Here is a 57,137-nt window from a genome sequence, read left to right as displayed (position 1 = left end):
CCAAGGACGGCTTGTCTCTGGGCATCCAGTATCCCGATGAAGGGGCAATCGCTGTCACCTTCGGCGCATGCCTGACCGAGTTCGGTCCAAATCGCGATGCGGGCTATAGCTATCTGGATGCGATGTTGGACCCGACCGCAATGGCGGGACTGGCGGAAGCAAGCCTTTATGCCCCGGCAAATCCCAAGGCCTCAATCTCGGACGAAACCCGGGCATTGGTCGATTTCACCCCGGAGCAGCGCAGCAAGATGCGCTTTCTCGATTATGCCTATGTGGCCGAGAACACTGCCACATGGCTCGAATGGTGGAACAAGTCCTTTGCTGGCTGATCCCCGGACCGCAGGCGGAGCAGGCGCATGAGCACGACCGAAACCTTCTCAGTCTCCCGACCGCCAAATGGTGCCCCGAAAGGAGCACCGCGACGGCTGGGAACACCAATGCTGGCCACGCCCGCAATCATCTTCGTGGCAATAGGGCTTCTTGCCCCGTTGGCGCTAATGCTGCGCAACAGCCTGAACCATTACGACCCGACCGAGCTAATGATCAGCGCAGTCACGGCTGAGAACTACCTCAAATTCTTCAGCGATAGCTTCTATCAGGGCGTGCTGTGGCGCACGGTCTGGATCTCGGGCCTGTCGACGGCAATCTGCCTCGCGGCGGGCGTGCCCGTCGCCTATTTCCTAGCCCGTCATGTCGGCGATCTGGCCAAGCGAATGCTGATGATCGTGATCCTTGTCCCGCTGCTGATCGGCAATGCCGTGCGCACCTCGGCCTGGATGCTGATCCTGAACGACAAGGGGGTTCTGGCCGCGTTTCTGGGCCTGTTCGGCCACAAGGGGCCGCTGGGGCTGATGTATTCCTCGGCAGGGGTGGTGATCGGGCTGATCTCGGTCCTGTTGCCCTTCATGATCATCACACTCAACAGCGTCTTTGAATCGATCGACCGCAATCTTGAGGACGCGGGCGAGAGCCTTGGAGCCAGTCACCTGACCATCATGCGCCGGATCGTGCTGCCGCTGGCATTGCCCGGCATCCTCTCCGGCTCGGTCCTGTGCTTCATCCTTTCGATGAACGCCTATGCGACGCCGGTGCTGATTGGCGGCCCGACATTTCACATGATGGCACCGACCGTGTACCAGCAGATCGCCAAGGTGATGAACTGGCCCTTCGGTGCGGCGCTGGCCTTCATCCTGATGGCCGTGACCCTGATCCTGACCGTCGGCGTATCGGTGCTGGTCCAGCGCAGATACCGGAAATGGAGCGAATGATGAGTAATCGGGCAAAATCCGTCCGCTTGGCCTATACCGCGACCAGCATCCTCGTCATCGGCTTCATCGTATTGCCGTTGGTCTTTATTGTCTGGATGAGTTTCTTCTCGAACAAGATCCTGTCCTTTCCCCCTGAGGGCTATACGCTCGACTGGTATCGCCGCGCATGGGAGATTTCCGATTTCCGGAACGGCTTCTTCCTCAGCCTGCGCACCAGCTTGATCGCGACCTGCGTGGCATTGGGTCTTGGTCTGCCGGCAAGTTTTGCGTTGGTCCGCGGACGGTTCAAGGGCCGCGAGACGATCAACACTATTCTGATGTCCCCGATGATCGTGCCCGGAATCGTCGGCGGCAGCGCACTGTTCGTCTTTTTCCTCGAGGTCGAGTTCCTGACTGGCTGGCGCATCGCCGGGTCCAGTATCGGGTTGATCATCGCCCATAGCCTGATCGCGCTGCCTTGGATGATCCGGCTGGTCACGACGTCACTGATCAGTGTGCCTCCCTCTGTCGAGGAAGCCGCGCGTAGCCTTGGCGCTGGCCCGCTGACTGTGTTCTTCCGCGTGACGCTGCCGGTGATCCGCTCGGGCGTGATTGCGGGATCGCTTTTCGCCTTCGTCAATTCGTTCATCGACCTTGAGAAGTCGATCTTTCTGGTCGGGCCCGACAGCACGACGCTGCAGATCGCGCTGATCAACTATCTCGAATGGAACTTCGACTCGACCATCGGCGCGGTGGCGACGGTCCAGATCGGCCTGATCACCCTGCTTCTGCTGATCACCGACCGTTACGCCAAACTCAGCCGCGCTTTCTGAAAGGATATACCATGCCCGAAGTCGTTCTTCAGGATGTCGCCAAGCATTACGGCAATTCGATCGCGGTCGAGAACATGAGCCTGCGCATCGGCGACGGCGAACTGGTCGCGTTGCTGGGGCCCTCGGGCTGTGGCAAGACCACGACCCTGCGCATGATCGGCGGATTTGTCGACGCGACCAGCGGCCAGATCACGGTCGGCGGGCGCGACGTGACCCATCTGCCGCCGAACCGTCGCAATATGGGCTTCGTGTTCCAGAATTATGCCCTGTTTCCACATATGACGGCAGCGCAGAACGTGGCCTTCGGTCTTGAGATGCGCGGTCTCAACAAGGCCGACACTGAACGCAAGGTGCGCGAGGCGCTGGCGCGGGTGCGGCTGGGTCATCTGGCCGATCGCCTGCCGCGCCAAATGTCGGGCGGCCAGCAACAGCGTGTGGCGCTGGCCCGTGCGCTGGTGATCGAACCTGATGTGCTGCTGCTTGACGAGCCGCTCTCGAACCTTGACGCCGCGCTGCGCCACGAGATGAAGATCGAGATCCGCCAGCTTCAGCAATCCCTCGGCCTGACCACGGTTTTCGTCACCCACGATCAGGACGAGGCGATGAGCACCGCCGACCGGATGGTGCTGATGTATAACGGCAAGGTCGAGCAGGTCGGCCCGCCGGACGAGGTTTATGGTCGCCCGCGTTCGGCCTTTGCCGCAGGCTTCCTCGGCATCCCTAACCTGCTGCCCGGACGTATGACAGCGACGCAGGACGGCTTTCGGATGGAAGCGGGGCCGGTCCTTCGCCTCGACGGGCAAGAGGCGCAGATGGGCAAGTCCCTCCTTGCGTTGCGTCCCGAGGTCGTGGGCATCGCTGCTGAGGCACCAGAGGGGGCGGCCAACATCCTGCCCGGTCGGGTCGAGGTCATGACCTATCACGGCGCGGCGGTCGAATATCATCTGCGGACCGAGGCCGGTCCCATGCTGACCGCCCGCGCAACGGCGCCCGGACTGGGCGGGCCGAATGTGCTGCCGGTCGGCGCGCGGGTCTGGCTGCACTGGGCGCCTTCGGCTGGCGTGATCGTCAGCGAGAACTGATCCAAACCTACGGAGAACATGATGAACCAGCACGCGCCTCTTTCCGAGGCCCAGTCTCTGCATGCCCGGCTAACCGTGATTGACGGGCTGATCGTGTCCGACTTCGGCCCCGATATCTTTCGCGACATGCAGAAGGGCGGCATCACCGCCGCCAATTGCACCTGCTGCATCTGGGAAGGTTTCACCGCCACCATGCAGAACATCATGCAGTGGAAAGCATGGTTCCGCGATCATCCCGATTTGATCATGCAGGTCAAGACCACCGCCGACATCCGCCGCGCCAAGGCCGAGGGAAAAACCGGCATCATCCTTGGCTGGCAGAACGTCTCGGGGATGGAGGATCAGATCGGCTATCTGTCGCTGTTCAAGGAACTTGGCGTCGGCATCATCCAGATGGCCTACAATACCCAGAACCTCGTCGCGACCGGCTGCTATGAGGGGCGCGACGGTGGCCTTTCGGACTTCGGCCGCGAGGTGGTGGCCGAGATGAACCGGCTGGGCATCCTTTGCGATCTGTCCCATGTCGGGGGCAACAGCAGCCGCGATGTCATCCTCGCCTCTCGCCAGCCGGTGGCCTACTCGCATTGCCTGCCTGCGGGCCTCAAGGCGCATCCGCGCAACAAGACCGATGAGGAACTGCGTTTCATCATTGATCACGGCGGTTTCGTCGGCGTCACCATGTTCACGCCTTTCCTTGCCCGTGGGACCGAAGCGACGGTCGACGATTATGTCGAGGCGATGGAATATGTCATCAACCTCTGCGGCGAGGATCGGGTCGGATATGGGACCGATTTCACCCAAGGCCATGAGAAGCCGTTCTTCGACTGGATCACGCACGACAAGGGTTATGCGCGTCGCCTGACCGATTTCGGCACCATCCAGAATCCTGCCGGTATCGACACGATCGGACATAGTTCGGCGCTGACGGCGACCATGTTGCGGCGCGGCTGGTCGGAAAGCCGCATCGAGAAGATCATGGGCGAGAACTGGGTCAATCTGCTGGCCGAGGTCTGGGGCGAATAAGCCATCGTCTAGCAAGGTCTAGGCCCCCTCCTTTCCCGGCGGGGGCCTTTTGCACTCCTAAAGGTCTTCGCGCGGCCCGCCCGCAATCGGGGTCTCGACGGGGACGCGGGCGAAACGGCCCTGCCCGACATACACCCAGTCCAAGCCGACCGAGGCCGCCAGATAGTGCTCGTCATTCCGCCCAGCCAGCTCGGCCTGCGGGTATCGCGACAGGACCAGCATCCGCGTCAGCGCGAGGTAGAGGACGAGCCCCAGTGGGAAGCCGATCACAAAGGCATAGGCCGACCACCAAGCCGCGATCCCTCCGGCCGCGAGCCAAGCGAGCAGACCTGCGGGGTTGAAGCCTCCGGCATAGCGATACTGCCCCTCGGGGTCGAACAAAGCCGGCACGTTCACGCGGCGACGCCGGATCACATAGTAATCCGCCACGATGATGCCGCCGATCGCCGAGAGGAAGGCTCCGTAATACCCAAGGAAGGAAAACAGGTTGTCGAGGATCAGCCACGGAAAGCAAAGCGTGCCGACGATGCCCGCCAGCGCGACGCCGCTGCGATACGAGATCAGGCGCGGCGCGAGGTTCACGAAGGTCAGCGCCGCCGGGATCAGGTTCGCCGAGTTGTTGGTGGACCATTGCGCCATGACGATCAGCAGCAGCAGGACGAGCAGCGCAATGCCCTGCGCGTCACCCTGAATAACCTCGATCGGGTTCCAGTTGCCGGTCGCGATAAAAGAAACCGCCCCGATCCCCGCGATCATTGCCTGTGTCAGCGGCAGGGCGAGAAGCTGGGCGACAAAGATGGCGCGGTTGCGCGCGAAATAGCTGCGCGTTCCGGTCGTGGTGCGGACAAAGCGGGTCAGGTTCGGAATGTCGATCGCCATCGTGGACCAGAAGCTCATATTCGCGATGAACAACACCAGCAGCGAGGCCTGACCCTCAGCTTGGAAGGTCCAGATGTTCATACCCTTGGTTTTGGCGATGCCGTCCAGCGTGAAATACATCCAGACCGAAATCGCGATGATCGCGGGCGCGGCCAGTGCCGCCAGCCGCTCGACCGATCGGATGCCCAGCATGGTATTGCCGACCTGAAGTACGGCAAACAGCGCATACCACAGGAACCAATTCGAGAAGCCGAGGAAATACTCGCCGATCCCGTTCAGCGCCAAAGCCCCCAGATAGGTCTGGATGCCGAACCACATGGCCGCGACCACGCCACGCGACACGGCGGGCAGATGCGTGCCACGAAGGCCGAAGGGCGCGCGCAGATAGACCGCGAAGGAGAGGCCGTGCTCGGTGCCGATATCGGCGGTCAGCAACATCAGCGTTCCGATGGCAAGGTTCGCCAGCATGATCGTCAGCACGGTGGCGGTCAGGCTGAAGCCGCCCTGAACCCCGGTCGCGCCAAGCGAATAGGTGGCGATAATGACGGCGATACCGACCCAGATCCAGGCATAGCCAAGCGCGCCGATCGGACGCTCGGCTGCTCTTGTGGGCAGGATGCTCTCCTCGATCAGGCCGGTGCGCTGGTGACACGCCGCCGCAGCGTCTTCGGTTGTGGTCATGTTGAAATTCCCTGTCGTTTGACTGAACGCAACCGGCACGCGGCCTTGCGGCTCGCGCGCGGTCTTCTTGCCGAGATGGCAGGGGCCGCTGTGACGCGGCCCCCCAATATTAGGAATGTTTCTGCATTGCCAGCCGTAGCCGCTCGGTTGCGGCCAGATCGACAGTCTCGGTCTCGGCGTCAATCACCACGCCATAGACCTCACGCGCATGCCCGACCGAACAATAGCCGTCCAGCACATCCTCCAGCACCTTCGTTGCGGGGCGGTCTAGCGGATCACCGTAACCACCACCATTCGGACTGTAATAGGTCATCACATCATTCGGCCCGACCGCGAGGCCCGAGAACTTCGAATACATCTCGAGTTCCTCGCCCGGCCGGTTCGGATTGCTGATCGTGCAGCGCCCGACGGTTCCATCCGTCCCGCCAAAGATGCCCCATGGCGATTCGCTGTGGCGTTCGGATTCGTGGGTGATGAAGGCGGGCGTCAGCACCCGTTGCGCCTTTACCACCCCGATGCCGCCCCGGTACTCGCCCGCACCGGGCATGGCGTCGTCGCGTAGCTCATAGCGGTCGCAGATCATCGGGATATGCATCGCCAGATCTTCCAGGGGGTTGTTGCGGGTATTGGCCATCAGGTTGTCGATACTGTCCGGCCCGTCCGAGCGTGGCCGCCCGCCATAGGCACCCTCGTTCACCTCAAGAAACACCCAGTAATCGCCGGAGGGTCGTAACCCGGAATAGGCCGCGAAGCTGATTGAAGCCGAGGAACCCGCGATCACCTTCTCGGGCATGACCGGGGCCAGGGCGCGGATGATCAGGTCGATCATGCGGTTACATTGGGTAAAACGCGCCTCGGCCGAGGCAGGCGGGCGCGGATTGAAGATCGAACCCAGCGGCGCCGTCACTGTGATCGGACGGAACGATCCCTCATTCGAGGGAACCCGCGTGTCCGATGTCGCGGCGTCCAGCAGCAGCTTGCGAAAACCCGCATAGGCCGCAACCTTGGTCGAGCCCTCGAAGGGCACATTATAAGCGGTGGGCGTCTGGTCGGCCGAGCCGGTCAGGTCGACCTCGACCTCGTCGCCGCGCACGCGGATCGTCACCTTGATCTTCAGGCGCTGGTCACGGTTGCGGCCATCATCGTCCAGCCAACCCTCGGCGGTATAATCGCCATCCGGAATCTCGCTGATGCGCTGGCGGGTCATTCGCTCGGCATAATCCATCAGTTGATTGGCGGCGGCGAAGACCGTCTCCTCGCCGTATTTTTCCAGCAACTCGGCAAAGCGCCGCGCGCCCAGCCGGGCCGAAGCGATCTGCGCCTCGATATCCGAGACAAGCTGCTGTGCGGCACGCGAATTGCGGCGGATATAGTTCCACATCGCATTGTTCGGCTCGCCCTTGCGGTAAAGCTTGGTGCCCGCAAACAGCATCCCCTCGGCATAGACATCGGGAACGTCGATGATCAGGCCGGGCGTTGCCGCGCCGATATCGACGTGGTGGGCGGTATTTCCGGCAAAGCCGACCAGACGGTCGCGGTAAAAGACCGGCACCACGATCGCGAGGTCGGGCGTGTGGCTGGCACCGTGATAGGGGTGGTTGTGAACGACTACATCGCCCTCATACCACTCGCCATCCTCCAGCGTTTCGGCAATGCCGCGCAGATAGCCGGGGATCGAGCCGATATGCATGGGTGTCGATTCCGATTCGCAAAGCGTGTTGAAATCGAGGTCGAACAGCCCCGCGCCCAGATCCTGACTTTCGCGGATGATCGAGGAAAACGACATGCGGTAAAGCACATGGCCCATTTCCTCTGCGATTGTCTCGAAGCTGCCACGGATGACTTGCAGGGTGATCGGATCTACAGTGGGTTTCATCTTGGACATCTGGTTCATGGTTATGTCCTCTCAGGCGCCAATGGCGCGGATGCGGGTGTTGCCGTGGTCCAGCGTTTCGGCGACATAGCCCGGCGGGACCAATGTGGTCGCATTGTGCTGATGCAGGATCGCGGGACCCGGCACATGGTCGCCTGCAAGCAGCTTGTCCCGGTCATAACGCGGCGTTTCGAGCGTGCGACCGTCATCGAAGGTGGTGGGGCGCACGAACATCAGCGCCTGGTCGATGGATGAACCGTTCGTCGGTGCGATCTTCGGGATCACGATCCTTGGGACCGAGGCCGAGCCGATGGCGCGCAAGGTAATCAACTCCACCTCGGCCTGACGATAGCTGTAGCCGTAATCCTGCTGGTGCTGGTCATGGAAGCTGTCGAGGATGGTGGCGCGGTTCGCCTCTGTTACCGGACCATCTGGCATGGTTGCGCGAAGCTCGAAGCCCTGACCGTGATAGCGGCATTCGGCCAGCACAGTGATCTGCTGCTGCTCGCGTGGGATACCGTCCCCGTTCAGTTCCGCCCGGACTGCGGCGCGCAGGCTTTCGAGTGCCACATTGATGCGGTCAATTTCCGCGACACCAGCCTTGGTCAGTTCCACGATCACCGCCTCGGTATGTTCATATTGCAGGTCGGTCTTCAGCAGGCCGACAGCGGCGGTGATGCCGGGGGCAACAGGCACGATCACGTCCCGGGCCGAGATCGCCTCGGCCAGCGCCACCCCATGCAGGGGACCCGCGCCGCCGAAGGGCATGATTGAGAATTCGCGCGGGTCGATGCCGCGCGCGACCGAGTTCGACCGGATCGCCAGCGCCATGTTGTTGTTGACGATCCTGATAATCCCCAGCGCCGCTTCGATCACGGTCATACCCAGGGGCTTGGCGATCATCGTCTCGACCGCCGCGAAGGACAAAGCCGGGTCAAGTTTCAGGTCACCCCCCAGCGCCATGTCTGGGTCGAGTCTGCCAAGGACGATCTGGGCATCGGTCACCGTGGGTTCGGTCCCGCCCCGGCCATAGCAGGCGGGACCGGGCTCCGACCCGGCCGAGCGTGGGCCGACATGGAACGCCCCCGCCGCGTCGATATGGGCGACCGATCCACCGCCCGCGCCAATGGTGATCAGGTCGATCATCGGCGTCAGCACCGGATGGCCCGAGACATAGGTATCGCGCGGGTTCATGATCTTGACCGTTCCGCCCGGGATCGTGGACACATCGGCAGAGGTGCCACCGATATCGACGGTGATGATGTTGGGCGTGCCCGCCATTTCCCCCTCCGAGGCCCCGCCGATCACACCCCCGGCCGGGCCGGACATCAGGATACGGATCGGCTTTCTCGCGCAGGCATCGACGGTCGAGACCCCGCCATTCGACTGCATGATGCGCAGCTTGGACAGGACCCCCGCCTCGCGCAGGCGGGCGTCGAGGTCGCGCAGATAATAGGCCGTCCTCGGCCCGACATAGGAGTTCATCGCGGCGGTCGAGAACCGCTCGTACTCGCGCATGACATTGGCGACCTCGGAGGAGAGCGTGACATAGGCGTCGGGCATTTCCTCCAGCACGATCTCCTTGGCGCGGCGTTCGTGGCTGTCGTTCAGGAAGGCGAACATGAAGCCGATGACGACGGAGTTGATACCCCGCTTGCGAAACAGCGCGCAGGCCTCGCGCACCGCTTGTTCGTCCAGCGGCTCGGCAACTTCGCCGGAAGGGGGCAGGATACGCTCGCGCACGGCGATGCGGTTGCGACGCTTGACCAGCGGCTGGCTTTGCCACGGCACGTCGAAATGCAGCGAGAAGTTATAGGGCCGCTTGTGCCGACCGATATGCAGGATGTCGCGGAAACCCTGCGTGGTGATCATCCCGCATTCCGAGCCGTTATGCTCGATGGTGATGTTGGTTGCGGTGGTGGTGCCGTGGACGATCATCTGAACCTCGGACGGCGCGATCCCGGCCTTGCGGCAGATGCCCTGAACGCCATCGACCACACCGATGGACTGGTTCTTCAGCGTAGTCGGCACCTTGTGGTAAAAGACCCCGTGGCTGCATTCCAGAACGAGATCGGTATTCGTCCCGCCCACATCGACGCCAATTCTGGCCATGTCGTCTCTCCTGTTGCTGGCGGCCCTATTTGTCGGCCCTCTTTATTCCAAGGCCTCGCCCGCCTTTGGCGGGCAAGGCAGAGCGGCCTTATTCGGCCGCGATCTTTTGCGCCGCGAGGCTGTCGATATAGGCAACGCATTCGTCGACGGTGTGCACGTCACCGAATTTTGCGTCGATATCGAACAGGTTCCACGCCACCGCCCCCGGTACGCGATCGCCGATGCATTCCTTGACCGCGATGGTGCGGAAGCCGTCGGCGATGCCGTCGCAAACGGTCTGACGCACGCAAGCGCAGGCGGTTACGCCCGTCACAAGGATCGTGTCCACGTTATTCGCGCGCAGGATGCCCGCCAGTTCCGTGCCGTGGAAGGATGAGGCGCGTTTCTTCAACAGGGTATATTCGCCCTCGACCGGGGCGATGCGGCTGTCGATGGCCCAAAGCTCGGTATCCCTGATGTCGACGACATCGACCGGGATCTTGTTGTGCCAAAGGCCCATATCGGTGAAATCGGCATTGCGGTCGGTGATCTCATAGGCAGTGGTGACATGGATGACCGGCAGCCCAGCGGCGCGGAAGGCCGTCAGAAGCTTCTGCATCCCCGGTATGATCTCATTGTCCATCTTCTCCTGATCGCAGGTGAAGGGGTTTCCGGGCCGGGTCCAGGCATTGGCCAGATCGACGCTGACCAGCGCCGGACGTTTGCCAAAGCCGACGCGGCGCTGGAAGCCGCGCTCTTTGTACAGCTTTGTCGCGGTGTCGAAGGCTTCTTGCAGTAGGCGGTCCAGTTCCTTGGTGTCAACGTCGCTCATCTTCGCGTTTCCTTGTCTCATTGATGCAGGCTGCCGGCGGCTCACCTTTTCTGTCGAGCCGTTCGAAAAGCCAGCAAAGCCTTACGATCCGCAGCTCTGTCCTCATGATCAACGAGGGCTTGACGAAGGGGAAATGGCGATTCAACATTTATTAATGCGCAATCTGCATCAATAAGGCGAGGCGATCCGATGAATGACCTTTTGGGGATCGAGAATGTGCAATCCTTCATCACGCTTGCCGAAGAGCTCAACTTTCGTCGCGCGGCTGAGCGCCTGAACCTTGACCAGTCGGCGCTGAGCCGCCGCATCCAGAAACTGGAATCGGCGGTGGGATTCCGCCTGCTGGAGCGCACCACGCGTGAGGTGGCGCTGACGCAGGCCGGCCGTAGCTTCTATGACGAGAACGCCCATCTAATGCGCCGCTACGGCGATGCGGTGCAGGCCGCGCGGCGCATCGCCGAGGGCAAGGCGGGCGCGCTTTCCGTCGGCTACATGGCCTTTGCCGCGACCGAACTGATGCCCTCGGCAGTGTCGCGCTTTCGCCGGAGGCATCCGGATGTCGACCTGAAGATCAGCTATATCCGCACGCAGGGCCAAAAGATCGCGCTCGCCAATGACGAGATCGACCTTGGCTACCTGATCGGACCGTTTGATCACTCCGACTACCACACGCTGACGCTTTCGGCCGAGCCGCTCTATGTCGTGACGCCGCGCAATCACCCGTTGCTGCGCCTGCCTATGGTAACTCCTGGCGATCTGTCCGGACAGGATGTCATCCTTGGCGACATGCGCGAGTGGGACGAATATCGCTGGCGACTGAATGACCTGTTCAGCGCCGAGGGCGTGACGCTGAAAGTGACGTTGGAGGCATCCAGCACCCTTGCGCTGCTTGGCCTTGTCGCTGCCGGGCTGGGAGTGACGGTCTATCCCGAAAGTCTGATCGGTTTTCTGGGCCGCAACGTTGAGGTACGTCAAATAATGCATCCATTGTTTCGGAACCGAACAGTCTTAGCCTGGAAACGATCAAATCGCTCAAGACAGGTTAGGGATTTTGTCGAAATTGCTGGAACATACGGTTTGGGTAGAGAATGAACGATCGAGACCCTGGATCGTGTCGCGAATGCTGTGGAAATTCCCTGGCGGCCCGCTCCGGGCGTGTGAAATTGGCTCCAGTTAAGCTGCGAGGTCAATCGTCATCGGCTCGAGAGGCTAAGAGATGGTTTCCTAGCCGTCGATCTTCCGCATTTGGATCTGGCCTGATACCATTAGCGCCCAGAGCATAGGCCAAGCACAGCCGTTCCGGATCTCCATAAATGGTGGTGTAGCTCATGACAGAAAGGCCCGGCAAACTCGCTGTCTCATACGAAACCCACTGCGGGTAACCTGAACGGCGGCTTCGGGGAATGCTGCCGCGTAGTATTGGGCGAAGCCGAACGGCCGCAATGGGCCGACCTACCTTATCTTTGGGGGTAGGACGCCCGCATCAACCCAACCTGCCAAGTGCTGCTGTCCCGCGGCATGAGCAACCTGCCTCGATAGGTGCGCTGGAGGCGCGTTGGGGCAAATGCATCGGCCATAGCAGGCACTTGAATCACACTCAGACTGACGTCATATTCGGGCAGTTAAAGTGGAGGTTCGGATGCAACTCGAGAATTTCGCCAAAGCCGGGCAGTTCGCGCCGGACCGGATTGCCGAGGTCCTGCGCACCACTCGGGATGAGGTCGCACGCACCGTTGGCCTCGGCCGCGATGCGGTAATGCGGCCCAACCGCATCGCCAGCGCCAAAACCCAGAAGCGGCTGCGCGAGATGGTGGAGATCCTGAACCGTGTGGAACCGCGCTTCGGATCTTCGCTCATCGCCTATGCCTGGTATCGGTCGGAGCCACTGCCAGGGTTCGGCGGGCTCACCGCAATGCAGCTGGTGCGGGACGGGCGGGCGGGCGACGTAATGGATTACATCGACGCGGTCGAGGCGGGCATCCACGCCTGATGCGCTACGACGGACTTCTCTACCGCGCGCTGAACCCGGTTTGGGCGCGCGAGCCACTGTCTGGCGAAGGTGCGCGCCGGTATGGCGGACGCTTCAACGCGAAGGGCACGCCAGCGCTGTACACCGCGCGCAGCATCGTTACCGCCATCCGCGAGGCGAACCAGATCGGAACGCTGCAGCCCACCACGCTCGTCGCCTATGAAGCGCGGATCGAACGAATCTTCGATGCGACGGATCCGGCGAAGTTGGCGGCTGCCGGGATCGACCCGGCGACGCTCGCCGCCGATGACTGGCGCAACCGGATGCTGGCAGAGGGTCGTGCGCCAACGCAGATTATGGCCGGACGGTTGATCGGCGAGGGCTATGCAGGCATGCAGGTGCGAAGCTTCGCACCAGGCGCCGGGTCCGGCGATGTCAACATCGTCCTGTGGCGCTGGGGCGTGGCCGGCGATGCGATACTGACGCTGGTCGATGACGAGGGGCGGCTCAGGTAATCAGATAGCCCTAAAGATCGCGCTAAGGTTCGCTTCCCTTAATCTAACAGCCTGCTGAAATAGTCGGCTCTCGACGCGGATTGCAGAACATGATTCATCGCCGGCATGGCCTTGTCGGAGATGATCATGCGGGGAACGGACGAGAAGAGCGGGTCGCTGTTCAGCTATGTTGACCTTGAAGAGCGCATCCCCGCGCGGCATCCCCTGCGGAAGATCCGGCAGGTCGTGAATGACGCGCTGGCCAGCCTCGATGGGGATTTTGATCATCTCTATGTTGATTTTGGCCGCCCTTCGATCGCGCCGGAGCGGCTGATCCGGGCCAGCCTGCTCCAGATCCTTTTTTCGGTCCGATCCGAGCGGCAGTTGATGGAACAGATGCAGTATAACCTGCTGTTCCGCTGGTTCGTCGGCCTCGGCATTGATGATCCGGTCTGGGTCCCGACCGTTTTCACCAAGAACCGCGACCGGTTGCTGACAACTGAGATGTCGCGCAAGGTGATGGCTGCGATCCTGGCTCATCGCGACGTCGCGCCGCTCTTGTCGGATGATCACTTCTCGGTCGATGGGACGCTGATCAAGGCTTGGGCTTCGATGAAGAGTTTCAAGCCGAAGGCGGCGGACACACCGCCCGAGGATGAGGGTCCTGGCGATCCGCCTGCACAGGATGTCGCCCCCGATATACAAACCGCCGAGACCAAGCCCGAGACCACCCCGATGTCCCGCCCCAGTCACAGAAACCGCAATGCCGAGGTCGATTTCAAGGGCGAGAAGCGCTCGAACAAGACCCATGCCTCGACAAGCGACCCGGAGGCACGGCTCTACAAGAAATCCGCCGGCACTGGCGCCGTGCTTTGCTTCATGGGTCATGCCTTGATGGAGAACCGGAACGGGCTGATCGTTCAGGGCGACCTGACCCTCAGCCACCCCCGGACAGAGGCGGCGGTGCTGAAGGCCCTGAAAGTGGCGCGCAAGAACGGGTTGCAGACCGCGCTGGATATTGATTACCGGCCCAACCTGTGGGGCGTGGCGCGGCATGGTGACGGCGAAAGCCGTTTCGTCGAAAGCGCTGCCGTGACGTCCAAGCTGCAATCGACGCTGCATCTTTTCGATCTGATCGTCGGGACAGAGGAAGAATTCCATATCGCGGGCGGCACCACCGACACCATCAAGGCCCTGCAAGCCGTGCGGGCTGTCAGCGATGCGACACTGGTCTGCAAGCGCGGTGCAGCCGGTGCGGTGGCCTTCGAGGATGCGATCGAAAGCTGGGACTGCGGCCAGACAGGCCCCGGTTTTCCGATCGAGGTTTTCAACGTGCTGGGCGCGGGCGACGGATTCTTTTCGGGTCTGCTGAAAGGCTGGCTGGATGGCGAGCCCTGGCCCCGTGCGCTGGAGTACGCCAATGCCTGCGGCGCGTTCGCCGTCAGCCGCCATGGCTGCACACCCGCCTATCCCAGTCTTGCCGAACTGGAATTCTTTCTGAAACGCGGGGTTGTGCGCCCTGATCTGCGCAATGACGGGCCGCTGGAACAGATCCATCTGGCGACCAACCGCACCAACCCGGGCGCCGGCGACTGGTCGACCATGCGGGTTTTCGCCTTTGACCACCGTTCCCAGTTGGAAGAGATGCCGGGCTATACCCCGGAAAAAGGCGGCACCTTCAAGCAGCTTTGCCTGAAAGCCGCGCTGACGGTGGCAGACGGGCGCCCGGGCTATGGCATCTTGTGCGACAATCGCATCGGGCGGCGTGCCTTGCATCTGGCGGCTGGAACCGGCCTGTGGACCGGCCGACCCTGCGAATGGCCTGGCTCGCGTCCCTTGCGGCTGGAACCCGAGCTTGGTCCCGATTGCGGCGGCCTGTTGCAATGGGCGCGCGAAAACGTCGTCAAGGTCCTGTGCTTTTGCCACCCCGATGATGACGCCGCGCTTTGGTCCGACCAGATCGCAACCGTGGAACGGCTGTTCAGCGCCGCGCGCCGCAATGGGTTGGAGTTCCTGCTGGAGGTGATCCCCTCCAAGGTCGCGCCGGTAGATGACACGACGACCGCCACGCTGATCCGCCGTTTCTACGGCGCGGGGATCTATCCGGACTGGTGGAAGCTGGAACCGATGGCCACCCGCGCCGCATGGCAAAATGCCATTGACGCCATTGAAGAACACGACCGCCATACGCGTGGCATCGTTGTGCTGGGACTGGACGCCTCCGAGGAAGAGCTTGCCGCAAGCTTCGGCGTCGCTGCCGGCTTTGATCTGGTGCGCGGCTTTGCTGTCGGCCGGACGATATTCGGTCAGGCCGCGCGGGACTGGCTATCGGGCCGGATCGGCGATGAAGAGGCCGTGGCACGCATGGCCGCGCGCTATCAGGGCCTGTGCGACAGCTGGGACAGGGCGGCAAACAACCGCGCAGCTGCATAAAGGGCATTGCCAAATTGATCACGTCCTTCGGTCCGGATAGCTACTGCTCATGAGACCAGTACCGACCATGCCGCGCCTGAATGGCTTCCGCTTTCCACGCGAGATCATTTCCCATGCCGCCTGTCCACCTCGCCCGACTGATAGCGTCGGGGCGTTAGACCGAAGTGGGCGGCAACGGTGCGCGATCGACTGAACCTTGCAGGGTCGTCGACGGCTGCCCGGAAGGTCAGCGCCGCCACGGGACCCACCCCCGGGGATGCCCATGAAGCGTCGACAGACCTCGTCCCGGCTCGCTGCCTGTTTCACGCGCCGGTCCAACTCGCGATAGGTCTGGTAGAGAACCGCCCGAGCATCCAGCAGCGGCAGCAGGGCAGGTGATAGGTCCGGATCCGCGACGATGATCGCCCGAACGCGATCATCGAAAGCCGCTTGCTCCAGGCGCGGCGGCAGGCGCAGGCCGAAGACCCGAAACAGGCCCCGGATCTCGTTTGCGAGGTCGATGTATTTGCGCTGGATCGCCTTGCGGCAAGTCAGCAACGCCCGGATCGCATGGGCTTCGCGGCTCTTGATATGAACCGGACTGAACCAGCCGGAGTGTCGGACCTGCGCGATGCCGCGTGCATCGGTGCGGTCGGTCTTGTTGCGCATTGCAGAGAGGGCGGCATTCAAGCCGGCCGCTTTCAGACCGCGGTAAAGGTGTTGGCTCATCGCGCCTGCTTCGAAGCCTATCTGCTTCAGAGGCCGCCCGCAGGTTTCGAGGCAGTTGACGATGTCTGCAATCTCGAATGGGACGCTCCGCTCGAAGATGATTGTTCCCTGAGCATCGATGACGCAGAACGCAACCGAGCGAAGCGACACGTCCAGTCCGGCATAATCCTGTGATGCAGAAACATCTGCAGTCTACATTGAGCTCGACCCCGCTGGTGCGGCACCGTCCGATTACCCATGCTTCGTCCGCATCGTTGCCATCTCATCACGGGTTTCGCTGCGCGGTGCCTGAAGGGCTGCTTCGGTGAACGCTGTCGCGTAGCATGGTGACGGGCCGATCGTCCGCAAAGGGCCGGCCCGCCCTATCCGAGGTAGAGTTTGCTCCCTCCGATCAGACCTGCCACTTGTTGCCCCGCAATATGTCGTTCGGAGCCAGAAGCTGCCGTTTAGCGGTCGGTTCATTGCTTCAGAGCAGTTTCATCGAACGGGACTTTCGTTCATGCTACAGCATTTCCACCGCCCAGATCGCCGCCGCGTGGACGAACCTGCTGTTCGCCGCAGATGCACGATCCTTGCTGCGCCTGCGGTTGTTTCGGCGTGTCAGACTGGCAGCGGACATCGGACAGTTCCTTAAGTTGAGGAGCATCGACCAAAAAATAACCGACACCCAAGTCGCCACCTAAACGCTCAACGGCATGACTGTCTTTGGTCACGCAAAGTTCTTCCGCACCTGAGTATCCATGGGACACGAGAACCTTCGCCGCATGTTTACCCATTTAACAACATAACAGTAGACTAATTTAGATATAGAAGATCAGAAGGTGTAGCGCAGGCCGGCGAGCAGGTCGAATGTCTCGAGCTTGCCGTCGAAGTTATCGCCGCCCGGTCCGTCGAACCTGCCCGACTCGGTCTGGAACCAACGTCCCTCCGCATAGAGGGTGATATTGGGATTCAGTTCGTATCCAACACCACCGATCAGCTGGTAGGCAAATAACGTATCGGCGTCGTAATCTTGGCCGGGAACGCTCGTCTCCACCTGGACCCCGCCGATGCCGCCGCCGAGATAGGGTCGGACTGTCCTGTTAGTGCCCATGCCATCGAACATGTAAATCGCGTTGACCATGAGAGCGTTGGCAGAGGTATCGCCGTCCGCGCTTTCGCTTTCGTCATCCTCGTCACGGTCCGTGATAACGGCATCGGCGCTGCGGTAGGAATACTCGATCTCCATCGAGAAATTCGGTGTGAAGTCCGTGCCCACTGCGACGCCCAGAGTATACCCGGTATCGTAGTCGAAGCTGGGGCGAGCGATCTGCTCGCCGTCCTCCTTGAGGGTGGTGTCGAAGTTCGACGGCCAGGTCGCGCCTCCAAAACCTTTCACGTAAATATCTCCCAGCGAAAGCGCCTGTGCGGAAGCTATCCCCGCGCTTGCTGCCAGCGCCGCGACCGCCATGGCTGCCGCCGAACCTGCCTGTTTCATGGCCAACTGTTCCCCGTTCACTGTCTAACCTGGAAGGCTATTCCACCTGGGATGTTGTATAAATCGACATCCCTCAAGCGGGACGCCGACCGTTTCACGGTGCACCCACTTTGCGCTCTGGTCAAGTTTCAAGGGAGAGGTGGTCCGCCATCCCATTAGCGGCCATACAGAAGGACATCCATCGCGCCGATAGACGAAGTTGCCGTCGTCAGTTTGCCAGCATTGCATCAATTGAGAAAGCCCGTTTCTACGATTTGCATCTGGACCAGCTGAATGATCGCCAAAGAAGAGCGATCGAGCGGATGTTCCGCGAAGGTCCAAACTGGCATAAGAGTCGGTCAGCACCCGTCCTCCTCCGAAATCACCGCATTCAGGATTTCTGCCACGATGCCGAGAAATCGTTCCGGATCGTCGAGGGCATTGCTGGCCAGGAGCAGCGGCATGGCCCGGACCGTCAGCAACTCCCCGTTCTCGCCACGCCGAGGCGGCGCCTGAACATAGATCGCGAGCTGCGGTTTTCCGGTTTTCGTCCGATAGGCCGGCTTGACGAAGAAACCGATCGGGTGGCGCCTGTCGCTCACGGCTCCTGCCCCACCGCAGCCTTGGCTCTGAGCCCCAGTTGGTCCAGCCGCTCGAGAAATTGCCGGTGTCGCTCCGAGACCTCGCGCGCTCGTTCGAACTCGATCTGGCGGGTGGCGTCCATGCAGGCGAAATATTCCGAACTCGCCGCAAAGTAGCGCTCGAAGTCTTCGGCAATGAGATCGGCATATTGGGCCAGCGCTGCATCATCTACGGGTAAGAACGGCTCTTCTGGCGGCAGGCAGCCGCCCGTGATCCCGGCCCCCTGCCCGAGCCCCGGAAAAGACCAGAGCGTTAATGCCAGAGCGCATGCCAGAGAAAACGCCCGGTTCATGCAGCGGCCCGCTTCCGGCGAAGCAAGCCTTTCAGCGCACCGGAGAGATTGAATTCGCCCAGCCGGTCCCGCGCGGAAAAGCCACGCAGCATCGCCCCTGCGTTACGGACGGGCACATCAGGATGTTCGCGGTTCGCCTCGATCAACAGCACCGCAAGGGACGCGCGCAGCGACCCGAGTTGATCAAGCGCTTCCTCCCAAGCCGATTCCGTGATGCCGAGATCTCGGAGCAGCATGATTGCCGTGCTGCGCAAGGCGCGTTCAGTGATTTCGCCGGTCGGGCAAAGCGCCTCAAGGCAGAAGCGGAAATCAGCTCCCGCCATCTCTTTGACGATCTCGGGGGTGATCCATCTCAGATCATCGCCTTTGTCTTCCTCAGCATTGCCATTGGTTGACGGCCGGCGCGTATCCGGTGGGGGCGTCGTCGGACGTGTATCCACCCTTACAAGATTCTTTAGAGTTGCATTTCCTATTGCCGGAAGTCCGGCTTCCGCCATGGCGGAAGTTTCTGCGCAACATGCGAGGCAGGCGCGAGCCTCAGCGGCCACCGCGTCGATCTCAGCGAGATGGCAGGCGAGATTCTCGGCGCAGCGGAAACCGGCATAGCGACGCGGCCAAGCGGCGAAGCGGCGCAACAATTCCGGCAGTGCGGCATGCTGGGGATCCAACTCCAACAACTGCTCGATCGCCTGCTTGGCATCACGTTTGGCGGCCGAACATTCGAGCCGCAGCACAGAAATGCGATGCGCCTCCTCGCGATGCTCGGCATCCATGGCCAGAAGCCGGCCGAGATTTTCCAAAAGCGGCCTAAAATTGATCCCAAGCCTGCGACCATGCGAGAGATGCCGTCCGGAACGCCGGCCATTGGCCGCCGTATCGATCCGAATGATCCCAAGCACTTCCAACCCCTTCTCATGCAAGCGCAATGTGCGGTCGCTGATGCCAAGATCGCGCGCCAAATCCTGTTGGGCGCGGAAACAGACCGGATCACAGCCAGGATCGCCCCAATCGGCCGGCGCGGTCTGACGCATCATGCGCAACAGCACCGCACGACGGGCAGCGCCCAGACCGAGATGCCGCGCCAGACGTTCGACGAGTTCGATGATGTGGCTGAGTGTCATGCCTTCCGGCAGCACCGGGTGCGTCACTCGGGCGATCGGGTTCATCATGTTCTGTCCTCATTTTCGAGGCACAGGGCCGCAGGCAAGCCGGATCCATTCGCAAAAGCTGCGGCTTTGGTCTTGAATCCGTGGGAGAAGCAGGTGATTATGCCGTTGTGTGATGACGGCGATGCGGGTGGCTAGACCTGCGTTACCTTGCAAATCCCCTCGTGCGGTCCCCGCGCGGGGGTTTTTTGTTTTTGTGGGGTCTGCTTGTTTGTGTTCAGTAGCGGATCCATTCCTCCGAAATATTGCCCTGATGGTCGCGCCAGCGCAGCAGCATGCCACGCCAGAGCCGGACCGAGCCGAGCTCGACCAGAACGGCGTTTCTGGACACCCCGCTGGCGGCATAAACCCAATCTGGTGCCTCGCGGATGCGTGTCGGGACCCAGCTGAAATTGCCTTGCGCGTCATAATGACCGAGTTGCGAGCGGTCGGTGACATAGGTCGTGCCGTCATGGCGGCGCTGGCCGTAGATGATGTGATAAAGCTCGATGCCGTCGCGATAGCGCGCAACCTCGGGCGGCAGGGCCTGCACTCCCCCCGTCGCTGAACCTGAGAGCGGATTGCCCATCGGGCAGTTCCAAAGCTGCAAGGGCGGCTCGATCGGCCAAGGTGTGATCCGCCGGATCATCTCGGCCTTGGCCGCCCCACATTCCGCCGAGGCCGGAAAGCCGCCGGCAAGACAAAGCAGGATGGCACAATCGATCGGATAGGCCTTGGCAGGCGGCGCGCTCAGCGAAAGCGCCGCAAGGCCCGCAGCCCAAAGCGTTCTGCGACGGGTTTTCTTAATCTGTCCGGGAGCTCTGTACATATTTGCAATCCATGACTGGTTTGCAAATATGTACAGAGGTGATTTGGCGAGATCAACCCAAGGTAAGCGCCACCGGCGCGACAACCGGCAAATCGGCGCCCGGATCGAAGCTCATGCCTTCGGGAAGTTCCAGAACCGAGAGTTCGCCGGTATTCCAGGAATAGAGCCAGACCTGGCTCTCCGGACCGCCAAGTGCCTGCACGGGCTCGGCAATGCGGCGCTGGTCTTGGTTGGTGGTTGCCATGGCACAGTCCCCTTCACTCGTGTCAGGAACTTCTTGCGCCTGTCGGTCCTAAAATAAAGCCCCAACAGCGAAACTGGCTAATTGGACTGGCTAATCAGCTAGATCAGGTCTTCCTCGACCGCGCGCACCACGGCGGCGGTGACATTGCGGCAACCGAGCTTCTTCTGTGCGCTGGAGAGCCGCAGTTTCAGGGCCGAGACGCTGATGCTCAAGCTTTCGGCCGCTTCAGCGTGAGAAAGCCCCAACCGGATCTGGCGCAGGCCCTCGATCTCCTTCTCGCTCAAGGTGACCATGTTCTGTGCATAGAGATGGGCGAGAAGATCGAGCTTGCCGGCAAGCAGGCTCAACTCGGCATCACTATATTCGCAATCCGGACGGGCAACCGAGAGGCAGGAGCGCCGCCGCCCGGTGATTGTGACAAAGGCCGCACCGTAGCGCAGTCCGTATTTGCGCGCCGCTTCGAAGATGCCAAAATCATCGGGAATATTGGCTGCGATCTCGGACCATCTCGCAGCACTTTCCCTGGGCTGCCCGACGATCCACAGCGCAATCGGGTCACGGCTGACGAAGATATCCTGTTCCCAACGTGAGACCCAGGCTTCGGGGAATCGATTGATAGTGGTCACCGGTCTGCCGAGCTTGAAACCGAGACCGAGGAAAAAGCCGGAAGGTGCAAGATCTTCAAGCCCGGAGATGAGTGCATCATGATCCGGAATGACGGTCTCGAGCATCGTGGCACCTCGTCTTTTCTTGTTTTTCGACTGGCAAGATATAGCCAATTAGCCTGTCTAAAAAGACAGGTAGGTAGCCTCTTGCGCTCAATCGGCTATGTTCTGCCGAAACACGAATCTGAGCAGGAAATTTTCATGAAGATGTGCGGCCCGACTGTCGCCCTGAGCGAAAACCCCCTCCGCGCCTCGGCCAAGCTCGATGCCGGCATGGTACAAACGCTGTCCTTGATGCTTGATGATGGAAGTCAGCCGGTGACGCTCGAATTGCGCGATTTCGGGATCTGGGCGGTTACCGAGGACGGTGTGCGCATGTTCATCGGCTCGATGGAGAAGCGCCCGGATGCGCCGGATATTCCACGCCCTTCCTAAAGAAGACGGCCTTCCGTCGCTCGTTCAATCCGGGCGAGGCGGCAGCATGACTTCGCAAAGGAAGTCATAAATTTACCCCCGAAACCAATCCGGGCCGGAGCTTGCTTCGGCCTTGGAAGACATCTGCCCAGCGTCTACAAAGCTCTCAGAGAGAAAAGCTCGGCACGTGTCAAATTTGCATGTTGACCGAGGTTTGCAAATTTGACACGCTGGCATTCGGAAGGTGCTGCGTGGCCATGCTATGGAGACGCGGGCCGGTGATTGATCTGAGAAAAGAGCCCCCGAATGTGGTCACGGTCGACGGACTCAAGGAACTTCTGGAGCAAGGTTGGTTGCTCTGCATCTATTGCCATGAGGAGCCGGAACTGCGCAGCCCGCATTACCACGGCGTCTGGTATGTGCTGGCGATCGAGCCCAAAGAGCGCAAACGTTGGGCGGCCCTTATCACCCAGCGTACAAGGCGGGCACGTCAGCCCGGTGCAACCTCTGCCGCGTCCAAAACCGATCTCGCCTTCCGGGAAATCCGCACGCTCAGCACCGTCTTCACCATGTGCAAGGAGCTTGGCTACACCATTCCGGCCGCGCCCATGGTTCCTGGCCAATCCGTCATTATCGACAGCAAGGCCGAGTAGGCGCTCTCCCGGCTTCGCCGCCCTGCTGCCTTTGATGCTGCTGGGCGGTGCCCTGCCGGCACAGGCCGATGTCATCCGCTTCGGCGCGGGGGCATTGGCTGCCGAGAGCGCCACGACCTCCTCGGTCTTGCGCTATGACGCTTCCGGAAAACGCCTTCTGCCGAAAGCGGTGACGCGTGCAGATGTTGCAGCCAATGCCGAAGAGGATCTGATCCGGGCCGCCTTGCGCGAAACCACGTCTTCCCCGCATTCCCGCGCCTCCGCTGCCATCATGCCCGGGATTGATCGGGTCGCCGCGCGTTACCAGCATCACCCTGCCCTGCGCGCGGCCGAGTTGTCGCCGCAGGAATGGCATGCGCTGTTTCGGGCGATGATCTGGCAGGAATCCCGCTTCAACCCCAAGGTCCGCAGCCCGAAAGGCGCACTCGGCCTGACGCAACTGATGCCCGGCACCGCATCACAGCTCGGGGTCGATGCCGCAGATCCGATGCAGAACCTCGATGGCGGGGCGCGTTATTTGCTCGCGCAACTCCAGGCTTTCCGCAGCCCGATGCTGGCGCTGGCCGCCTATAATGCCGGTCCCAAGGCGGTGCAAAAATACGGCGGCGTGCCGCCTTATCCCGAGACCCGCGATTACGTGATCCGGGTGCTTTCCGAACAAGACCTCCTCATCAAGACCCAGTAGAAGGATCCACCCCATGTTCCCGAAGCTAGCTTTCCGGCGCTTTCGCCGGGCGATCCCGCTTGCCCTGTCGCTGCCGCTTATCGGCCTTGCTTCGCAAGTGATGGCCCAGGCCAATCAGGGCATCGATTTCTCCAAGGCCAATACCTTGGGCAACAGTTGGACGACCTGGATCATGGGCAATCCGGTGACCTGGTTCTTCTCAACCGCCTTCGTCATCGTCGGGATCATGGCGGCGCTCAATCGCGCGCCTTGGGCCTGGCTGCTCTACGTCGTCATCGGCGCCGTCATCGCCATGCCGGCCTCGACGCTGGTCACCAATCTCAACAGTTTTCTCTGAGCCATGGAACGCACCCCGGTCATTCTCGGGCTGACGCGGCAGGCGAAGCTCTGGGGCCTGCCGATGCCCTATATGCTTGCGGTGGCGTCAGTCACCGTGCTGCCCTTCATGTGGACATCGCAGCACCTGATCTTGTCGCTGACCTTCCTCGCCCTCGGGCCGGTCTGGTACGGATTGGCCCGCATCGCCGCTGCCGCCAATCCGAATGGCACCCAGGTATTGCGCGTCATCCTGCAAAAGACCCCGCCCGCGCTGAACCGCAGCCGCAGGAAAGGCCGGCGCTATGTCTAGCTTTGCCTCGATTGGCCGCAATCCAGCGGCGCAGGCCCTCCTGCCGAAGGATCCCGGCTTCTTCACCCACCTGCCCTATCTCATCGAACTCGATGACGAGGTTGTCCGCACGCGTCAGAACGGGTTGATGATCTCGCTCGAAATTGGCGGACTCGATGGCATGACCGCCGCAACGCAGGACATTCACGATCTGCGCCGCGCTCTGGCCGGAATGATCGACGGGCTCGATGAACGTTTCAGCTTCTATATCCACCGCTTGCATCGCCGCGCCGATCTCGGGCTCACCCCTATTCATGGCGAGAGTTTCGCAAGCGATCTCGACCGCGCCTGGCGCAAACATCTCGAAGCGCAGGACCTGCATGATTTTGTCGTCGTCCTGACCGTGGTCTCCTCGCTGCCCGCGCCGCTGCGGGTGCCGCTCTTCGGAAAGGCGGCAGCGAAGCTTCTCGAATCCGATACCGAGGCACGGCTGCATGATCTGCGCGAATTGGTCGAGGTGCTGGAAAGTGGCCTGCCGCATGTCACCACCCGGCGGCTGAAGATCAGCGATGGCAGCCTGATCGGTTTTTACACCGCGATCAGCACCGGGCTTCTCGCCCCAGCCTGGCGCGGTGAGATGAGCCTGATTGCCGAGGATGCCGTGCCCTCGGCCGCAACCTTCTACCCGGACGAGATCCTGTTCGACGAAGGCATTGGCCCGCCGCGTCATGCCGCGGTCCTCGCGGTGAAACGCTATAGTCAGGAGACCTGGCCCGGCATGCTCGATGCGCTCGACGCGTCCTTGGGTACCGTGATCTGCCACAGCTTCACCCCGATCGCGGCGGAAAAAATCGCCGGTCGGGTACGGCTCCGCGTCGAGCAGATGCGGGCCGCCGATGATCTCGCGACCACGATCCAGCAGCAATTGATCGAGACCGCCGATGAGGTCGAAAGCGGTGGCAAGAGCGTGGGGCTGCATCAGCTCACCATCACCGTCTTCGCAGAGAGCCGCGAAGAGCTCGATCAGCGCATCTCGAAGATCAAGGGCATGGCCGAACGCGCCCGGGTGAAGCTCACCCGCTGCACCCATAGTCTCGAGGCCAGTTTCTTTGCCAGCCATCCCGGCAATATGGATTACCAATGCTGGGGCATGGCGGTCGCCACCACGACCTTTGCCGATATGGCCTCGCTGCATATGAGCGATGCCGGTAGCCCCGCCGAGGCGCTGCATTGGCGCACGCCGATCACCGTGTTCCAGAGTGCCTCCGGCGCGCCGCATCGGTTCAGCTTCCAGGGGCCGGGCCGACCGGAATCCGAGCCACCGCTGGGCCATACTCTGGTGCTCGGGCCCTCAGATTCCGGCAAGACCACCACGGTCGCCTTCCTTGCCGCCCAAGCGCTGCGGGTGCGACCGCGGATCATCATCTTCGACAAGGATGAGGGGCTCAAAAGCCTGGTCGCAGCTTTAGGCGGAACCTACGCTCGGATCCGCGCCGGACAGCCGACCGGGCTTAATCCGCTGCTGACCGAGACCGGATCCCGTGGCGAGGCCTGGCTGATGGATTGGCTTTCGGCTTTGATCGAGCGTCGCGGCACGCTGTCGCCGATCCAATCGGCGGCGCTCAAATCCGCCATTCGCCGGATTTCTGCCGCGCCCGAGGCTTTGCGCAGCTTTGCTCATTTCGAGAGTCTGGTCGGCGATGTCCAGGACGGGCGTGAGCTCGCCATGCGGGTGGCGGAATGGGGACCAGAGGGGCGCTACAACTGGGTCTTCGGGGCAGCAGATCAGCCGGTCGTCGATTTCCGCCGCAGCAATGTTGTCGGGCTCGATATGTCCGAGATCCTCGAGCATGCCACCGAGCGCACCGCGATCCTGAGCTATATTTTCCGCCGTCTCGAGCTGATGTTCGAAGACCGTGTACCGACACTCCTGATCATCGACGAGGCCCATGCCGCGCTCGATGACGCCTTCTTTGCGGCCCGCATGCCGAAATGGGCCGTCACCATGCGCAAGCTTGCGGTGACCATGGTGCTGATGACGCAGTTTCCGAGCCAGATCGAGGCGAGTAAGGCCAAGACCATTCTCGAGGGCCTGCCGCATCGGCTGATCTTCCCGAACGGTCAGGCGCTCGAGAGCCAATATGCCGGGCTCAACCTGACCGAGAACCAACTCGGCTTCGTGCTTGAGGGCCAATATGGACCACGCCGCGCGCTGTGGCATGGCCCGACCGGTTCGACGCTTTTGGATGTCGATCTTTCGCCGCTGGGCCCGCTCTTGACCGCCTTGAGCGGCGGCAAATCGGCCTTGCGCGCCTTTGGCGAGGGGTTCGAGACCCGGCCGTTTTTCTGGAGGATGGATCATGGTTAGAGCATTTCTGCTTGGGGCAATTCTGTTCGGCCTTGCCGGCTGCGCCGCCGAGACACCGATCCGCAAGAGTAATTGCTGGTCCGGCATGTCGCTGCTCGAACAAGCCAGTGATGATTGCGAGTTCCGCGATGTGCCGGAGGTTTAGATCCATGGTCTTCGCCCTCTCCCTCACCGCCCTGCCTTTCACGCCCATTGCCCATGCCGCCGGTGTGCCGGCGGTGGATCTCAAGCAGATCGCAGAATGGCTCATGCAAAAACAGCAGGATCTGGCGCAGCGCGCCGCCGAGGCCCAGGAAAACACCCGTCGCACCGCGATCCTCAAGGAGCAGGATGCCCAGCTTGCAGCGCTGGATGAAACCCTGCGCCTCCTGACCGGCACAAGCGCCTTCATTCCGGATCTGGAAGGGGGCGGTGACATGGGCGGCTTGAGCTTTGGTGCCGACGCGGTCTATGCCATCGAGGATGACAATCCCTTTGCCAATAGGCTCTTTGGCGACGCGCCCGCCACCATCGAGGGCATGATTGCCGAGACCGCGATGCGCTATGGAAACCATCCGGCGCTGGCCAAGGCCGGGATCAATGCGGTGGAGTTTCGCTGCTGGTTTCAGGGTTTGGTGAAGCAGGAATCGAATTTCAGCATTGGCGCGAAAAGCCCGAAAGCGGCTTTCGGCCTCACCCAGATCATCCCGGGCACAGCGCAGGGCCTTGGCATCTATCCGGCCTATTACGACGATCCGCGTCTGCAACTCGATGGCGGCGCGCGCTATCTGCTGCAGCAATTGAGCAAGTTCGGCTCAATGGAACTGGCGCTCGCCGCCTATAATGCCGGTCCCGGTGCCGTCCAGAAATATAGCGGCATCCCGCCTTATGCCGAAACGCAGAACTACGTCCGCCGCATCCGGGCGCATTATCAGCTCTATGCTGGTCGGATCAGTGGCGCCGATGATCTCGGCACGCTCGATCCCAAGGACATGGTCGTCGCCGAGAGCTCGAATGTCGCCGATGCCGGGCTGCATTACGCGAGCCATTCAATGACCAGTATGCAGGCCGCAGCGACCCGGCTCCGGGCCATCACCACCCGGATCGGTGCCACCGCTTCGGTGAAGGAGGCAATAGATCTCAACACCTATGCCCGCGCCGAAGCGACCCGCATGGCCGCGATCCTGACCCGGCTGCAGGCGACCCAGCGCAAGGTGGAGGCGGCGCGCTATGCCCTGCTGCTGCAGGCTTACGCCGAGGACGAGACCTATCTGCAAGTGAGGTTGGAACGATGAGTTTTGGCAAAGTAATGCAGCGCGTAATGGCCGCGTCAGCACTCGTCCTCATCCCGGTCGCGATCACCGCCCAAGGCGTGCCGACGATCGATGTCACCAGCATTGCCCGGCTGCAGGAGATGATCTCCGAGGCCAAGCTGCAGTTGAAGGAACAGGTCGCGCAGAATGTGAAGCTCGATGCCCAGACTTTGAAGCTGATCGAACAGATCCAGCTCCTGCACAGCCAGATCGCGGCGCTGAAAGACGGTCTCACGCTGGCCGATCTCGGCTTTGACAAGGAGAACTTCCTCAAGGAGATCATGCCTGGCTTCAGCGACCTGACCGCCTCGCTCGATGCCGCGAAATCCGGCGATTGGGCCTCTGTCCTCGCGGAGGGCGGCACGCTGAGTGGCGGCACTTCTTCCCATGTCGACAAGGCCTTCGCCTCGGCAGGGCTCGAACGCGCGCGAGTCGATCAACTGGCCAAGAGCGAGGATGCGCCGGCGGCACGGATCGGCACTGCGGCCAATGTGAATGCCTTCATGTCGGTGGCGGCGGAGTCCTCGTCGCAAGGCGCACGCGACAGCCTGACCCGGATCGACGGGCTGGTTGGCAAGATCGAGGGCACGGAAAATCTCAAACAGGCCATCGATCTCAATACCCGCGTTGCTGCCGAGCTCGGCATCGCGCTGGCCAATGCCTGGGCCATGCAGGCGGTACAGACCGTGGGCATGGGTGAGGCCGGCATCATGGATGCCGCCACCGCCGCCGATGAAGAAAAATACCTGAGCATCAAACTGGAGGAATGAGCATGACCCGTCGCATCGTGATCGGGGGCGCAGTCCTCGCTTTGACCCTGACTGCCGTCATCGCCCTTCCTGTGTGGCGGGCGCAGGGACAAGATCCGGCGCAGCAAAAGGAGCCGACCGCCGAAAACCCCTTCGCCGCGCTGGATCACTTGGTGGATGAGGCGACGCAGGATTTCGGATCCAGCGATCAGGCGGAGGCAGGCGATCAGGATTTTCTGCGCCTGTCACCGCAATCGGGGACACAGGATGCTCCAATGGCACTGACCGAGAACGTACCATATAGCAGTTGTGAAAAGGCGGAAGGCTTTGAGACGGAGGCGTTTCAGGCGTCAACTGTCGAAGCGGCCGCCCGACGCATGATCTATGCCTATGTCCGTCAGCAGCATGTCCTCGACACGCGAGATTGCACCTGCTCAGGAAAGGCCGCGCCGGTTGGGCTCGTGGAAGAGGCCATCCAAAACATCGAGGCGACCAAGGGCAAGGACTGGAACCGGATCGCCATTGGCAATGACTTTGCCGCAAACGCGAGACAGTTGCGCGATCAGGTCGAGGCCATGTGTGGTGGAACCTTCTGATGGGACTCGTCACCACCATCATCGAAACCCTCGACGCCAGCGTGAAGTCTACCGGCGAGCGATTCTTCGAGAGCACCGCAACCGCCGTCGGCCCACTCTGGACTGTGCTCTTGACCCTGCTCTTGCTGATCATCGGCATGAATATGGCGCTCGGCATCTACCGCATGAGTGCCAAGGATAGCTTGCAGATCGCGACGCGGATCGTCCTCGTCTACATGTTCGCTTTCTCCTGGGCGAATTTTGGGACGTTCTACGATGCCTTGACCTCGGCCAGTGGCAATCTGGCATTGGGATTCTTTGATCTGGCAGGGGCCAATGACGCTGGCATCAACGCGGCCATGGACGAGTTCGCCGCGAATATGGGCGAAACAGCCGACGGGGTGATGAAAAGCATGGGCTCGATCACCCGCGGCGTGCTCGGGGCCCTCTTCTTTGTCATCCTCGCCATATTGATGGCGGTCTATGTCCTGGTGGTCGGTTTCGCGAAGATCATGATAGCTTTTCTGCTCGGCGTTGCGCCGCTGGCGATGATCTTTACCATCTTCAATCGCACCAAGCCGCTCTTCGAGGCCTGGCTTTCCTCCTTCGTCTCCTACCTGATGTATCCGATTGCGGCCTCGGCAGTGATATCCGCGGTCGTGGCGATGGCCACGGCGCAATATCGCGAGCAGGCCGAGATCGACACGCTCGGCAGCCTCGTCGGCTTCATGGTTGTGGTCTTTGTCGGCATCTTCGCCCTGATGAAAATCCCGGAAGCGGCCAATCACATTACCGGCCAGATGAATCTCGCCTCGATCGCCCCCGAAGCCATGCGCCTCGCCGGATCCTCGCTGCAGCGTCCAAGCCAGGTCGGGGCCAATGCCTTCGGCGCGCATGGCCTTGCCCATCCAAAGCAATATCTCGCCGGGCTGACCAGCCTGCCCTCAGGCCTCACTGATTCCAAATCCACCCCGCATCAGCGCTCGGCCCGCGAGGCCGGCATGGCGCTGCGCCAGAAACTCGCGGCCCTCGACCTCATGCGCCGGAACTAGGCGCGCGGGTCCAGCCACCCTCCATCTCGGGAGAGATCTATGACAGACGCCTTGTCTGAAGAGAGAAAGCTGCTCGCCAGACAGCTCTTCATCGAGCCGACCCGCCGGGAAAAACTGGCCTGGCTCGTCGCCGCTGGCGGCATGGCTTGCGGCATGCTCGGCCTTGCCACCACCCTCGCCCTGCTGCCGCTAAAACAGACCCAAGCCTATCTCACCATCGTCGATCGCGACACCGGCATCGCCAGTCGCGCCGTCGAGGTCGAACGGGCGACCATGGAACATGCCGATGCGGTGAGCCAAAGCCTGCTCTATGGCTATGTGCTCGCCCGCGAGACCTATGATCCGAATGACAATGAGGCGCGGATGCTCCGCGCCTGGCGACAATCAAGCGGCGAGGCGCAGGCCTCACTGCAGGCGCTCTGGGATGGCAAGAATCCGAACTATCCGCCGACACTTTACGGCGATACGGGACGGGTGAAGCTCGAGGTGCTTTCGATCAACCAGGTCAATGACACCACTGCCCAGGTGCGCTTCGTCAAAACTCTGACCCGGCCGAACCAGCCTGACCGGCTGGGAAACTTCACCGCCACGGTCAGCTACCGTTTCCAGCCGACGCAGGAAAGCGCGCTCGAACTGGTCTGGCAGAACCCGTTCGGCTTTGTCGTGACCGGCTATCGCGTCAGCTCGGATTCTCTGGAGGCCCAGAAGGATGACTAGGTTTTCACTCAGCGCGGCGGCACTTGTGTTTCTGACTGCCCTGCCCTTCACCGCGGCAGCGGAGGTCCGACCGAAGGCTGGGTCGCGCGATGCCCGCGTCACCTATGCCAATTTCGTCGACGGGCAGGTCTACCATGTTTCGACCCGGATCCGGAACATCACCCTGATCGAGCTCGGCCAGGGCGAGGAGATCCGCTCGGTCGCGGCGGGCGATCTCGAAAGCTTCCAGATCGATAAGCTCGAAGGCGCCAATGTCTTCACCATCAAGCCGGTGATCGAGGGCGCCTCGACCAATGTCACCGTTGAAACCAATCGCCGCTTCTATTTCTTGCAGGTCTCGGAAAGCCGTGCGACGCCGAACTGGTCGGTGAAATTCAACACCCCGGGCAATAGCCGCAGCAACCGCGCCGCCCCGAACGTCCGTCCTCTGCCCACCGCGCCGCCACGCAAGATGCGCTACGCGGTCTCTCAGGGTTCCTCTGGCGCGGATTTCGCCCCGGTCGGTGTCTCGGATGATGGCCAGAAGACCTATTTCCAGATCCCGCCCGGCGCAGCGATGCCCTCGCTGTTTCGCGTCGATGCCAAGGGTCGGGAATATTCCGTCAACAGCCACACCAAGGGCGAGATCATCACCGTCGCGGCGCGCTCGGAGCGCTGGGTGCTGCGCTATGGCGACGATTATATCTGCGTCACCGGCCAGGAGGACTGAGCCATGGTCGAGGATCAGGATGACAAGGTTGCGGCCCGGCTCGCCCGGTTGAAATCGCCACCCCGCACAAAACGCAATCTCCGGGCCTATTTTATACCGGCGGCAACTCTCGTCATTGGCACGGCGATGGGCGCATGGGCCATGATGCCGCGTGCAGACGGTAAGGCCGAAGTCGAAAGCCTGCCGACCTCCAGCGTCACCGAGTTCCAGCAGGATCCCGGTCTCGCCGGCTTCACGATGACGAAATCGCAGCCAGAGGTTTCGCAACCCGCTGCCGAGCCGACCAAACCCGCGCCGGCCATGGCACCGGACCCGGCGCTTGAGGAATTGCGCGCGCGTCTCGCCAGTCTCGAGCGCGAGAACAAGGCAGCAGTGGAAAAGCTGCAGGCCGAGGTGGAGGCCGAGAAAGCCAAGGCGGCCGAACAGGAACAGGCTCTCAATGACGCCGAGGCCGAACGCCGCCGTCTTGAGGAAGAATTGCTGAACACCGCGCAATTCGGCCTGCCCGATCAGGCGGCGGCCGAAGCGGAAGCGCAGCGTCTCGCCGATCTCGAACGCCGCCGTCAGGAAGCAGCAGAGCAGCGCCAGCGCCAGATCAATTCGCCAATGGTCGCTTTCCGCGCTGGCGAAAATGCCGCGGCCAATGGCGCGGATCCGGCCGCCGACATCGAGCCGGGAAGCGCTGCATCGGACTCTGCCGGAGCGCCCGACTTCCTGCGCGCGGGTGCGGGACGCGCCGAGATCACCAAAGCCGAACGCATCGCCCATCCCGGCCAAACCGTGGTGCAGGGCACGATGATCGAGGCCACGCTCGAGAACTCGGTGGATACCAGCTTGCCCGGCAATGTCGTGGCCAATGTCAGCCAGGATGTCTGGTCGATGGATATGAGCCAGGTGCTGATCCCGCGCGGCGCCAAACTCTACGGTCGGTACTCCAATGAAATTACCCAAGGTCAGCGCCGGGTGATGATCGCCTGGGACCGGCTAATCCGCGCCGATGGCCTGACCGTGCACCTCGAAGGCTATGGCAGCGACCGGGTCGGGCGTTCCGGACTAAGCGGCAAAGTCAGGAACCATACGCTCAGCCGTTTTGGTGCCGCCACCATGGTCTCGGTGATCGGCGCCCTGCCCGGAATTCTCGAGGCCGCTGCCAGCGATGGCGAGGAGGATGACGACAGCGAAGCCCTCGCCGAGCTCTATTCCGGCCTTGGGCAAGGTGCATCCAATGTCTTGGGCGGCACCATGGCGGGCTATCTCAACCGCCCGCCGACCATCACCCTAGATCAGGGCCAGGTGGTGATCGTGCGGGTCAACAATGATCTGGAGCTCTTTTGATGGCGGTTGGCTTTCTCGAGCATTATCTGCAGCCGCTCGCGGCGTCGATCGAGGATCCGGGTGCCATCGAGATTTCGATCAATGCCGATGGCCGGGTCTGGATCGAGCGCGGCGGTGACGCCCATATGTCCGCGGTCACGGATCTCACCCTGACCCCACGCGCGGTCAGCGATCTCGCCAGCCAGATCGCCAATGAGGTGCGCCAGCCTCTGACAGAGCAATCGCCGATGGTCTCGGCCACGGTAGGGTTTCGGGGCGTCACTCTGCGGGCTCAGGCCGTGCTGCCGCCGGCCTCAGTTCAAGGTGCGGTGCTGGCCTTTCGCGTGTTTCGGGCGCGCGGCGAAACGGATAAGCCAAAGCAGTTTGCCTTCCTGCGCACCCCGGACACCTCCTCCGAGGCGGCGCGACGCGAAACGATCCGGTCCATTCGCGCGCTGATCCAGCCCGACGGGGATCCCGATGCGTTTCTGCGAGCCGCCATCGCCGAAAAACTCAATATACTCGTCTCAGGCGGCACCTCGACCGGAAAAACCGAGCTTGCGCGTCGGCTGCAATGGATGATCCCGGCGGAGGAACGTCTGGTCCTGATCGAGGACGCGCCCGAGCTGATGCCAGGGCAGCCCAATCATGTGAACCTTGTCGCCAGCCGCGATGAGACCTCGCCGCGCTCGGCCGAAAAGCTCCTGCAGGCAACGCTGCGCTTGCGGCCGGACCGGATCATCCTCGGCGAATTGCGCGGCCGCGAGGCCGTCACCTATCTCGGCGCGATCAATTCCGGCCATGGCGGCTCCTTCACCACGCTTCATGCCGAAACCGCCCGCAAGGCCTTCGACAAGCTGGCCTTCCTCGTCCTGGAAACGGGTACCCGTCTGAGTTTTGCCGAGGTGTTGCGCTATCTGTGCGGTTCGATCGATCTGGTGATCCAGGCCGGGCGCATTGGCCATCGCCGTGGCATTCTCGAGCTCTGGTTTCCGGGGCTCGATGAGGATCCGGGAGCGGCGACATGACCAGTTGGGATTTCGCCGCCGACTATCCGGAGCTCACGGAATCTGATGCCGAGCGTCTGATCCGTGCCCATGGCCATGATCCTGATGAAGTGCGCCAGGATCTCGGAGAGAGGTTCACTCTGACCGCCGAGCTCTTTGCCTGGCTCGGCTATTGAGCGGGTGCCAGCTGGTCTCGTAATCCCGGCCTTGCTTCACCCTGTCTCCGTTTCAGCTTGAGGTGGAATTTCATGTCCGAGGATCACCCTTCCCTGCTTCAGCGGTTACGCGCCTATCTGGCACCCACATCGGCAGCATCGCTCCGGACCGAGCTCATTGCCCGCAGCGCCGCCGCGGCTGAAAGCCGTCGGATGATGGAGGATACCGACGGGACGAAGCCCGTCCGTCTGGTGTCGCCCCATCAGACCGAGCACGAGGTTTCGAATAAGGGTCTTAGAAAAAATGCCGGTGCACCCAGCCCTATCCCCGAAATGCCTCGCGCCATATTGAGCGATACTCGCCCCAGTCCTGTGATCGATGAGACCTCGCAGGCTCCCGGTCCCCGCGCCGCGGATGCTTCGGAAAAACTGACCGTCGAGGGCTTTGAGAAACGAATGTCGCGGGCGGATTGGCATTACGCCTATGCCGATGATCCCGAAGCCCGCCGTTCAGGCCGCGCTGAGATCGCCGCGCTGACCCAAGGCGCCGCGCAACTTGCCACCCGATCTCACCCAACCGCCCTTCAGGTCTCGCAGATATGGGACCGCATGGTGCCGCAAGATTATCGCGTCAGCTTCGAGGGCTATGCCGGGCAGCGGTACAAACAGCTTGAACAGGATGCTGGCCGTCGGGATGAACGGGACAGATCCGGAGATCGCGAAAGATGAGCATGCCCAGATTGCTCATCGTCCTACCGGTCGCTGCCGGTCTGGGATTGCTTCTCGGATTGATGGCTGGCGGGATCTGGGTGCAACTCAAAACCGGCGGCAATGCGCTGAATGGCGATATGTTCCTGCTCATTCGGCAATTCCCGGGCCGGGCAGAAATGTGGCACGAGCCTTGGGCCTCGGGCTATCGCCTCGGATTGATCGGGGCCGTGCTGCTCACGGGTTTTGCACTCCTCCTCTCCTTCGGCCAGAAGCTGACCGAATATGGCCAGGCGCATTTTCAGAGCAAAGCCGAGATCCGCCGCAATGGGCTATTGCAACCCATCGGGCGCGGCCTCGTCTTCGGAAAGCTTGGCAAGCCCAAGACCAGCAAGGCGCTGCTTGCCGCGGATTACGACAAATTCCCGCATTGCCTCGTCGTCGCCCCGACCCGAGCGGGCAAGGGCGTTGGCTATGCCATCCCGAACCTCTTGCTGTTTCCCGGATCCATGGTGGTCCTTGACGTCAAAGGCGAGCTTTTCGAGGCGACCTCGCGCCATCGCCAGACTCAGGGCGATGCGATCTACTATTTCTCGCCCTTCGATTTTAACCATCCTTCGCATCGCTATAACCCGCTCGAGCGCGTCGCCCGGATCCGTCATTCCGATGAATGCTATACCGAGCTCGCCAAGATCGCGGATTACTTCCTCACCGTTTCCGACAAGGGTAGTGCTGGCGATTTTCTGACCGAAGGGCGTGATCTCTTCATTGCCGCCGGTCTGCTCGCCATCGAGCGCGGTCGCCCGACCATCGGCGAGATCAGCCGTATCCTCTTCGGCCAGGGCGCAACCTCGAGCGCCTATGCTGCCCATGCCGAGGAAGTGAAGCATCCCTCCGCCGCCCAGACCTTTCGCAAATTCGCGGGCTATTCCGACCGTACGCTGAGTTCCCACGCCTCGGTCCTGAGTGGGGCCGGGCTTTCGCTGTGGAACAACCCCGCCGTCGATCGCGCCACAAGCGGCAATGACTTTTCTTTCGCCGATCTGCGTCGCCAGCCCATGGCCGTCTATCTCGTGGTCAATGCCGATGCCATCAAAACGCTGGCTCCGCTGATCCGGCTGTTTTTCGGTGAGCTCATCGCCACATTGCGCGCCAGCATGCCCGACCCTGCTCAGGAGCCATGGCCGGTGAAGATCATGCTTGATGAATTCGACCAGCTCGGGCCAATGCCGATCATTGTGCAGTCGCTGAAGCAGCTGGCCGGTCATGGCGGTCGGGTCTCGATCATCACCCAATCGATCCCGGGGCTGGAATCGACGCCTTATTCCGAGAACGAGCGCCTCGGCATCGAATCCGCCGCCGGCATCAAGCTCTATCTCGCCCCGAACGAGAAGAAGACCGCCGAGGAGGTCTCGGAGGGCCTCGGCAAGACCACCAAGCTCGCGATCAGTGACAGCCTTTCGCGTGATGGATCAGGCCTGCTGCGCCGCTCGATCTCGCGGCGCAATGAAGAACGCCCGCTAATGTCTCCGGATGAGCTGAAAAAGCTTGATCGCGACAAGGTCATCCTGATCCCCGAGCGCCAACATCCGATCATAGCTGAGCGCATCGTCTATTATAAGGATCCCTATTTTAAACATCTGATGGCGGCGCAGAAAGGACCCCTGCCCTATCCTTCGCGCGACGGTGAAAACCTGCGGCGTTTGCGCGAAACCGTCGAAGACCTGACACGGCGGATCGAGGAGCGCGGCCTCATCTCCTATCCGTCGATGAGCCAGCCAGAGCCTCCCTCCTGGGGTGAAACCACGATTCCAGATGCGCAAAGCGAAAGCAGCGCAGCATCGGCCGCGAAGGTGAAATCTTCATCGCCGAAACCAGATGACGGCGCATCAAGCCCCACCATCCAAAGCCCGCTGCAGGACATAATCGAGGAGAGGCCGACATTGAGTGCTGAGGAGATGTTGCAAGCATTGAAGCCGCAGGATCAGCGCGCCCTCAAGACCATGCAGGAGATCGAGCAGAAACTGCTGCGCAAGTTGGGAATTTGAGCCGGCCCGTGTCAATTTGCCGGCCCCGCGTCATCACGAAATCATTGTCAATGTGCTGCTTGTCCTGCGAGACGCCCGATGCGTCATTCCCAATCTGGCGTGAGCTTTTTCTGATCGGGTTTTGCAGGCCCAGCTGTCACCAGATCCGCCACGAACTTTGGCAGGGCGCTGTGCCTTACGGGGTCCAACCTTTCCTGTGGCAGCCGATCCTCGATCAGGTTGAGGACCGCTTCAGCCTGAATCTTATCGCGCGCGGCCTTGCCGGGATCACGGTCTGCTCTTTGGGAGATCCAAAGCTTATGCGCCGCCCATATGGCCGGCGCTGGCGCGGTCATTCTGACCGGAAAGCCACGGTCGTCGATGGCGATGCCCGTGAAGGCCGGCGCAGACACCAGCCATTCAAGGCCAACAATCGGGGCCGGAACGGCATCTCCTTCGATGCCGCTGTTCTGGCCAGGCATGACTCGGTGCGCCGGTCGCGCCTCGGGACGGATAAACTCGACCATGAACCCGTCCTTGTTGGTCAGCCGAAAATCTCCCCTCTGACGCTGCTGGAAGGACGGATCGACGGATCTGGCGATGGCCTCCAGGCCTCGCGCTTCGCCGTCAATCGCGATGCGCAGAGGCGCGCGGTCGTCGATCAGGACATCCAGATCTCCGGTGGCGACCATCTCCCCGTTGAATATCACCGCTGCCGCAGCTTCATAGGCATAAAGCGCATGCGTACCCACCACCCGAAATCGGGCCGCCGCCGGGCTTTCATCCAGCTTGCGGATCAGCCTGGCCGCGATGCTCGGGACACGCTGGTGGTTGAGCGCCCGCATCACTGCAGCCAGTTGGTTGATCTTGCCGGCCAAACTCGCGAGCCGTTCCTCGGCCTCCTGTTTCTGTCGCAGATAATGCGCAAGAATGGCGTCTGTTTTATCAGATCGAGGGCCGAGGCTTCGGGTCGACCTGATCCCGTTTTTTGTCGTTCTGCGGTACAAATACTCGCGGCCCGCCCGGAACTCATAAGACATGTTTCCGCTGAATTCGTCCTGTGATAGATTTCGGACCCGTTGCCACTCTTCGAATGTCGCGACGAGATCAACCCGATCACGGATCACACGGCTGTCTAAAGCATTGTAATACATGAATTTGGTACTCCGACGCACTACATTGTCAAGTATAATCACCAAACTCATATTTTTCAATATGATGCGGTACTACCATGGCCATGTGCGTCTGCGGAACCTTCGATCATATAGACATGACTGAACGCAACCTTGCCACAAAACGCCGGGGCCGATGGCCACACCATCGCAGGCGAAATCTGACAAGGCGATATCAAAGAAAGGCTGTGCCGGCGAGCCGACAGAACTAGCAGGGGTCATCCACCCCAGGTCATCCCGCCCAGAGCGATCACTTCCAGCGCGCGGCCCGCCATCCCGCCGCAATGGCTTCCTGCTCGTTGCAGAACCAGCGCTCGCCTTTCGCGAGATTAATCCGGGTCTTGGCATATGCCGGAGACGAGGGCGGGTGGTAGATCTTCTCGCCCTTGGTCGAAATATTGCCCTTGATCGGACAATTCTCCCGCGGTGCGACCGGCGTGGCACGTTCCCAATCCTTGGCGCGGAACGCCCAGGCTGGTTCGGACTCCGCCTTCCAGATCCCAAGGCGTTCTCTCTTCGCGAAGGCCTCGATGTCGACATAATCATCCGAATAGCGGATGAAGGCCCAAGCATGGCCGCTTCGCACCATTTCTCGGCCAATATCCTGCTTGCCCGCGAAGCATTTGGCCACAAGCCGATCGTAGCGATCGCGCTCGACCGGACGGCAGGTGATCTGGCGGCCCTTGACCAGCTTTGCCATGAATCCGGTGGCGACCTTGCCGCAAGCCCAGGTGCCACCCCCCGCGCGGGCACAGGACTGGCTGTGCTCGGGAGCGTCGATGCCATGGATCCGTATTGTCTCCGATCCGAGTTTCACCGTGTCGCCGTCTACGACGACGGCATGTCCAGCGAGACGCGGGGTGTCTCCCATGGCGCATGACAGGTTAGGCGCGAGGGTAAACAGCGACGCGGCGAGTGAGACAGCCAGACAAAGGCGCCAGTCAATGGCAATGCGCAATTTGGCAGCAGATCGAGCCGGATCACAGACGTTGGCCGCAGCACCGCGGAAAAGGGCCGGAATATGAAGAACGGAAAACAAGAATGCGCTCGTGAACGATGAACTTGGAGAGTTACATACGCGGGGAAAAACAGCTCCACGAGCACAATATGCGGAAGATGCCACGGTTTCGGCTGGCGATGTCTCGATTTATCTGGGTTGCGAATCATTGGTGTTCTCTAAATGTTCTTTCAATGACCCGCCGCAGCTCACCCCAAGCCAAGACCGATGACCGCGCCTTTCCCTTGCGCCTGCGCCTATATGTCCCGCCTAACGGCTTTGGCCGGTTATCTGATGCAATGTATCTCTGGCTGGATCGAGTCATTGGCCGAGACAGTTACGCATGGCATAGCGGTGGCACGACTGCAGGACGCGAATGCATTGCGCTATATTTCCGTAACGCTGCCGATGCGGAGGGCTTCTGTGCTGCCTTCCCGGAACTCGAACTGGCTGACGGTACGCGGTATCCCGGCTATTCTTCCCCTGCTTTGCCGTTTGGCAGGAAAACTGGCGAGGATGAGGCTTTGTGCAATCTCTATAACGTCTCGACCACACAGGAAGCGATGCGGCAACTGTTCCGTAGCTTTGAATTCACTGACAAAGCCGGCAATCTGGAACCCGGCAGCATCTATCCGGACCGGCTGGCCCCCATCATTCGCCACAACCGAGAGGCCTTGGAACTGGTGCGCGCTCGCTGGGGAATGCCTTCGCCCCCATCGGTCTTGAAGACCGTTCGAGACCCTGGCGTGACCAATGTTCGCAACACCTCGTCACCGCACTGGCGGCGCTGGCTCGGCCCCGCGCATCGCTGCTTGGTTCCGGTCACATCATTTGCCGAGCCATTGGGCCCGGGAAAGGGCAACCAGTGGTTCGCCGCGGCCGGTGATGGGCCGATGTTTTTCGCCGGCATCGAGGCGCGCGATTGGCAATCCGTCCGCAAGGTGAAGGATGGCGAGACGACAGACGATCTCTTCGCCTTTCTGACAACCTCTCCCAATGCGATGGTTGGCGCGATCCATCCGAAGGCGATGCCGGTGATACTGAACGAAGCCAAGCAATGGGAAACTTGGTTGTCGGCGCCCTTCGAGTTGGCCCTGAAGCTGCAAAGGCCTCTTCCGGACGATGGTCTTCGGATGATTGAAAACCCGATTTAAAGGCCGAGCAGCATGCTACCGAGCTGAAGGGAACTGCTGGTTTACAGTCGCTCAGGCAGAGAATCTCCGGCTCGAACCTGCCTTCTGCAGACCTAAAATGCTGCGTGGCGTCATTCCCGGATGCGGTCATTTGTGGCCTATATTGCCCTGCCGCATTACCGGAAGCGGCCGGACAGTCTTTACGCAGCGAGATCACCATAACCGTGGTTCGTGTGCGGACTCGCTCGATCGCTACCAAGAAGCATGCTAGGCAACTAGCATCCTGGGCGGAAACCACAGAAGAATGTTCATGGATCAGGTCACCTTACTGAGGCTGAATCACGTCATCGAGGCAAACTCAATCAGTCCTATGCCTAGCAGAAATAGTCCGGGTAACGTTCCCGCAATTCGGGCGCGTGTATAACTGTCCGGCTAAGATGCGCGCGCATGGCGATCCTTGCCTTGCTCTCATCCCCTGAGGAGATGCTGTCAAGGATTTCATGGTGTCCCGACAGAATGAAGCTGATTTTGTAGGAATCATGCGGTTGCATTTTGCGCATCCGCCCCAGATGCCCTGATCGGTGCTGAAGCACTTCATGCAGGCCCCCGTGCCCAACCCCGACAAACAATGTCCGGTGAAAATTTTCGTCCAGTTGCTGGAACTGTGCAAGCTGGTCGGGCATTCCGGCAATGGCCTCCTGCATCCGAACGATTGCACGCGCATTGGCGATGGTTTCTTCGCTGCGATGACGGGCGAGTTGTACCACAACCTCTATTTCCAATGCGGTGCGCATGAAATGCGCCTCGTAGATCTGGGCCATGTTGATCCGGCTGACCACGGTCTTCGATTGTGGATGCACATGCACCAGCCCGTCCTGATCCAGCCGCTGCATCGCATCACGCAAGGGTGTTTGACTCACACCGTATTCGGCTGCCAGTTCGGGCCTGAGCAGAATAGTTCCCGGCGGAAATTCCAGCCCAATTATCCTGCGACGAAGATCACTGTAAAGCTGCGACGCCCCGGATCGGTGGCTATTGGCCTCTGCTGCCTGGTTCGGCATTGCGTTCGGGTCGGTCACGTTCGTAATAATCCCCTGTCCGGGCGGGTGTGGAGCCCAGCCCCACACTGGCAGGGCTGATAGCAAATAGCTCTCATCCTATGCGGCCGACCTGTTGTCAAATTTGAATTCCAGCCCCATGCGGTCGATCATCGACCGGATCTCTGCCCGGTCCAGCGCGGTCAGAACCGGGCCGGGCGCGCGCAGCGCAGCGCATTCCATCGCCCCCCTTTGGCGCATGACCTCCTTGCGGATCGCGATGCCCCATTCGCCCTGCGCCTCATAGCGCAAGAGCGGCAGATAACGGTCAAAGAGATCATGTGCGCCCTCCCTGTCGCCGTTTCGCATCAAATCGTCCACGCCGGAAAGCATCTCCGGGAACGAGAACCCTGCCATCGGGCCATCAGCACCGCGCGCCAACTCCTGCGGCAGATACAGACCATTGTTCCCCGTCAGAATCCTGACGTTGGTTCCCAGTTCCTCACGCAATTTGGTAATCTTGGTGATGCTGGGCAGATCCTCCTCCTTGATCACGCCGATCTGTGGAAAGGCCTCGACCAGCCTGCGGATCAGCGAAGGCGACATTTTTACCCCGGAATGGACGGGAAAATCCTGCAGAACGGTCGGCGTGTTACCGATGCGGGCAAAGACCTCGTCGAAATAGCGCATCAGATCGTCATCAGTCTGCGTGCCACGTGGCGGGCAGATCATCACGGCATCTGCACCCTCAGCCATCACGTGTTGCGTCACTGTGACAAGCTGTGCCAAGCTGGGGCTGGAAACGCCGACGATGATCCGGTGACCGTTCGCAGCCGCAATGAAACGCGCAGCCGTGGCAATGCATTCGTCAGGCGTCAGCTTGCCCTGTTCGCCGCTGACACCCAGTACCGTCAGGCCACGCGCGCCGTGGCCATAGTAGAACGCCGAAAGCGTATCGATACTATCCAGATCCAGCGCGCCATCAGCCCGGAACGGGGTCTGGGCGACAACGTGCAGACCCGTGCAATCCTTCAGTGATGATTTTGTCATGGTTCTCCCCCTAGTTCCGTGCCGCCAAACCCTGCGCGCGCACCTGCGATAACGTCGCGCCAGAGGACAAGGCCTCTGGATCAAGCCGCAACTCGATCACGGCAAGGGTTCCAGATGCGCGTGCACGGGCAAAGGCAGCGCCAAATTCCGCAGTGCTGTGAACGGTTTCGCCATAACCACCATAGGCCCGCGCCAGCGCGGCGAAATCAGGGTTTGCCAGCGCCGTCCCGGAGGGGCGTTCAGGATAATGCCGTTCCTGATGCATACGGATCGTGCCGTATTGACCATTGTTGGCCACGACAACGATCGGTGCCGCGTTGTATTGCCGGGCAGTCGACATTTCGTTCAGCGTCATCTGGAAACAGCCGTCGCCCGCCAGACAGACCACCGGGCGATCCCGGTGCTCGATGGCCGCGGACACGGCGGCGGGAAAGCCGTAGCCCATGCTGCCAGAGGTGGGCGCAAGCTGCGTGAAGGGTTTTTTGTAAACGAAATAGCGATGCAAAAACGCCGCGTAATTGCCAGCGCCATTGGTCAGGATCGCATTGTCGGGCAGGTTTTCCGACAGCCAGTGGATGACCTGCTCCATTTTTACGTTGCCGGGAGTTTCCTTGGGTTGAACCCACGCTTCGTATTCGGCGCGCGCGGTGGCGGTCCAACCATCCCAGCCGTTATTGGCTGGCTTGGTATGCGCAAGCGCGGCGATCATATCGCATGTGGGCGCGACGATACCCAGATCCGGGCGATAGACTCGACCGAGTTCCGATGCGTCGGGATAGACATGGACGATCGTCTTTGTCGGTGCGGCAGGGTCCATCAACTCATAGCCCCGGGTCATGCTGTCGCCCAGCCTGCCGCCGATCATGACAAGGCAATCTGCCTGCTGAAGCCGCGCGCCCAGTTTCGGGTTCATGCCGATACCCAAATCACCGACATAGTTCGGATGGCGGTTGTCCAGATGGCATTGCCGGCGGAAAGGCACCGCTACCGGTAGATTCCAGGCCTGCGCAAATTGCGCCAGATCATCGCTCGCCTTTTCATCCCAGAGCGTTCCCCCAACCATCAAAAGCGGCCGTTCGGCACGGGCCAGAGCGGCGGTGAGCGCCTCGACCTGCGCGGGGCTGACCGCTGGCAGGATCGGTGCAGCGGCGGGCAGATCGGCAACATCGGCACGGGCCGAAAGCATGTCTTCGGGCAACGCCAAAACTACCGGACCGGGGCGCCCCGACATCGCCACGTGAAAAGCGCGGCTGATATATTCAGGCAACCGCTCGATCTGGTCGATCTCGGTCACCCACTTGGCCACGGTGCCGAACATCGCGCGGTAATCGACCTCCTGAAATGCTTCCCGGTCGCGGTGTGAACGGTCAATCTGGCCGACGAACAGGATCATCGGGGTCGAATCCTGCTTCGCGACATGCACTCCGGCCGAGGCATTGGTCGCACCCGGCCCGCGAGTGACAAAGCATATGCCCGGCTGTCCAGTCAGCTTGCCATGCGCTTCAGCCATCATCGCCGCGCCGCCTTCGTGGCGGCAAACGATATTTTCTATGGCGCTATCATGCAGCGCGTCCAGCGCTGCCAGAAAGCTCTCTCCCGGAACGGAGAACACCCGTCTGGCGCCATGAATCTTCAGTTGGTCGATGAGAATCTGTCCGCCGTGCCGCATGGTTTGGGTCCTTCAGGTCAGGCTGGGGAAAACGGTCGCGGCGCAAGCGCTGTGCCGCGACGGGTTGTGTCAGATCACGGCGCAGTAGCGGCCTTGGGTTTGCGAACGACAATCATGTAGACGAAGGCCGCTGTCAGAAGCAGGAAGAAGATGCTGTCCGTACTGGTCAGGAAGATCATAGGATCGCCGTCCGACAGCGACATCGCACGCCGGAAATACTGCTCCAGATCGGGACCGAGGATAAAGCCCAGCAACATCGCCACCGGAGAATAATTCGCCCGGCGCATGTAGAAGGCCAGAACACCCAGAACCAGCGACAGCGACATCTGGAAGATCGACAGCGTCGCAACGTAGCTTCCCACCAGCGCCACCACGGCGATACCGCTGTAAAGCAGCCCGCGAGAAATGGTGACCATCTTCAAAAACAGCGGCCCCAGAAGATATAGCGTCAACGGGATCAGGATCAGGGCGCTGATAATCAGCGATGCGAACATCGGAGAGATCAGGTCGGCCTGGTTTTCCAGAAGCCGCGCGCCCGGTTGCAGGCCGTTAATCACCAGAACACCCAGAACAATGGCAGTGGTCGGATCGCCCGGAATGCCGAACATCAGCATCGGCACGAAGGCCCCGCCGCACATGGCATTGTTGGCCGATTCCGCCGCCGCAATGCCTTCGCGACTGCCATTGCCGTATTCCTGTGGTTTGCGCGAACTGCGGCGCGCCTCGATATAGGAGACAAAGGCGGCCATGGATCCGCCCGCACCGGGCAGTACGCCGATCAGATAGCCGATCACGGTACTTTTAAAATACGTCCAGAGACCGATTTCGCGTACTTCGGACCATAACGGGATGAAGTCGCGGCGCTTGATCCTGATCTTCTTGATCTCATCAAGGTCAACTTCACTTTCCAGCCGCCAATTCTGCGCCTGAATGAGTATCTCACTGATGGCGAACGCCCCAATGACCAGTGGCATCAGATCAATGCCCTCCATCAAGTTTTCTGTGCCGAAGGTGAACCGCGGGACAGACAGCAGCTCGTCAATTCCGACGGTCGCGATCATCAGCCCCAGGAGCATGGCAATGGTGCTTTTTGCGATATTGCCTTTTTCGACAATGACGATGACCACCAACGCGAAGAAGATCAGCGAAAATTTCCCCGGCGTCTGGATCAGAAGCGAAAGCTTGGCCGCTATCGGCATGAACGCCATCAGCAGCACGGCCCCCAGCGTTCCACCGATCATCGACCCCAGCGCGGCATGGCCAAGCGCATTCGCGCCCTTGCCGCGTTTCATCAGCTTGTTGCCGTCAAGCGCAGTCATCATCGAAGATGGCGCGCCGGGAATGTTGATGGTGATGGCGGTGATGGAGCCCGAATACATGCCCGACATGAAGATCGAGGCGCACATGATCAACGCAGGCACGACATCAATCTGATAGGTCACCGGCAGCAGCAGCGCGATTGCCAGCACCGATGTAAGCCCCGGCATTGCACCGAAGAAAGTGCCGACCAGAAACCCGCCAATCATGACCGCAAAGTTCAGCGGATCGAGAAGCGCTGAAAATCCGTTGAAATAGCTAAGAAAAGTGTCCATCAGATAACCCCGAACAGTTCAGGCAGACGCACTCCGAAGATAACGGCATAGAGAATGTAGAAGACGGCCGTGACGACGAGCGCGTAGATCACGAAGGCCAAGCGCTGCCGCGTCCTAAACTCGAAAATGAAGAACAGCGCGAAGACGTAGAGAAGCGTTGACAGACCGTAGCCAAGCGGCTCGAAGACGTAGATGTAGACTCCCGTGGCAACCATCACCCACACAGGACGCAGGATTTCTCCTGGCTGGGATTTTGCATTGCTCGTTCTGAATTGGCGGACCAGTACGAACAGCAGCAGCGCATACATCATGACGGATGCCACGATTGGGATCGCGCGCGGACCCTGCCAGAAAGGCTCCGAAATCTGGGCGCGGATTGCGAAGGCGGCGGCCAGATAGATTGTGGTTAAAATCAGAAAAAAGACCGGCAGGGCAAATTCCATGCTCAGAAGCCTTTGGCGGCTCATCATTTGCATCTCCGTGGAAATGGATCGCGTCGGGCTTTCAGGCCCGACGCTGGGCTGGTGCCGGTTGGGTTACTTGGACAGGATGCCCTTTTCGACCAGTGCATCCATCTGGCTGAACAGGGTTTTCTGTGTCTCGTTGGACCAGCCGGTGACCTCTGCCGTGCCGAGCCAGCTCGGGGTGACGCCGACGTTAGCGACCCATTTCTGGAATTCTTCGCTGTCATAGGCCGTTTTGTAGGCCGCCTCGATCTTGGCCACGACGTCATCGGGTGTTTTGGCGGGGGCCGCGATTACGATGAAAGAACCAATTTCCAGGTCAACGCCAAGATCCTTCGCCATCGGCACATCGCCGTAGGTGGGGTTCGGCGAGGAGGAAAATTCTGTCAGACCAATGACCGTCTTGTCATCGAGCAGGTTGGCAAAATCTCCCAGCGATGTGACCGCTCCGGCCGCTTCCTTCGACAGAATCGCCTCTTTCTGCGGGCCCGCACCACCGGGATAGGAGACGATCTTGAACTTTGCCCCCGATAACTGCTCGAGCTGCAGCGCTGCAAGGTGAACGCGCCCGCCAATGTTCTGCACGGCAATGCGGACGGTTTCCGGCGACGCCTTCGCAGCGGCAAGTAGCGCGTCGAGCGTTTTGTAGTCAGAGCTGGAATCGATCACCAGCGCGTCGGGTTCGCTGGTCACGCGTGCGATTAGCTTGAGGTTGTCCAGCTTGTAGTTAGGTAGCATTTCCTGCCACGGAATGGTGATGATGCTGTCATAGGTCAGCGCCGCAATAGTGTATCCATCGGGACGCGCGCGCATTACCTGGCTGACACCGGTCGCACTGATGCCGCCATCGATGTTTTCAACATACATTGTGCCGCCGATTTCTTTCTCGGCTAGCAAGGTCAGCTTGCGAACGATCGCATCGGTGCCGCCCCCGGCACCCCATGGAACAACGACACGGATATCGCGCTCGGGGTATTCTGCCGATGCGGCCATCGGGGTCGAAACCGCTGCACAGGCGACCGCAAGGGCCGCAAATAGTTGGTGTTTCAAATCCTGTTCCTCCATTTGAAACTGGCACCGCCGTTCCGCGACACCCGTCAATATGACTGAGCCGCACCCGCGTCAGAGCAGGTGCCGTTTCCGCATTTCGCTATCCGAAATGATCGTCAGTATCCCACTCCGACAATCAAACGCTTGCCTCCCGCGCGCTCATGTATATTAATGCACGAGAATTATGAGCTGACAATGCATGAAATGCTGAATTTTTTCGATGTATTGCCAGATAATGAAGTTGGAGGATACTTCAGTGATATATGACCACCGCACCTATACCTGCCGCCCCGGCACGATCAAGAAGCAACTGGCGCTTTACGCAGAAAACGGTTGGAAAACCCAACGTCACCACTTGGGCGACCCTGTGATCTTTGCCGCAACAGAGACCGGTGACGTGAATTCCTACATTCACGTATGGGTCTACAAGGATGCCGCCGACCGAGAACAACGCCGCGCACGTCTGCAACAGGACCCGGATTGGATTGCCTACCTGAAGTTGAGCGCTGAGGCGGGGAACTTGATTTCTCAAGTCAACAAGATCCTGACCCCGACCCCCTTTTTCCCGAGTTAAGACGCGCCGATCAATCATCACGCCGAATGGCTGACGGTATCGACCTGGGCCTCGATATTACTTTTCCGCCGAGGCCCAGAGTCGGCTGTCAAGTTAACATGGCTTCGTTGGGCATTGGCACGAAGCTACTGGATTTCAGGCGACAGTTGCTGAGAGGAGTTGGTCCGGAAACGCGACTACTGACTGCGCCGAAAACGGGCTCCGATCACCATGTCGCTAGGCAGAAGTAGGCAAGTTTGGATGAGTCGGAGGTCCTGACGCCAGGATAAAAAAGGTCGGCCCATAGCTGACGGTCACCAGCTTCCAATGCTGCTCGGCGGCGTTCCTGAAAGCGGTCATTCGGCGCTTATCGCAGAAACTTCCAGTAGAAGGCTTATGGGCGCGTCAGCAGGCGGGCGGCCATCAGACGAAACGCTTCCTGCGCTTTGGATAGAGTTTGGGCAGGGTCGTCGCAACTCGCCACCCATAGGGCCGCGTTGAGGGCGGCGCCGTTCAGCAGGCGGGCGGCGGCCTCGGTATCGACCTCGCGCAGCAGGCCTTCCGTGCGCATAGCCGTGACGGCCGCCCGCGTCGCTTCAAGGCAGCGGTTATGGCTGGGCCAGCGCGACGGATCCCCGCTCAGGGGCACCGGCCAGATCACCGACGAGAATTAGCGCATCAAGACCACGGATCTCGGGAGCGGCCACGGCTAATGGGCTGCGAGACGAGCGGCGCCACGGGTCACAATGCACATCTCCCAAAACAAGGATCTTCATGGCGGGGTTAGGGTCATCTTGATCGTTTTCGCGATTTGCCCGGCCTCGCATAGGACTTTCAGGATGCGCTGGAAGTGCTTCACGTCATCGAATGTCAGGGCGCGACCCTTGCGATCCTTGAGCCATTTCTGGCCGGGCTGATAGCCGCCGATATAGGCATTCCAGGAGGCGGAAGGCACGTTGTCGAAGCATTGGGTGGCGTTAATCCATATGCGGCCGCCCTCCAGCTTCGGCGTGTCCACCACGTTGTCCCCGTCGCCCATGAACGGGTAGGGGGTCTCCCCTACGGCCGCAGGATCCAGGAGATGCAGCGCGCGAAGCTGTGCGCCTTTGGCGGAGATGTCCCAGAACTCGTCCGAGTTAGCGGGCCATGGAATGCGTGGCGTATCGATGCGGAGGAATTCCTCGAAGGTCTGAAGATACTCCTGGCAGTTCAGGACACCATAGATGTAGTCGAAAGTCGCCAGTTCGTCAGGACTTCCATGGATCGGATGAGATGCCTTTGAGCGCATCTTCTTCCATAGCTTGGGGTCGAAGTTCACACGGCGCCCTTGGTCCAAGTCCTGCTCTTCTGGGTGGAGATAGAGCGGATAGACCGAGTTGATATCATAGGCCGAGAAGGTTTTGTGCCCCGCGATAGATTTGACCACGATACCACCAAGCCCGTCTTTCGTCTGGCCTGGCGCGCAAATTGCAAGATTCTCATGGCCGACCAAATGGCGCATCACCTCGCCTCGGGGGCGACAATGGAAACCGCGGGACGTTCCGGTGAAATATGTCCAACGGATGTCTAGGGGACGATAATGGATCGGGACCGGATCGAGTTTAGGCAGACTGTTCGCAATATCCTTTTGCGCCCATCCGACCTTCCAATCTTCAGCTTCTGAAATTTTTCCGTTCTTCCGCCGGGCATATTTCTGCAGCGCGTCCCCCGGCTCCATGTCCGCAAAGGCCTTCACGCGGGCAGAGAGCGCATCCCGATCCATGTCGATCGTCAAGCCGTCATTCGCAGTGACAATCCCCACGGAATTGACGGGGAAAAACTCCGTCAGGGCGAATCCGCTATCATATGCCTCGAGAAGGTCTCGGTTGATCGGGTAGAACATCAGGTAGCGTGGATCAGGATCCAGCTTATTCCAGGAGATGCCTTTGAGACTCGCCTTCTGAAGGCTGTCGTATTTCCTCCTGCGAGGTCCCCACATTTCGGCGTGGTTCACCTCGGCGGGGGTCTTCTTTGCCAGCTTATCCTTCGTGCGGTGCTTGACGCCTAGGATGATTGCCACCCCCTGTTTGATGTCGAACACGTTGACATCGTTGGAACCGTCCGGCGCGACCTCCTTCTTGTTGGAGTTTCCGTGCAAATCGATGATGTAGAGCTTGTCGAAGCTCTGCATCAGGCGCCAGCGCATACCTCGGAAGGTCGGGTTGTTGATGTATCCGTGGTTCGTAATGAAACCCAGAACACCCTCGCCGGTTTTCTCGATCATGTGCTCGGCGAAGCGAATGAACTTGACGTAGTCGTCATTGATCCACTTCGAGTTACGTTCCTGGAGCTTCGTCTTGCCGCCAGGCTCGACCTTGTAGGCCGAAATCAGGTCCATGGCCCACTGGCCCTTGTTGGAGCTTTCCCCGGAATATGGAGGGTTTCCTAGGACACACATGATAGGCATGTCCCGCTTGATGGTGTTGGCACCCTTGGCCTCCCGGCTCAGCCACTGCGTGAAGGGCAGGGTCTGGTTTGCGGGCTCGCCCTCCTCCAGCGAGTTAGTCAGGTAGACGGAGAGGCGAGGGGGCTGCTTTGCCGGTTTGTAGCCCATCTCGGTCAGAATCATGTCGAGCTTCATATGGCACATCGCGTAGGAGGCCATAAGCAACTCAAACCCATGAAGTCGAGGGATTAGGTCCGATTCGATATAGCTCGACCACATGCCCGGCGCGACGCCTTTGACCTTGGGCGCGATCTGCTTGATCACCTCTGCCAGGAAGGTCCCGGTCCCGGTGGCCGGGTCGAGGATCTGGACGCGATGGACCTCCTTCTTGATCGTGACAGCCTTGCCCTTCTTGTCGGTCTGACCGGTGTCCCAGTCCAGTTTGACCTTAGAGACATCGGCGAGACCGTCGGCGAGGCCAAACTCGCTCTGCAGGACATCGTCTACGGCCCGGACGATGAATTCCACCACCGGCTCCGGCGTATACCATACGCCTCGGGCCTTGCGCTTGGCCGGGTTATAGGCGGCCAGGAAAGTTTCATAGAAATGGATGAAGGGGTCCCTGCGTGCCGACAGGCTGCCGAAGTCCTTCATCAATTTTGAGATGTCGCAGGCCTGGAAAACTCGGGCCAGATCGTCGATGATCCAGGCGATCCGATCGTCCAGATCATGGCCAGCCACATAGCCGAACAGAGCCCGCAGGAACGGATTAGATTTCGGAAGGAGTTCCAGCGCCTCTTGGCGGCTGAACGTGTTCCGGGTCTCATCGTGAAGCCGCGCCGCGAACATGCCGTAGGCGATGGTTTCCGCGTATATATCGGCGAAATCCGCGGGCGTGATGTCCTTAATCAGGTTTTCGCGGAAGGCCTGATACTGGGACATTAGCTCGCTTTCCAAGACCTCGTCATCGACCAGGGTCTTGCGCAGCACGTCCTTGATCAGGTTGGCCTTGCCGGCCATCCGGACGGCCAGATCCTCGGGGTCGGTGATCGTCTGGGGGCGCTGATTGACGAACTCTTGAAGGAGGTGCTCGAGAGCCTCGTAGCGGTCGGGGCGCGGCACAACACCCACCAGCAGATCCCCGATCGTCACGGAGGCGATCAGATCTCCGTCGCGGTAGAAATCCCAGTCCAGGCCGTTCGTGTAGATCAAGTTGGGCAAAGCGGCCCTGTAGCGCTCCTGCTGGGCCTTGTTCGCATCCTTCATGCCTCGGATGCTCACGTGGAGATCCTTGGCCTCCAGGTGGCCGATGACGAGCTCTCCGGAGGACACGATGAAGTCCGGGGCACCGCATTTGACGCGCTTCGGTTCGTTCAGGGCGGTCACGCCGAAATCGGCAAAAAGGGCCTCGAATGCGGATCGGTATGAGTGCTCGGTCGCGACGCCGGTCTTATGCACGGCCTGAACCTTGCTGATAAAAGCCTTAATTTTCATAGAATCCCCCGAGGCTTATAATTGTCGTCACGATAGCCCAGCCGGGTCTGGCAGGGAATCCCTGATGGGTGTGATTGGATTCAGGCCAATCACGGTCTAGGTGTTCAGTCCCGGCATCTGGTGGGTCGGGTTCACGATGAATCTGTCTGGCTGTGTTTCGGCGTGCAACTTTGATGGGGTGGACGGCCCCTATTCGGACCGCGGCGCAATTCGGCACCGTGGTATGATCAGGGCTCCAATATTGGAGGATCCACCATGTCAGATATCGCGACGATCGGACTCGACCTCGCGAAGAATGTGTTCCAGGTCCATGCCGTCGATGCCGCTGGCGTCGTCATCATACGTCGCAAACTCCGCCGCGCGGATGTGCTGCGCTTCTTCCCATCACAGCCGTCCTGCCTTGTTGGTATGGAAGCCTGTGCGACATCGCATTACTGGGCGCGGGAGATTGGCCGCCTCGGGCATGCCGTGCGGATAATGCCGCCGGCCTATGTGAAGCCTTACGTGAAGCGCGGAAAGACCGACGCCTCTGACGCCGAAGCGATCTGCGAGGCTGTAACCCGCCCGACCATGCGCTTCGTGGCAGTGAAGACCGAAGACCAGCAGGCCGTGCTGATGCTGCACAAGGCGCGTGAGCTTCACGGTCCACCAGCGTACGATGCTCGCCAATGCCATTCGCGCTCACATGGCGGAACTCGGCACCGTCACCCCTCAGGGCACCGACGGGCTAAAGGCGCTGAAGGCACACTTCCACGCGACACGGGCCGACATGCCCCGGCACGCCGCAGCAGCTCTATTGACGTTGATCGCCCAGGCGGACTGATTTGAATTGGGTCGCAAGCAATCGACGAACTTCGAGCTTTCAGTGACCTTAGCAACACCTCTCCCTGAGCATTGTTTCGGTCCATTTTGGCGAGTTTCAATCTCGTGCTGGACAACCTGTCGATGGACAATAATAATCTATTACGAATCAACATATTCGGGGAAGTGGAACTGCGTGGCGCTGGCACCGACTGCCGACCTGATTACCGTGCGCGAGGTGCTTGCAAAGTTCGAAGCCGAGTTCGCGACTGTCGCGGAGGCGGTCGAGAATGGGGAGTTCGCCTTATGGGTGGGGTCTGGCATTTCGCACCTTGCGCCCAGCCTTGGGGATCTCATCGAAAAGGCGTTCGACTATCTCCGCGAGCGTGCCGCAGACCCGCTGACCACTGCCACGTATATGCCGGCGCTCGAGGAGGCCCTGGGATTGGTCCAGATCGACCCCGGGACCGTTCTGGCGCAGATCGGCCAGCCCCTGGCGACGTGGCCGGAGCATGATGCCATCATCAACGGGCTCTGGAACCAGTACTCGCGCGTGCTGGATATTCCGATCGCGGGTATGCCTTCGGATTTTATCTTGTGGGACGCGATCGACGTTCGAGAAGCGTTCGCCAATCCCGCGCCTCCTGCGGCAGAGCATCTGTGCACTGCAATCCTCATCCTCGAAGGTGCGGTCCAGGAGATCGCCTCGGCAAACTGGGACGGCTTCATTGAGGCGGCCGTCGAGCGACTGAGCGGCGGCGTGCGCGGTATGCTGCAGGTGATCGTGGATCCGAACCAGCTAAGAGGGCCCGCTGGTCGCGCACGGCTGCTGAAATTCCACGGATGCATCATCCACGCGACACGGGAGCCTGCCGTCTTTCGGCGGTTCCTGACGGGCAGCTACACCCAGATCATGGGGTGGCCCCAGTCCCACGATTTTGCCGCGATGTGTCAAGCAATGGTGGGGCTAGCGACCTCGCACAAGACGATGGTGCTTGGCCTCTCCATCCAGGACAACAACCTACAGACGCTGTTCTCGCGCGCTGAGGCCATCCACGCCTGGCCTTGGCCCAGTGCACCGGCGGCGGCGGCGCACATTTTCTGCGAGGATACCATTCGCCCAGGACAGCGCGACGTCCTTAGGCTGTCCTACGGGGCTGCTTATAACCATAATCCCGCCGCGATGCATGATGCCACACTGCTTCGAGCCTGGGGGGAGAAGGTCCTGATCGCGCTCGTTCTCAAGCTCCTGACCGATAAGCTCGCTCATCTGGTCGATCTTACCCTTGCCCCGTTGGGCAAGGGTGCCATTGCCGCCGCGCTCATTCCCTTGCTGGGCGAGCTGAGAGACGACATCGCGGATCTGGCGGTTCCACCGCCAGGCGGCCGTAGCCGGACTCCGTTCGTGAACACTGCGATCGCTATCTGGTCGCGCTTGCTGGCGATATTCCGGGCCGGCGCTCTGCCGGCGAACGCCGACGCCTACGAAGCGCTTTGCGCCTCGACCCCTAATCTGATGGCCGCCGATCAGAACGCGATCGGCATGGGCCTCGGGCGGCTCGGGCTTGCGCTCGGCCTGCTGCAGGGTGGCCGAACGGCTGGTCTTTGGGAGCTGCGCGCGCCGGTATCGGCTGCGCTCGACGCCGGAGCAATGACCGCGCGCGCCGCGCGCCCCGATGGGGTTGATCGGCCGCTCTTCCTCGTCAAATCCGCGACCGAGGCGATCTCGCTCAAGAGCCAGGGTGCATTCGCGAATGACAATGCGATCGTGGTCCATGCCGACCATGTCTGGCAGCAGCTCGCCGGAGGCGCGAGCAGCGCTCGCCGGGTTCGCGCTGCTCCGGGACGAACCGGCCATGTCGGCGAAACCCATGTGAGCTTGGGCGCTCTGCTTGATCGCTGCGGGGACGCCGCCACCCTCCAGCGCGAGTTCGTCGCCGAGATGATGCTGTGAGCGCGCCGTTGGTTCAGGCCATTCAGGCCCGACTCCGCGCCGCCTGCTATGTTGATCTGTCTACGCCGTTCAGGGTGGCCGGCGTCGAATTTGCGTTCACTGGTGCCATGCGCGGCATCGAGGGGCGTGGGCTGGATCTGATCCTCTTGGTCGATACCACGACGGGAGATTTTGGCGACCGCGACGGCGTTCGTGTCCGGCAACGAGTCGAGGCGCTGAGCCGCGCGCTCGACGTCACGGCGTCGCGGTTCGTCGTGACCGTTATCCTTGCAGGCGCCGCTCTTGCCGAGGGTATCGAAGCGCTATCGGAGACATGCCGCGTGCTGCAGGTCGAGGGCGTGCCGCTCGACGATCAGGGAATGCCGGCGGACGCAAGTGCTGCATTGCAGCTCGACGACCGAATCCGAGTGCTCCTCCCGCTCACCTTACCCGCCGCAGCCGGCGAGACAACCGACGGGGCCGGTCCGGCGATGGCGCAGTTCATAAAGGCGCTGCCTGCCGGCACGAACCAGGAGCTTCTGGAGGCCGCGATGTTGGCCTCGAGCGACGGCGAGCAGGCGGTGACCGATGCGGTGGCGTCCGTTATCATGCGAACGCTGCAGCAAGATACAGGCGAGACACAGCCATGAACGATATCCTGCTCAAGAGCTTGGACGTCACAAATTTCCGCAGCATTCGCGGTCACATCCACGCGCCACTCGACGCCAAGGTGGTGCTCGTCCACGGCGAGAATGGCGCTGGAAAGACGAGCCTGCTCTCATCAATCGAGCTCGCGCTTACCGGCCGTGTCCAGTCTCTCGAACGCGCCGATCAGGGCTATGCGCGGCAATTGCTGCACCGCTCATCGATCAAGGGCAAAGTGGTGCTGCGGACGGCGCTTGGCGCGACAGAGCGAGACTACGAATCGCTCCTGACCGACGTTGGCGCGCACTCCGTCGCGGCGCTCGGCGCGGAGCAGGCGAAGTTTTTCCGGGAGCGCTCCTTCTTGCCGCAATCGCTGCTCGGTCAGCTCCTGCAGATCTATCAGGATGCCGGAAGCGAAGCGAGTTCCCCGCTTTCGCAATTCGTAGGCAAGCTCCTCGGACTCGATCGCCTCGACGCACTCGAAGCTGGGCTCAAGCCGCTCGCCGATGTCCGAAACGTCCGCAAGACGGTCGATGGATGGCTGGCGGCCGAGAATGAAAAGTCTCGCCTTGACCGGCTGCTCTCGGATCAGCGCACGGCCCGCAATGGCGTTGTTCAGCAGATTGCCACCGCCTTGAATGAGCTTCGCACACTGTGCATCGAACTCGGGCTGACAATCGAGGTCTCCGAGGAAACGTTGGACGCGGTCGAGGCGGCGCTCAACGACGCGTCCGATACCAAGAGCTTCGACACCCTCACGGATCAGCAGCGCCGGCTGGGTGCTATACAGCGCGAGATCAGCGCGGCCGGCAGCACCAACGATGGGAGCGGCGAGAACACCGCAGCAGACGAGGCAAGCGAGTCGTATGCGCGCTGGGAGGCCGAGCATGGAGGGAAGGCCAGCGACATACGTGCCCGTGTTGAGGCGCTGCTTGTTGACGTATCGCTGCCGAGCGACCCGGAGCAGCTTCTCGATGCAGCGTTAGCGCGTCTTCGCACCGAACATAAGCACGCGTCCGGTCGCGCGGATCAGGCCCGTACCGACTTCGAGCGCGAGGTCGCGGCGCAGAGCGAGCGGGACGTTGCGCAACTCCAGCGCGATACGATCGACCAAGAGGTCGGGCGTCTCTCGAGCACGGCTGGAAGCCTGGGTTCGGTGCTCGCCGAGCTCACATCTTTTATCACCGACGAGACCTGCCCGGTCTGCGATCGCGATTTCAGCGAAGTCGGCAAGGTGCCGCTAAGCGAGCACGTCCACCACAAGGTTCGGACACTGTCCGCGTCGGCTGAGCGATTGCTTGTGCTCGGCCGAACGCGGGGCGAGGTGCAGGTCACCATCGAGCGACTGAATCGCGAGATCGAAGCCATCGCGGCACGTAAGCCAGATGCGGAGGCACTTGCTGCACTCGACCGCAGGGTCGCGCTTCTCCCGGCGCTGATCAGCGAAGTCGACGGCCTCGGCGAGGTTTTCCGCGAAGGTGGCCAGCTGAGGGCGGCTGACGTTGCGGCACGACGCTTGGTAAGCACCGCACAGTCGCGCAACGTTGCGCTCTCGGCGGCACGAGAGACTCTCAGCGACTTCGCGCGCTCAATCGGCGCCGAGGGGCTCGCAGAGGGCGAAACCTTCTCGGCGGGGATGGCCCGACTGGAGGCGCTGCTCTCGGCACAGTCGACTGTGCTGGAGAACCGGCTCTCGCTACGGCGCCGGGGCGGCGACCATATTGCGGGCATCAGGTCTGCAGCCGCGCGCCGCAAGGTCAGCGACGATCGGATCACAGAAGATTTTGCGTTCTTCCAGCGGGCGGAGGAAGCGTTGGAGCGTGCGCAAAAGCTGCGCGACCAAGGCAATGCGATACGCAGTGCCGTCGACACGGTTCGATCGGCGATCATCCGGCGGGAGTTCAATGACCGTCTCAACCGCGTCTGGCGGGACCTTTTCGTGCGGTTGGCGCCTGGCGAGCCCTTCGTCCCGGCATTTCGAATTCCAGACGCATCGACCCAGAAGCTGCAGCCAGCGCTGATCACCGAGCATCGTGACGGTGGCAGTGCGGGCGGGACGCCGGGTGCGATGCTCAGCTCAGGCAATCTCAACACCGCTGCGTTGACACTGTTCATAGCGCTCCATCTCGCTGTCCCCAAGGATCTGCCATGGCTGATCCTCGACGATCCGGTGCAGTCGATGGACGATGTCCATATCGCCCATTTCGCCGCGCTCCTCAGGACCCTTTCGAAGGAGCATGGCCGGCAGGTGATGATCGCGGTCCATGACCGGCAGCTTTTCGAGTATCTGAAGCTTGAGCTCAGCCCGGCCTTTCCGGACGACAGTCTGCTTACTCTGGAGCTTTCGCGAGGGCCGCGGCGCGACAGCATCTGCGTCCCACGCCGTTTCGCCTTCAAGGAGGAGACGGCGCTGCTCGGCGCGGCCTAGTCCGGTCAAGATGGGCGGGCTCGACCAAGATCCCGGTTTCCCGGATTTGCTGCGGATGCCATGCTGCATAGTGGTTAGGCGGCTTTCCGCCCTTTTCGATTGCCTTGGAGATATGGGTGAACCGCCCCGGGTTTACCGGAGAGTAAAACACTCGAAGGATGAGCCCTATGACGAAGCAGAAATTCACCCCCGCCTATCCTGCCGAACTTCGCGAACGCGGTGTCCGGCTTTTCCGAGAGAACCG

54 protein-coding genes and 3 pseudogenes (1 of these 57 running past the window's edge) are annotated in these 57,137 nt (G+C 61.0%); 34 read left to right on the top strand and 23 right to left on the bottom strand.

What is annotated here, in order from left to right; genetic code table 11:
- The 5 genes from GL286_RS17255 to GL286_RS17235 all read left to right on the top strand — a co-directional run.
- Nucleotides 1-329 carry the end of an ABC transporter substrate-binding protein gene (locus GL286_RS17255; protein WP_155096822.1) on the top strand. 736 nt of this gene lie to the left of the window's left edge, so the window shows 329 of its 1,065 coding nt (coding positions 737-1,065); the start codon falls outside the window, past its left edge; the stop codon is at nt 327-329.
- Nucleotides 330-437: 108 nt separating this feature from the next.
- Entirely contained in the window at nt 438-1,268 is an 831-nt protein-coding gene (locus GL286_RS17250) for an ABC transporter permease (protein ID WP_170295266.1), read from the top strand.
- A complete protein-coding gene (locus GL286_RS17245; RefSeq protein WP_246185004.1) occupies nt 1,268-2,080 on the top strand; it encodes an ABC transporter permease in 813 nt (270 codons plus the stop codon). The genes GL286_RS17250 and GL286_RS17245 overlap by 1 nt, the downstream gene beginning before the upstream one ends.
- Before the next feature lie 11 nt (nt 2,081-2,091).
- On the top strand, nt 2,092-3,162 hold the full coding sequence (locus GL286_RS17240) for an ABC transporter ATP-binding protein (protein WP_155096819.1): 1,071 nt from the start codon (nt 2,092-2,094) through the stop codon (nt 3,160-3,162).
- A 21-nt stretch (nt 3,163-3,183) separates the two neighbouring features.
- Nucleotides 3,184-4,185, top strand: a complete 1,002-nt coding sequence (locus tag GL286_RS17235) for a dipeptidase (RefSeq protein WP_155096818.1) — start codon at nt 3,184-3,186, stop codon at nt 4,183-4,185.
- A 57-nt stretch (nt 4,186-4,242) separates the two neighbouring features.
- On the opposite strand, the gene GL286_RS17230 is transcribed toward GL286_RS17235, so the two are convergent.
- From GL286_RS17230 to GL286_RS17215, 4 genes are all read right to left on the bottom strand, one after another.
- Nucleotides 4,243-5,745: an NCS1 family transporter gene (locus GL286_RS17230; protein WP_155096817.1), complete on the bottom strand. Its 1,503-nt coding sequence runs from the start codon at nt 5,743-5,745 to the stop codon at nt 4,243-4,245.
- Nucleotides 5,746-5,854: 109 nt separating this feature from the next.
- Nucleotides 5,855-7,639 carry a hydantoinase B/oxoprolinase family protein gene (locus tag GL286_RS17225; RefSeq protein WP_155096816.1) on the bottom strand — a complete coding sequence of 595 codons (1,785 nt, stop codon included), beginning with the start codon at nt 7,637-7,639 and terminating at the stop codon, nt 5,855-5,857.
- A gap of 12 nt (nt 7,640-7,651) precedes the next feature.
- On the bottom strand, nt 7,652-9,730 hold the full coding sequence (locus tag GL286_RS17220) for a hydantoinase/oxoprolinase family protein (protein WP_155096815.1): 2,079 nt from the start codon (nt 9,728-9,730) through the stop codon (nt 7,652-7,654).
- A gap of 88 nt (nt 9,731-9,818) precedes the next feature.
- The gene (locus GL286_RS17215; RefSeq protein ID WP_155096814.1) at nt 9,819-10,541 is read right to left on the bottom strand and encodes an isochorismatase family protein; all 723 of its coding nucleotides are present in this window, start codon (nt 10,539-10,541) and stop codon (nt 9,819-9,821) included.
- A 189-nt stretch (nt 10,542-10,730) separates the two neighbouring features.
- Between GL286_RS17215 and GL286_RS17210 the strand changes: the two genes are divergently transcribed.
- The 5 genes and pseudogenes from GL286_RS17210 (at nt 10,731) to iolC (ending at nt 15,437) form a co-directional block, all read left to right on the top strand.
- On the top strand, nt 10,731-11,633 hold the full coding sequence (locus tag GL286_RS17210; RefSeq protein ID WP_155096813.1) for a LysR family transcriptional regulator: 903 nt from the start codon (nt 10,731-10,733) through the stop codon (nt 11,631-11,633).
- A gap of 547 nt (nt 11,634-12,180) precedes the next feature.
- The gene (locus tag GL286_RS17205; RefSeq protein WP_155096812.1) at nt 12,181-12,531 is read left to right on the top strand and encodes an antitoxin Xre/MbcA/ParS toxin-binding domain-containing protein; all 351 of its coding nucleotides are present in this window, start codon (nt 12,181-12,183) and stop codon (nt 12,529-12,531) included.
- The gene (locus GL286_RS17200) at nt 12,531-13,025 is read left to right on the top strand and encodes an RES family NAD+ phosphorylase (RefSeq protein ID WP_155096811.1); all 495 of its coding nucleotides are present in this window, start codon (nt 12,531-12,533) and stop codon (nt 13,023-13,025) included. Before GL286_RS17205 ends, GL286_RS17200 begins: the two co-directional genes overlap by 1 nt.
- A gap of 126 nt (nt 13,026-13,151) precedes the next feature.
- A pseudogene (locus GL286_RS22635) lies at nt 13,152-13,982 on the top strand (IS5 family transposase); the annotation flags it as partial.
- Nucleotides 13,968-15,437 (top strand): 5-dehydro-2-deoxygluconokinase, encoded by a 1,470-nt coding sequence (gene iolC, locus GL286_RS22630; protein WP_343038926.1) that lies wholly within the window; start codon nt 13,968-13,970, stop codon nt 15,435-15,437. The pseudogene GL286_RS22635 and the gene iolC, both read left to right, overlap by 15 nt.
- 122 nt (nt 15,438-15,559) lie before the next feature.
- Here the strand turns inward: iolC and GL286_RS22950 are convergent.
- The 9 genes and pseudogenes from GL286_RS22950 to GL286_RS17150 form a co-directional block, all read right to left on the bottom strand.
- A pseudogene (locus GL286_RS22950) lies at nt 15,560-16,301 on the bottom strand (IS110 family RNA-guided transposase); the annotation flags it as partial.
- 341 nt (nt 16,302-16,642) lie between these two features.
- Entirely contained in the window at nt 16,643-16,858 is a 216-nt protein-coding gene (locus GL286_RS17185; protein WP_155096809.1) for a hypothetical protein, read from the bottom strand.
- Nucleotides 16,859-16,959: 101 nt separating this feature from the next.
- Entirely contained in the window at nt 16,960-17,622 is a 663-nt protein-coding gene (locus tag GL286_RS17180; protein ID WP_155096808.1) for an outer membrane protein, read from the bottom strand.
- Between the two features lie 338 nt (nt 17,623-17,960).
- Nucleotides 17,961-18,203, bottom strand: a complete 243-nt coding sequence (locus GL286_RS17175; protein WP_155096807.1) for a hypothetical protein — start codon at nt 18,201-18,203, stop codon at nt 17,961-17,963.
- Nucleotides 18,200-18,535 (bottom strand): hypothetical protein, encoded by a 336-nt coding sequence (locus tag GL286_RS17170; RefSeq protein ID WP_246185003.1) that lies wholly within the window; start codon nt 18,533-18,535, stop codon nt 18,200-18,202. The genes GL286_RS17175 and GL286_RS17170 overlap by 4 nt, the downstream gene beginning before the upstream one ends.
- Entirely contained in the window at nt 18,532-19,656 is a 1,125-nt protein-coding gene (gene repC / locus GL286_RS17165) for a replication initiation protein RepC (protein ID WP_246185009.1), read from the bottom strand. Before repC ends, GL286_RS17170 begins: the two co-directional genes overlap by 4 nt.
- Before the next feature lie 262 nt (nt 19,657-19,918).
- Entirely contained in the window at nt 19,919-20,509 is a 591-nt protein-coding gene (locus tag GL286_RS17160; RefSeq protein ID WP_155096805.1) for a hypothetical protein, read from the bottom strand.
- 52 nt (nt 20,510-20,561) lie between these two features.
- Nucleotides 20,562-20,753, bottom strand: a complete 192-nt coding sequence (locus tag GL286_RS17155) for a hypothetical protein (RefSeq protein WP_155096804.1) — start codon at nt 20,751-20,753, stop codon at nt 20,562-20,564.
- Nucleotides 20,754-20,851: 98 nt separating this feature from the next.
- Nucleotides 20,852-21,484 (bottom strand): helix-turn-helix transcriptional regulator, encoded by a 633-nt coding sequence (locus GL286_RS17150; RefSeq protein ID WP_155096803.1) that lies wholly within the window; start codon nt 21,482-21,484, stop codon nt 20,852-20,854.
- Between GL286_RS17150 and GL286_RS17145 the strand changes: the two genes are divergently transcribed.
- The 18 genes from GL286_RS17145 to GL286_RS17065 all read left to right on the top strand — a co-directional run bounded on the left by GL286_RS17145 (nt 21,458) and on the right by GL286_RS17065 (nt 36,471).
- The gene (locus GL286_RS17145; protein ID WP_155096802.1) at nt 21,458-21,853 is read left to right on the top strand and encodes a hypothetical protein; all 396 of its coding nucleotides are present in this window, start codon (nt 21,458-21,460) and stop codon (nt 21,851-21,853) included. The two genes, GL286_RS17150 and GL286_RS17145, sit on opposite strands and share 27 nt — an antisense overlap.
- A 257-nt stretch (nt 21,854-22,110) precedes the next feature.
- Nucleotides 22,111-22,485, top strand: coding sequence for a hypothetical protein (locus GL286_RS17140; RefSeq protein ID WP_155096801.1), 375 nt, complete (start codon nt 22,111-22,113; stop codon nt 22,483-22,485).
- A gap of 34 nt (nt 22,486-22,519) precedes the next feature.
- A complete protein-coding gene (locus tag GL286_RS22615) occupies nt 22,520-23,170 on the top strand; it encodes a lytic transglycosylase domain-containing protein (protein ID WP_246185002.1) in 651 nt (216 codons plus the stop codon).
- A gap of 13 nt (nt 23,171-23,183) precedes the next feature.
- Entirely contained in the window at nt 23,184-23,507 is a 324-nt protein-coding gene (locus tag GL286_RS17130) for a TrbC/VirB2 family protein (protein WP_155096800.1), read from the top strand.
- Between the two features lie 3 nt (nt 23,508-23,510).
- Entirely contained in the window at nt 23,511-23,798 is a 288-nt protein-coding gene (locus GL286_RS17125; protein WP_155096799.1) for a VirB3 family type IV secretion system protein, read from the top strand.
- A complete protein-coding gene (locus tag GL286_RS17120) occupies nt 23,791-26,145 on the top strand; it encodes a VirB4 family type IV secretion system protein (RefSeq protein WP_155096798.1) in 2,355 nt (784 codons plus the stop codon). The genes GL286_RS17125 and GL286_RS17120 overlap by 8 nt, the downstream gene beginning before the upstream one ends.
- Nucleotides 26,138-26,290 carry a hypothetical protein gene (locus tag GL286_RS22215; protein WP_170295264.1) on the top strand — a complete coding sequence of 51 codons (153 nt, stop codon included), beginning with the start codon at nt 26,138-26,140 and terminating at the stop codon, nt 26,288-26,290. The genes GL286_RS17120 and GL286_RS22215 overlap by 8 nt, the downstream gene beginning before the upstream one ends.
- A gap of 4 nt (nt 26,291-26,294) precedes the next feature.
- A complete protein-coding gene (locus tag GL286_RS17115) occupies nt 26,295-27,419 on the top strand; it encodes a lytic transglycosylase domain-containing protein (protein WP_170295263.1) in 1,125 nt (374 codons plus the stop codon).
- Nucleotides 27,416-28,207: a type IV secretion system protein gene (locus GL286_RS17110; RefSeq protein ID WP_155096796.1), complete on the top strand. Its 792-nt coding sequence runs from the start codon at nt 27,416-27,418 to the stop codon at nt 28,205-28,207. The genes GL286_RS17115 and GL286_RS17110 overlap by 4 nt, the downstream gene beginning before the upstream one ends.
- A gap of 2 nt (nt 28,208-28,209) precedes the next feature.
- A complete protein-coding gene (locus tag GL286_RS17105) occupies nt 28,210-28,782 on the top strand; it encodes a hypothetical protein (RefSeq protein ID WP_155096795.1) in 573 nt (190 codons plus the stop codon).
- Nucleotides 28,782-29,813 (top strand): TrbL/VirB6 family protein, encoded by a 1,032-nt coding sequence (locus GL286_RS17100; RefSeq protein ID WP_155096794.1) that lies wholly within the window; start codon nt 28,782-28,784, stop codon nt 29,811-29,813. The genes GL286_RS17105 and GL286_RS17100 overlap by 1 nt, the downstream gene beginning before the upstream one ends.
- Nucleotides 29,814-29,852: 39 nt before the next feature.
- Nucleotides 29,853-30,530 carry a VirB8 family type IV secretion system protein gene (locus tag GL286_RS17095; protein ID WP_155096793.1) on the top strand — a complete coding sequence of 226 codons (678 nt, stop codon included), beginning with the start codon at nt 29,853-29,855 and terminating at the stop codon, nt 30,528-30,530.
- Entirely contained in the window at nt 30,523-31,239 is a 717-nt protein-coding gene (locus GL286_RS17090; protein ID WP_155096792.1) for a TrbG/VirB9 family P-type conjugative transfer protein, read from the top strand. Before GL286_RS17095 ends, GL286_RS17090 begins: the two co-directional genes overlap by 8 nt.
- 3 nt (nt 31,240-31,242) lie before the next feature.
- Nucleotides 31,243-32,574, top strand: coding sequence for a TraB/TrbI/VirB10 family type IV secretion system protein (locus tag GL286_RS17085; protein WP_155096791.1), 1,332 nt, complete (start codon nt 31,243-31,245; stop codon nt 32,572-32,574).
- Nucleotides 32,574-33,581, top strand: coding sequence for an ATPase, T2SS/T4P/T4SS family (locus tag GL286_RS17080; RefSeq protein WP_155096790.1), 1,008 nt, complete (start codon nt 32,574-32,576; stop codon nt 33,579-33,581). The genes GL286_RS17085 and GL286_RS17080 overlap by 1 nt, the downstream gene beginning before the upstream one ends.
- Nucleotides 33,578-33,736: a hypothetical protein gene (locus GL286_RS17075; RefSeq protein ID WP_155096789.1), complete on the top strand. Its 159-nt coding sequence runs from the start codon at nt 33,578-33,580 to the stop codon at nt 33,734-33,736. The genes GL286_RS17080 and GL286_RS17075 overlap by 4 nt, the downstream gene beginning before the upstream one ends.
- Nucleotides 33,737-33,808: 72 nt before the next feature.
- A complete protein-coding gene (locus tag GL286_RS17070) occupies nt 33,809-34,444 on the top strand; it encodes a hypothetical protein (protein WP_155096788.1) in 636 nt (211 codons plus the stop codon).
- Between the two features lie 209 nt (nt 34,445-34,653).
- Nucleotides 34,654-36,471, top strand: a complete 1,818-nt coding sequence (locus tag GL286_RS17065) for a type IV secretory system conjugative DNA transfer family protein (protein ID WP_170295262.1) — start codon at nt 34,654-34,656, stop codon at nt 36,469-36,471.
- Between the two features lie 83 nt (nt 36,472-36,554).
- Here the strand turns inward: GL286_RS17065 and GL286_RS17060 are convergent, their stop codons facing one another.
- Together GL286_RS17060 and GL286_RS17055 are read right to left on the bottom strand one after the other, a co-directional pair.
- Entirely contained in the window at nt 36,555-37,604 is a 1,050-nt protein-coding gene (locus GL286_RS17060; RefSeq protein ID WP_170295261.1) for a GSU2403 family nucleotidyltransferase fold protein, read from the bottom strand.
- Nucleotides 37,605-37,872: 268 nt separating this feature from the next.
- Nucleotides 37,873-38,439: a thermonuclease family protein gene (locus tag GL286_RS17055; RefSeq protein ID WP_170295260.1), complete on the bottom strand. Its 567-nt coding sequence runs from the start codon at nt 38,437-38,439 to the stop codon at nt 37,873-37,875.
- Between the two features lie 290 nt (nt 38,440-38,729).
- On the opposite strand from GL286_RS17055, the gene GL286_RS22610 reads away from it, so the two are divergent.
- Complete coding sequence (locus GL286_RS22610) at nt 38,730-39,773, top strand: SOS response-associated peptidase (protein WP_246185001.1); 1,044 nt, start codon at nt 38,730-38,732, stop codon at nt 39,771-39,773.
- A gap of 353 nt (nt 39,774-40,126) precedes the next feature.
- Here the strand turns inward: GL286_RS22610 and GL286_RS17045 are convergent, their stop codons facing one another.
- The 6 genes from GL286_RS17045 to GL286_RS17020 form a co-directional block, all read right to left on the bottom strand.
- On the bottom strand, nt 40,127-40,831 hold the full coding sequence (locus tag GL286_RS17045; protein ID WP_155096784.1) for an FCD domain-containing protein: 705 nt from the start codon (nt 40,829-40,831) through the stop codon (nt 40,127-40,129).
- Between the two features lie 78 nt (nt 40,832-40,909).
- Nucleotides 40,910-41,839 carry a dihydrodipicolinate synthase family protein gene (locus tag GL286_RS17040; protein WP_155096783.1) on the bottom strand — a complete coding sequence of 310 codons (930 nt, stop codon included), beginning with the start codon at nt 41,837-41,839 and terminating at the stop codon, nt 40,910-40,912.
- A gap of 10 nt (nt 41,840-41,849) precedes the next feature.
- Nucleotides 41,850-43,508, bottom strand: a complete 1,659-nt coding sequence (locus GL286_RS17035; RefSeq protein ID WP_155096782.1) for a thiamine pyrophosphate-binding protein — start codon at nt 43,506-43,508, stop codon at nt 41,850-41,852.
- A 74-nt stretch (nt 43,509-43,582) separates the two neighbouring features.
- Nucleotides 43,583-45,100 carry a tripartite tricarboxylate transporter permease gene (locus tag GL286_RS17030; RefSeq protein WP_155096781.1) on the bottom strand — a complete coding sequence of 506 codons (1,518 nt, stop codon included), beginning with the start codon at nt 45,098-45,100 and terminating at the stop codon, nt 43,583-43,585.
- A complete protein-coding gene (locus GL286_RS17025; protein ID WP_170295259.1) occupies nt 45,100-45,543 on the bottom strand; it encodes a tripartite tricarboxylate transporter TctB family protein in 444 nt (147 codons plus the stop codon). The genes GL286_RS17030 and GL286_RS17025 overlap by 1 nt, the downstream gene beginning before the upstream one ends.
- 93 nt (nt 45,544-45,636) lie before the next feature.
- The gene (locus GL286_RS17020) at nt 45,637-46,629 is read right to left on the bottom strand and encodes a tripartite tricarboxylate transporter substrate binding protein (RefSeq protein ID WP_155096779.1); all 993 of its coding nucleotides are present in this window, start codon (nt 46,627-46,629) and stop codon (nt 45,637-45,639) included.
- Between the two features lie 226 nt (nt 46,630-46,855).
- Between GL286_RS17020 and GL286_RS17015 the strand changes: the two genes are divergently transcribed.
- Complete coding sequence (locus tag GL286_RS17015; RefSeq protein ID WP_246185000.1) at nt 46,856-47,188, top strand: NIPSNAP family protein; 333 nt, start codon at nt 46,856-46,858, stop codon at nt 47,186-47,188.
- Nucleotides 47,189-47,561: 373 nt separating this feature from the next.
- Here GL286_RS17015 and GL286_RS17010 read toward each other — a convergent pair whose 3' ends face one another.
- Together GL286_RS17010 and GL286_RS17005 are read right to left on the bottom strand one after the other, a co-directional pair.
- Complete coding sequence (locus tag GL286_RS17010; protein WP_155096777.1) at nt 47,562-47,816, bottom strand: hypothetical protein; 255 nt, start codon at nt 47,814-47,816, stop codon at nt 47,562-47,564.
- 123 nt (nt 47,817-47,939) lie between these two features.
- Nucleotides 47,940-51,086, bottom strand: coding sequence for a type ISP restriction/modification enzyme (locus GL286_RS17005; protein ID WP_155096776.1), 3,147 nt, complete (start codon nt 51,084-51,086; stop codon nt 47,940-47,942).
- Between the two features lie 255 nt (nt 51,087-51,341).
- On the opposite strand from GL286_RS17005, the pseudogene GL286_RS17000 reads away from it, so the two are divergent.
- The 4 genes and pseudogenes from GL286_RS17000 to GL286_RS16990 form a co-directional block, all read left to right on the top strand.
- Nucleotides 51,342-51,760 (top strand): annotated as a pseudogene (locus GL286_RS17000) (IS110 family RNA-guided transposase); the annotation flags it as partial.
- Nucleotides 51,761-52,083: 323 nt separating this feature from the next.
- On the top strand, nt 52,084-53,841 hold the full coding sequence (locus tag GL286_RS16995; protein WP_155096775.1) for an SIR2 family protein: 1,758 nt from the start codon (nt 52,084-52,086) through the stop codon (nt 53,839-53,841).
- Entirely contained in the window at nt 53,838-54,470 is a 633-nt protein-coding gene (locus tag GL286_RS22210; RefSeq protein WP_170295258.1) for a hypothetical protein, read from the top strand. The genes GL286_RS16995 and GL286_RS22210 overlap by 4 nt, the downstream gene beginning before the upstream one ends.
- Entirely contained in the window at nt 54,467-56,893 is a 2,427-nt protein-coding gene (locus GL286_RS16990) for an AAA family ATPase (protein ID WP_170295257.1), read from the top strand. Before GL286_RS22210 ends, GL286_RS16990 begins: the two co-directional genes overlap by 4 nt.
- Nucleotides 56,894-57,137 lie beyond the last annotated feature (244 nt).

Source organism: Paracoccus aestuariivivens (assembly GCF_009711225.1).
In the GTDB taxonomy this organism is placed as follows: Bacteria; Pseudomonadota; Alphaproteobacteria; order Rhodobacterales; family Rhodobacteraceae; genus Paracoccus; species Paracoccus aestuariivivens.
The sequence above is the reverse complement of the archived record's forward strand: the minus strand, read 5'-3'. Positions and strand labels throughout refer to the sequence as shown.

What these genes read in the sequence shown, in the direction of transcription:
- GL286_RS17145 (WP_155096802.1), top strand. Translation starts at nt 21,458, where the DNA reads ATGATCCGGAATGACGGTCTCGAGCATCGTGGCACCTCGTCTTTTCTT.
- GL286_RS17130 (WP_155096800.1), top strand. Translation starts at nt 23,184, where the DNA reads ATGTTCCCGAAGCTAGCTTTCCGGCGCTTTCGCCGGGCGATCCCGCTT.
- GL286_RS17100 (WP_155096794.1), top strand. Translation starts at nt 28,782, where the DNA reads ATGGGACTCGTCACCACCATCATCGAAACCCTCGACGCCAGCGTGAAG.
- repC (WP_246185009.1), bottom strand. Translation starts at nt 19,656, where the DNA reads ATGACACTCAGCCACATCATCGAACTCGTCGAACGTCTGGCGCGGCAT.
- GL286_RS17090 (WP_155096792.1), top strand. Translation starts at nt 30,523, where the DNA reads ATGACTAGGTTTTCACTCAGCGCGGCGGCACTTGTGTTTCTGACTGCC.
- GL286_RS17200 (WP_155096811.1), top strand. Translation starts at nt 12,531, where the DNA reads ATGCGCTACGACGGACTTCTCTACCGCGCGCTGAACCCGGTTTGGGCG.
- GL286_RS17095 (WP_155096793.1), top strand. Translation starts at nt 29,853, where the DNA reads ATGACAGACGCCTTGTCTGAAGAGAGAAAGCTGCTCGCCAGACAGCTC.
- GL286_RS17225 (WP_155096816.1), bottom strand. Translation starts at nt 7,639, where the DNA reads ATGAACCAGATGTCCAAGATGAAACCCACTGTAGATCCGATCACCCTG.
- GL286_RS17115 (WP_170295263.1), top strand. Translation starts at nt 26,295, where the DNA reads ATGGTCTTCGCCCTCTCCCTCACCGCCCTGCCTTTCACGCCCATTGCC.
- GL286_RS17030 (WP_155096781.1), bottom strand. Translation starts at nt 45,100, where the DNA reads ATGGACACTTTTCTTAGCTATTTCAACGGATTTTCAGCGCTTCTCGAT.
- GL286_RS17240 (WP_155096819.1), top strand. Translation starts at nt 2,092, where the DNA reads ATGCCCGAAGTCGTTCTTCAGGATGTCGCCAAGCATTACGGCAATTCG.
- GL286_RS17235 (WP_155096818.1), top strand. Translation starts at nt 3,184, where the DNA reads ATGAACCAGCACGCGCCTCTTTCCGAGGCCCAGTCTCTGCATGCCCGG.
- GL286_RS17210 (WP_155096813.1), top strand. Translation starts at nt 10,731, where the DNA reads ATGAATGACCTTTTGGGGATCGAGAATGTGCAATCCTTCATCACGCTT.
- GL286_RS17085 (WP_155096791.1), top strand. Translation starts at nt 31,243, where the DNA reads ATGGTCGAGGATCAGGATGACAAGGTTGCGGCCCGGCTCGCCCGGTTG.
- GL286_RS17125 (WP_155096799.1), top strand. Translation starts at nt 23,511, where the DNA reads ATGGAACGCACCCCGGTCATTCTCGGGCTGACGCGGCAGGCGAAGCTC.
- GL286_RS17105 (WP_155096795.1), top strand. Translation starts at nt 28,210, where the DNA reads ATGACCCGTCGCATCGTGATCGGGGGCGCAGTCCTCGCTTTGACCCTG.
- GL286_RS22610 (WP_246185001.1), top strand. Translation starts at nt 38,730, where the DNA reads ATGCGGAAGATGCCACGGTTTCGGCTGGCGATGTCTCGATTTATCTGG.
- GL286_RS17170 (WP_246185003.1), bottom strand. Translation starts at nt 18,535, where the DNA reads ATGAACCGGGCGTTTTCTCTGGCATGCGCTCTGGCATTAACGCTCTGG.
- GL286_RS17005 (WP_155096776.1), bottom strand. Translation starts at nt 51,086, where the DNA reads ATGAAAATTAAGGCTTTTATCAGCAAGGTTCAGGCCGTGCATAAGACC.
- GL286_RS17250 (WP_170295266.1), top strand. Translation starts at nt 438, where the DNA reads ATGCTGGCCACGCCCGCAATCATCTTCGTGGCAATAGGGCTTCTTGCC.
- GL286_RS17160 (WP_155096805.1), bottom strand. Translation starts at nt 20,509, where the DNA reads ATGTACAGAGCTCCCGGACAGATTAAGAAAACCCGTCGCAGAACGCTT.
- GL286_RS17245 (WP_246185004.1), top strand. Translation starts at nt 1,268, where the DNA reads ATGAGTAATCGGGCAAAATCCGTCCGCTTGGCCTATACCGCGACCAGC.
- GL286_RS17155 (WP_155096804.1), bottom strand. Translation starts at nt 20,753, where the DNA reads ATGGCAACCACCAACCAAGACCAGCGCCGCATTGCCGAGCCCGTGCAG.
- GL286_RS17150 (WP_155096803.1), bottom strand. Translation starts at nt 21,484, where the DNA reads ATGCTCGAGACCGTCATTCCGGATCATGATGCACTCATCTCCGGGCTT.
- GL286_RS16990 (WP_170295257.1), top strand. Translation starts at nt 54,467, where the DNA reads ATGAACGATATCCTGCTCAAGAGCTTGGACGTCACAAATTTCCGCAGC.
- GL286_RS17220 (WP_155096815.1), bottom strand. Translation starts at nt 9,730, where the DNA reads ATGGCCAGAATTGGCGTCGATGTGGGCGGGACGAATACCGATCTCGTT.
- GL286_RS17025 (WP_170295259.1), bottom strand. Translation starts at nt 45,543, where the DNA reads ATGGAATTTGCCCTGCCGGTCTTTTTTCTGATTTTAACCACAATCTAT.
- GL286_RS17075 (WP_155096789.1), top strand. Translation starts at nt 33,578, where the DNA reads ATGACCAGTTGGGATTTCGCCGCCGACTATCCGGAGCTCACGGAATCT.
- GL286_RS17080 (WP_155096790.1), top strand. Translation starts at nt 32,574, where the DNA reads ATGGCGGTTGGCTTTCTCGAGCATTATCTGCAGCCGCTCGCGGCGTCG.
- GL286_RS17120 (WP_155096798.1), top strand. Translation starts at nt 23,791, where the DNA reads ATGTCTAGCTTTGCCTCGATTGGCCGCAATCCAGCGGCGCAGGCCCTC.
- GL286_RS22615 (WP_246185002.1), top strand. Translation starts at nt 22,520, where the DNA reads ATGCTGCTGGGCGGTGCCCTGCCGGCACAGGCCGATGTCATCCGCTTC.
- GL286_RS17230 (WP_155096817.1), bottom strand. Translation starts at nt 5,745, where the DNA reads ATGACCACAACCGAAGACGCTGCGGCGGCGTGTCACCAGCGCACCGGC.
- GL286_RS17060 (WP_170295261.1), bottom strand. Translation starts at nt 37,604, where the DNA reads ATGTATTACAATGCTTTAGACAGCCGTGTGATCCGTGATCGGGTTGAT.
- GL286_RS22215 (WP_170295264.1), top strand. Translation starts at nt 26,138, where the DNA reads ATGGTTAGAGCATTTCTGCTTGGGGCAATTCTGTTCGGCCTTGCCGGC.
- GL286_RS17035 (WP_155096782.1), bottom strand. Translation starts at nt 43,508, where the DNA reads ATGCGGCACGGCGGACAGATTCTCATCGACCAACTGAAGATTCATGGC.
- GL286_RS17040 (WP_155096783.1), bottom strand. Translation starts at nt 41,839, where the DNA reads ATGACAAAATCATCACTGAAGGATTGCACGGGTCTGCACGTTGTCGCC.
- GL286_RS17215 (WP_155096814.1), bottom strand. Translation starts at nt 10,541, where the DNA reads ATGAGCGACGTTGACACCAAGGAACTGGACCGCCTACTGCAAGAAGCC.
- GL286_RS17205 (WP_155096812.1), top strand. Translation starts at nt 12,181, where the DNA reads ATGCAACTCGAGAATTTCGCCAAAGCCGGGCAGTTCGCGCCGGACCGG.
- GL286_RS17020 (WP_155096779.1), bottom strand. Translation starts at nt 46,629, where the DNA reads ATGGAGGAACAGGATTTGAAACACCAACTATTTGCGGCCCTTGCGGTC.
- GL286_RS17180 (WP_155096808.1), bottom strand. Translation starts at nt 17,622, where the DNA reads ATGAAACAGGCAGGTTCGGCGGCAGCCATGGCGGTCGCGGCGCTGGCA.
- GL286_RS17110 (WP_155096796.1), top strand. Translation starts at nt 27,416, where the DNA reads ATGAGTTTTGGCAAAGTAATGCAGCGCGTAATGGCCGCGTCAGCACTC.
- GL286_RS17070 (WP_155096788.1), top strand. Translation starts at nt 33,809, where the DNA reads ATGTCCGAGGATCACCCTTCCCTGCTTCAGCGGTTACGCGCCTATCTG.